Consider the following 55,882-nt stretch of genomic DNA (forward strand, 5'->3'; position numbering starts at 1 on the left):
TATGGTCAGCCTCGCGCCGGACGCCGATGCGGATGTTTCCGATGCGCGTGGCGGCGGTGTGGAGAATGTGCTGGGGCGCATTTCCCTGGACGATATGGACGTGGAAATCGCCATGCCCGTACAAACCCTGCGCGATTTATCCGCCCGCACCGGCCTTTGGCGCGGCGCAGATGCCCAGCAGTGCCGGGCGCAGCTGACCTATATGGCGCGGGTGTGCAAGGAAAACTATCCCGCCTTGCGCCTGCACCTCTACGACGGGACCAAGACGTTTTCCGCGCCCTTTACCGTTTTTGGCAAACAACGCGTCGCCCTCTACATCGGTGACGCCTATCTAGTCGTCAGCAGCCCGGATCAGGTGAAAGGTTTTGCCAAGCAATTTGACCGATTGGTACGACAGGCTGTGATCGGATCCGACCGGGTGCATGAATTGCTGACCGAACTGGCGGGCGAGGTTCGCGGTTAGTTTTGCGCCGCCATGACCGCACGTGCGATCACGATCTTCTGCACGTCTGAAGCGCCCTCATAGATGCGTAAAGATCTGATTTCACGATATAATTTTTCGGTAATACCGCCGGTGCGGACACCTTCGCCGCCATGCAATTGCACTGCCTTGTCAATGACAACCTGCGCCTGATCGGTCGAGAACAGCTTGGCCATCGCGGCTTCCCGGCTGACCCGTTCCGCTCCCATATCCTTGGCCCAGGCGGCCCGGTAGACCAGCAGTGCCGCCGCATCGACGTCAAGCGCCATGTCGGCGATATGCCCCTGCACCATCTGAAGGTCGGCAAGCGGGGCACCGAAGAGTTCGCGCTCCTTGACCCTGCTGAGAGAGGCATCAAGCGCCCGCCGCGCAAAGCCCAACGCCGCGGCCGCCACGGTGGAGCGGAAGACATCAAGCACCGACATCGCGATCCTGAAGCCGTCACCGGGCGCGCCAATTATCGCGTCGGCATCCAGCCGGACATCCTCAAAAGACAGGCGCGCCAAGGGATGCGGCGCCATCACATCCAGCCGCTCCGCCACGCTCAGGCCCGGCGTGTCCGCAGGCACCAGAAAGGCAGACAGTCCTTTCGCCCCCGCCGCTTCGCCCGTGCGGGCGAAAACCGTGTAGAGATCGGCGATGCCACCGTTTGAGATCCAGGTTTTCTCCCCGTTCAGGCGGTAACCATTGCCATCCCTTTCGGCCCTCATCTCCATGCTTGCGACATCCGAGCCCGACTTTGGCTCCGACAAGGCAAATGCAGAAAGCGCGCTGCCTGCGCGGGTTTTGTTGAGCCATGTGCGCTGCGCATCACTGCCGAAAAGAGACAGGGCGCCGGTTCCAAGACCCTGCATCGCGAAGGCAAAATCGGCCAGACCATCGTGGCGGGCAAGTGTTTCACGGATCAGGCACAGACTGCGCACATCCAGCCTGCCGGGCGCTGTGGGATCAATTGCGGAATGCTCAAGCCATCCCGCCTCCCCCAGCATCGCGACCAGCGAAATACACGCCTTGTCAGTATCCGTGTGATCGACATTGGACAGTGAGGCCTCGCACCACGCCTCCAAATCAGAGGCCAGCGCGCGGTGGTGGTCCTCAAAGAACGGCCATGACAGAAAAGACGTATCCGGCATGGCTCAATCCCCCTCAAACACGGGTTTTTCCTTGGCGACAAATGCCTCATAAGCGCGCCGAAAGTCCTGCGTTTGCATGCAGATCGCCTGGGCCTGGGCCTCGGATTCAATCGCCTGATCAAGCGTCATTGACCATTCCTGATTGAGCATCGTCTTGGTCATCATATGCGCGAAATTGGGTCCTTCGGAAATGCGCTGCGCCAGTTTCCGCGCCTCTGCGAGCAAATCATCCGCTGGCACGAGCCGGTTGAAAAACCCCCACGCTGCCCCCTCCTCTGCGCTCATCGCACGACCCGTATACAAAAGCTCCGCCGCCCGCCCCTGCCCGATGATCCGCGGCAGCATGGCACAGGCGCCCATATCGCATCCAGCCAGACCCACACGGGTAAAGAGAAATGCGGTTTTCGCCTGCGCCGTGCCCAGCCGCAGATCGGACGCCATGGCGATGATGGCCCCGGCCCCGACACAAATGCCGTCGACGGCGGCGATGATCGGTTTGCCACAATGCAACATCGCCTTGACCAGATCACCGGTCATGCGGGTGAACCGCAAAAGGTCTTTCATATCCATCTCGACGAGCGGACCGATGATGTCATGAACATCGCCGCCCGACGAAAAATTACCACCGTTCGAGGCAAATACGACCGCTGTTGTTTCATCATCATATTGCAGCGCGCGGAACCAGTCGCGCAATTCGGCATAGCTATCGAAGGTCAGCGGGTTTTTTCGGTCTGGCCGGTCCAGCACGACAGTGGCAACGGTCCCGTCCCGCGTCAGTTTAAAATGGTCAGGCATCAGTCTTCCGCCTCCAGTTTCTCCGTGATCCGACCCAGCCGGGTGTGCACCGTGCTCAGGCCCTGCGCGCCGATGGGTGAAAAAAGCTCATCAACCCAAAGCTCGTGCACCGCAGCCATTTCATCGAACATCTCACGGCCCTGCGCAGTCAGCAGGACCCGCATGGCGCGCCTGTCGCCTTCCACACTGCGCCGTTCCGCCAGACCGTCCGCTTCCAACCGATCCACGATCCCGGTGACATTGCCGTTGGAAACACGTAGCACGCCCGACAGATCGCTCATCTTCATACCCGCGTCCGCGCGGCGGAGCGCCGCCATGACATCAAACCGGGGCAACGTGATGTCCCAGCTTTGCCGCATCCGTTCGCGCAATTCCGCCTCGATCATGCGGGTGACCTTCAGCATGCGCAGCCAGACACGCAGACGGTCCTTGCTCAGATCAGACGGGATTTTTCCTGGCTCGCTCACATGACTTCTCCGCCGGATATTGAAATGGACTGGCCGGTGATGGCGCTGGCCCCCGGCCCGGCAAGCCAGGCGACCGCATCCGCGACCTCTTGCGGCTGGACAAACCGACCCTGCGGGTTGGTCGCGGTCAGCGCCTGTGCCGCTTCCGCTGTGCTGCGGCCGGTCTTTGACACGATGTTGTCGATGGACGCGCTCAGCATCGGTGTTTCGGTAAAGCCCGGACATACCGCGTTGACCGTGATCCCGGTGTGCGCCAGCTCCAATGCCAAGGATCGGGTGAGCCCGATCACGGCATGTTTCGCCGCAGAATAGGCACTCACATAGGCATATCCCTTCAATCCCGCGGTGGATGCGACCGATATCAGGCGACCGGTGCTTGCGGTTTTCATCGCACCAAGGGCGGCGGAATAAATGTTGAACACGCCAAAGAAATTGACCGACAGCATGTCCTGCACATCGTCGACGGTCATCTTAGAGAAGGGTTTGGACAGGGATGTGCCCGCATTGGCAACAACGATGTCCGGCCCCTCTGCCGCCGCGATCATCGCCGCGCAGTCGCTCGCATCTGTCACATCGCCCACGATCATCTGCATGGTGTCGTGCTGCGATGCCAGGGCGTGCAAGGGGTCCGCACGTCTGCCCGTGATCCAGATCTGCGCCCCCTCCGAGGCCAGCCTTGCGGCAATCGCCGCGCCCACACCGGTGCCGCCCCCCGTGACCAACGCGCGTTTTCCGGACAGGTCGCTCATACCTTGACCTCGGATGTCATCGCGTCCTTATCCGCAAGCCGCCATGCCTGATCGCGCCCGGGAATATAGGGATCGGGCCATTTTTCCGCGCGATCCCCCAGCGTCGTTGCGGCCCGAAGCAGCCAATAAGGGTCGGCCAGGTGCGGGCGCGCCAGACAGACAAGATCCGCACGGCCCGCCATCAGGATGGAATTGACATGATCCGGCTCGAATATATTGCCCACCGCCATCGTGACCATCCCGGCCTCGTTGCGGATACGGTCGGAAAACGGCGTCTGGAACATGCGCCCGTAGACCGGTTGCGCGGCGACCGACGTCTGCCCCGCCGATACGTCACAGATGTCCACGCCATGATCCTTGAAAGCCGCAGCAATCGCCACGGCGTCTTCGGGCGTCACGCCCTGATCCCCAACCCAGTCGTGGGCAGATATGCGCACCGACATTGGGCGGGCGTCCGGCCAGACGGCCCGCATTGCATCAAAGACTTCCAGCGGGTAGCGCAAGCGGTTTTCCAGCGTGCCGCCGTAGTCGTCATCGCGCGTGTTCTGCAGCGGCGTGATGAAGCTGGAAATCAGATAGCCGTGGGCTGCGTGCAGTTCGATCATGTCGAACCCGGCGCGGGCGGCCCGCTCCGTTGCCTCGACAAACTGCGCTTTGACCGCGTCCATATCGGCGCGGGTCATCGGGCGGGGCGTGGCATTTCGATCCGACCAGGGCACGTCCGAGGCGGCAATCAGGGGCCAATTATCATCAGCCAATGGTGCGTCCATCTCCTCCCATCCCAGCTGGGTGGACCCTTTGGCGCCGGAATGTCCCAACTGTAGGCAGATCTTTGCGTCGGTCTCTGCGTGCACAAAATCCACAATGCGTTTCCACGCGGTTTCCTGGGCGTCGGAATAGAGCCCCGGGCATCCCGGCGTGATGCGCCCGGTGTCACTGACACAGGTCATTTCCGTATACACAAGACCCGCACCACCCTTCGCACGCTCTCCGTAGTGGATCAGATGCCAGTCGGTCGGCAGCCCGTCCACCGCTTTGTATTGGGCCATTGGCGAGACAACGACCCGGTTTTTGAGCGACATGCCCCGCAGTTTGAAGGGTGCAAACATGGGATGCCGCGCGTCGGCATTACTGCTGACCCCGGCCTGGGTCTGGAACCACTTTTCCGCGGCACCCAGCCAGTCCGCATCGCGTTCGCGCAGATTTTCGTGACTTATCCTTTGGGATCGCGTCAGCAGCGAATAGTTGAACTGTACCGGATCCAGATCAAGGTAGCGCTCGACCTCTTCGAACCATTCCAGTGAATTGCGTGCGGCAGACTGAAGCTTCAACACCTCTACCCGGCGCTCATCTTCGTATTTCTGGAAGGCCGCTGCCATATCGGTTTCATTTGTCACGTAGTCGGCCAGAGCGATCGCGGATTCCAACGCGAGCTTTGTCCCGGACCCGATGGAAAAATGTGCTGTGGCTGCCGCATCGCCCATCAGCACCACATTTCGGTGATGCCATTTTTCACACAAGACACGGGGGAACTTGATCCACGCCGACCCGCGCACATGATTGGCATTCGACATCAAGGCATGACCGCCCAGATATTTTTCGAATATCTTTTCGCAGGTGGCGATGCTTTGCTCTTTCGACATCTTGTCGAAACCCCAGCGATCATAGGTCTCCTGCGCGCATTCAACGATGAAAGTCGCCGTGTCAGGGTCGAATTGATAAGCATGCGCCCAGACCCAGCCATGCTCCGTTTTCTCGAAAATGAAGGTAAAAGCGTCGTCGAATTTCTGATGTGTCCCGAGCCAGGTGAAGGGGCATTTGCGGATGTCCACATCCGGTTTGAAGTGCTCTGCAAATTCCATCCGTGTCCGGGAATTCAGACCGTCAGACGCCACAACCAGATCATAGTCACGGGCGAGATCAGCCGCGCCTTTGACCTCAGCCTCAAACCGCAGATCAACGCCTAGGGCGCGGGCACGCTCCTGCAACAGCAGCAACAGTTTCTGACGCCCGATGCCGCAAAAGCCGTGACCGGAGGATACCGTCTGATGCCCGGCATGGATGACCGAAATATCGTCCCAATAGGCAAAATGCGCGCGGATCATTTCCGCGCTTTCAAGGTCGTTGTCCGCAAGGTTGGCAAGGGTTTCATCCGACAGCACAACCCCCCAGCCAAAGGTGTCATCCGCCTTGTTCCGTTCGAAAACCACGACCTCATGCCCCGGATCGCGCAGCTTCATCGAAATTGCGAAGTAAAGCCCCGCGGGCCCACCGCCCAGACATGCAATTTTCATGGCCGACACCCGTGAATGATTCATCTACGGTGAGCGTAGCGGAACCTTGATTTGTTTCAAGTATGAAATTTTCATATTTGAAATTAATCGGAGGCCTTGAGGTACCCCTGCATGCGCGCGCGAATTTCGTCTGACCAAGGGACCGGTCGCCCGGTCGCCATATCGACCGAGACCAGAACAGGGGTTGCGGTCATGCGCAACTCCTCGCCGCACATGGCCTTGATGTGGAGATGCGCCGAGGTCCGCCCGAGCTTTTCAACATGCAGCGTCCAGACCAAAACGTCGCCCATATGGCTGGGGGCAGAAAATTCCGCGCCGATAGAGACGGTCGGCACACCGTAGCCCTTTTCCAGATGCATCTGTGAAAAGGAGTGCTTCAACCCAACCTCGTGCCATTCTTCGACCGTCTGGTTCACCATTTCGAAATAGCGCGGGTAAAAGACGATGCCTGCCGGATCGCAATGCTGGAACAGGACCTTGATCGTATGTCGGAAAATCTGGCTCATGGCCGTAACCTGACGCTTCTGCCCGGCGCGTCAAGGGCGCACCCCGTCAGCTGTCGGATGCAAGATCGGCCAGGATCGGGCAATCCGGTCGGTCGTTGCCGGCACAGGCCGCAATCAGATGCGAGAGCGTATCGCGCATCTGCCCTAGTTCCGCGATCTTCTGGTCAATCTCTGCCAGGTGCTCCTGCGCCAGGGCTTTGACGTCGGCGCTGGCCCTGGTTTGGTCATTGTAGAGACGCAAAAGGCTGCGGCAGGCTTCGATGCCAAACCCCAGGGATCGTGCGCGCCCCAGAAACGCAAGCTTGTGCAGATCCGCCTGAGAAAACTGACGGTACCCGTTGGCGCCGCGTCCCGGTGAAATCAGATCGATATCTTCATAATAGCGGATCGTCTTGACCGGCAGACCGGTACGCTCCGCGACATCGGAAATGTTCATGCCGTCCTCCTGTTCAACCCGCGCAGACGCAATGCATTGCTGAGCACAAAGAGGCTGGAGAGCGCCATCGCCCCCGCCGCCAGTTCCGGGGAGAGCAAGATGCCGTAGCTGGCATAAAGCGCCCCGGCGGCCACCGGAATCAGCGCGGTGTTGTACCCGAATGCCCAGAAAAGATTTTGCTTGATGTTGCGCATGGTGGATTTCGATACCGTCAATGCCGTTACCACCCCATCCAGATCACCCGACATCAACACGACGTCAGCCGCCCCAATCGCGATATCCGTGCCCGTCCCAATGGCGATGCCCACATCGGCAGAGGCCAGCACCGGGGCGTCGTTGATGCCATCACCGACAAAGGCGATCTTCGGATGGTGTTGGCGCAGATCGCTGAGCGCTGCGGTTTTTCCCTCCGGCAGGACGCCCGATGTAATGGTGGTGATCCCAAGCACACGCCCAACGGCCTCCGCGGTCTCAGGCCGGTCACCGGTGATCATGGCCACTTCGAGACCCTGCGCCTGGAGCCTGGCAATCGTATCGCGGGCGTTGGGCTTGATCTCATCCGCGACAGCAATCAAGGCCGCCGCTTTGCCGTTCAGCGCCGCGAAAAACACGGTGGCGCCCGTGCCCGCAAGGACGTGTGATTGCGCCTCGAAGGCGTCCAGATTGACGTGATTTTCCTGCATCAACCGCGCCGTTCCGACCACAACCGTCTGACCCGCAACGTTGCCTTTGACACCCATTCCACCAACGGCGGTGACATCTGTGGCCGGGTGCAGGGCGCAGCCTCGTTCTGCGGCGGCCTCAATGATCGCATGTGCAATGGGGTGTTCTGCGCGGGCTTCAACACTGGCGATCAAGCCGAGCACGTGATGTTCTTCGAACCCATCCGCAACCTGAAACGCGCTGAGTTTCGGCTTGCCCAGCGTCAGAGTGCCGGTCTTATCAAAAGCAATCAGATCGACGTCCGCCAGCGCCTGCAGTGCGTCGCCCTTGCGGAAAAGCACGCCCAGCTCTGCCGCACGCCCGGTGGCAACCATGATCGACGTGGGCGTGGCCAGCCCCATGGCACAGGGGCAGGCGATGATCAGAACCGCCACCCCCGCGACCAGCGCATGCGAGGCCACCGGCGCGGGCCCAAAGGCCAACCACGCAAAGACGGTCAGCGTCGCCAGCGCAAGGACGGCGGGCACAAACCAGAGCGTCACCCGGTCCACAAGCGCCTGTATCGGCAGCTTGGCCCCCTGCGCATCCTGCACCATCCGTACGATGCCCGACAGCACCGTATCCTCGCCCACATGGGTTGCGCGCAATGTCAGGCTGCCGGGTCCGTTGAGCGTACCGCCGGTGACCGGATCGCCGGGGGATTTCGCAACGGGCAGCGGCTCGCCGGTGATCATGCTCTCATCCACATGGCTGCTGCCTTCGGTGATGGTCCCATCCACCGGCACGCTTTCACCCGGACGCAGCACCACGGTGTCTCCGCTTACAATGTCTTCGACGGCGACGGTTTCGGTACGGCCCGCCCGGATCACATGCGCCGTCTTCGGTCTGAGGCGGAGCAGGGACTTGATGGCGGCCCCGGTGCGGCCCTTTGCCCGCGCTTCCAGCCATCTGCCCAGCAGGATAAACACCACGATCACGGCGGCCGCTTCGAAATAGACCGCCTGCGCGGTGCTTGGCAAAACCTGTGGCACCAGCAGCACGCAAAGCGAAAACAGATAGGCCGCCGAGGTACCCAGCGCCACAAGGCTGTTCATATCAGGCGTGCGTTTCAGAAGTGCGGGAAAACCGTTCCGGTAGAATTGTTGGCCCGGGCCTGCAAGGATCAGCGTTGTCAGGATGCCCTGGATCCACCAGCTGGTCTGCACCCCAATGGTCTGCATGATGAGATGGTGAAACCCCGGGATCATATGCCCGCCCATTTCCAGCACGACAACCGGGGCGGCAAGCAGCCCGGCGATCATCGTCTGGCGGCCAAGATCCTGTGCCGCCTGCGCGCGCTTTTCGTCCTGCCCGCCCCGCGCCTGCACGACCTGCGCGGGATACCCGGCATCCGTCGCCGCCCGGGCGAGGGTTTCCGCATCGACCTGGCCTGCCTCCAACGCAACTGTGGCCTCTTCGGTCGCCAGATTGACCGACACGTCCAGGACACCGGGCACCTGCGCCAGCGCTTTATCGACACGGCCCACGCAAGAGGCGCAGGACATTTTCTCAACCGACAGGGTGATGGTTTGGGAATCGAGCACGGCTCTGGCCTCGCAACAGGGTCACGCGGCAGATATAGGGGTTCCAGTTACTGGAGGGTCAAGCCTTAAACCTGTTTTTCAGGTTCCTTGACCTCGGTGTCCTCTTCAGAGGGCAGAAGTTCCGCATCTTCAATGCTGTCTTCTGTTGGCGTTTCATCTGCGGCAACCTCGGTGTCATCCTCAATAGTCCCGACAATCAAGGGCAGCATTTGCACGCCCCCAGGCATCGCCACTTCGGAGGCAGGCGGTCTTTTCCACGCCAGCGTGTCGAAGCTTTCACAGTTTTCGCAGATTGGCGCCCATTCCGCGTGAATATGCTGGCAATTGTCGCAAATCCATTGCGGACCACGCGACACGGTCACCGCCCGCGCCAGCCAGCCGCGCACGATGGTATCGGCAGCCCCTTCGCCGCGTTCGATTGCTGCCATCAGGGTGACAGACCGCGCCGTCGGATCGGTTTCCACCAGATCACCCAGCGCCCGGCGGGCTTCGGGGAAGTCCTCATTCGCAATGTGCAATTCGGCCAGCAGCATCCGCGTTTCAGGATCATTCATATTGGTTCTGGTCAATGCGATGAAACGTTTGATCCGCTGCGGTGGTGTCTCATCCGGCTCGATGGCTGCGAAAGCTGCCGCCAGATCCGGATGTGGCGAGGTCTCCCATGCCTTTTTCAACAGACGTGTCGCAAGCCGCGGCTTGCCCTTCTCGATGTAGCTCTGCGCCGCCATCACGGCCGCCGGGATCAGATCAGGTGAGAGCTTGTTGGCCTCAATCGCCTTTTCCTGCATCTCGATCGTGCTGCCGCCGTCAATGATGTCCTTGGCTTCCGACAAGGCCAGCACCGCATCGCGACGCTTGTGCACATCCCGGGGCAGGCTGCCGTGTTTGAGCTTCGCACTCAACGTTTGCCGCGCCCCTGACCAGTCTTCTTTTTGCGCTTGCAGACGCAACAGCACGTCCTGGGTTTCTTCATGCTTGGGCTTGATGGCAAAGGCCCGCTCCGCCAGCTTCAACGCCGTCTCGGTATCACCATCGGCCAGCTTTTGTTTCAGGATCCCGCGCACGCCGACAAAGCGGGTCGCGTCATTTGTGACCAGCTTTTTGTAGGTCTCTTCCGCCTTGCGCCGGTCCCCCGCCAGTTCTGCGGCCTGCGCGGTCAGCAGATTGGTCAGTTCGGGCTTGTTCAGATAGCGCTCCGCCTTGGCGGCCTTGGTCATCGCAAGCCGCCCCTCACCGCTGGCCAGCGCCATCAGCCCTTCGGACAGGGCATCAAACCCTTTGCGCTCCCGGTTGCGGTCAAAATAACGCGACAGCGCGGTTTCGTCGCCGTTCAGGAATCGCAATGTCGCAATCAGCAGGGACAGCAATTTCAGCAGCACCCAAACGGTGACCACCAGGGCAACAACCGCCAGCACCGATTGCAGCGGGCCAAAGGTATATTCGCTGCCCATCACGGTGACCTGAACGCCACCTTCGCTTTCCAGAAGATACCCCGCCCCCAATGCAAGCAAAGCCACGGCTGCGACAAACAGGATGATCTTAATAAGGGACCAGAGCATAATAATGTCTTTCTTAATTAACCGTCAGGCTATCCGCCAAATTCTGAGCGGCTTCACGTGCAGTCTGGCGGGCTTTGGCACCCTCCAACCAGTCTTGCATGGCTGTTTTGGACGCATCAGGCAGCGCGTCAAGCTCGGCCAGAGCCTCATCAAGGCTCCCGGCTTTCACCGCCGCCTCGGCGCGCGAGAGCACCGCATCGGGGTCGCTGCCTTCGCGCGGCGTTACCGACCTGGCGCTCAACTGACGCCGCAAAAACCCACTGATACCGGACACTTCGGTCTCGGGCACCTCGGCACGTGCCGCCGCCAGACCAGCCCGCGCTGCATCGGGGAAGTTTTCCCGCAGCATGGCCATGCTGGGTACGCCTTCAATCGCCGCCGCGCGCAACGCCTCCGGGACCTCCACCGGGGTCACCTCTTCAAGCGCGCCCAGCGCCGGCTCAAAAGCTTCGCCGCTCTCGACTGCTGTCACGACACGGGTCAGCGCCGCTTGTGCCAGGATGCGTTCGGCCTCGGCAGTCGCCCTTGCTTCCTCTTCGCTGATCTGCGCCTGCAGGGCCTCCACCGCCGACTGAAGGGCGGAAATCTCTTCGCTGTTGTCAGCAGGTTGTTGAATGACCGTCTCCACGGTTTCTGCAGGCCGCGCCTCAAGAGCGGCAAGGCGTTCGGTCAGTTCTGTGATGCTTGTCTGCAGCCCCTCCAGATCGGATACTGCGGTTTGCAATTCAGTTACCGCATCCGGCAGCGCCGTGTCCGGGGTCGCCGATTCGAGGTCTTCGACGCGCGCGATAAGCTCGACATTGGCCTCTGCCAGCGTCGAGGTCTGTTCCACAAGCGGGGCCAGATCAACAGATTGCCGTTGCATGGCGCCCGGTAAATAGGCCTCCAGCTGATCCCCGCGGCCAGCAATAAAGCCAAGCAACGCCGCAATGACACCGCCAAAGACCGCGGGCCACATGGAGCCGGTTTTCTCAACGGGTGGGGGCGTGGGCTTTGGTTGCTCTTCAACAACCTCTTCGACGGGTTCCTCTTCGCGCGCCGCGATTTCCTCGGGCGTTGGCTCCACCGCGTCGATATCTTCTTCCAGAGGTTCCGCTTCAATTTCTTCGGTCAGCGGGTCGTCGGAAGGCTCCACAGTCTCGTCGAGAGGATCGGAAACATCCCTATTTTCGGGAATTTCTTCATTTTTGGGAATTTCTTCGCTCGGCGCATCCACCGGTTCGTCAAAGATGGTACCTTCCAGCGGTGCATCGTCATCTACCGGTGTTTCGGCGATTTCAGGGGGCGTTTCCGGCGTCTTAGAAGCTGCAATTTCGTCAGCCTCATTTTCAGGCACAGCTTTTTCCGGTTTTTTTGCTTTTGCCAAAACATCCACCCTTTTCGAATCTGCCACACGGGCACCCTCGATCAACCTTACTCGCGCATACCTCGCCTCTCAACCCAAGCTGATGCGCGACACCAGCTTTTCAAGAGCATGAATCATCGCCTTGGCGGTGGGCTTAGCAGCGATTTCCAAATGCGCCGCGGGCAAAACCGCAAGCGGATCTGCGACGGCGGCGCTCAGGGCAATCAAATGGGGGGCCGCGTTTTGCGGACAGTTTTCCGCGAACTGTTCCGCCGTGCGTGGTGAAAAAACGGGCACAATGACAGGCGTTGCAGCCGTCAGGACCGTCAATGCAGCATCGGTCAGACCCGTTTTCCTCTGATCATAGAGCGCGACACGATGGGCATTGATCCCGGCGCGGCGTAAATCTTCGCAAATGTTGGCGCGCACGTGCACGCCGGACAGATGCCAGATCGTCACGTCAGGTGGTTGCGCCAGCAAGGCTTTGGTCAGGTCCCGGGCGGTCTCCCCCATGAACAGGCTCTGCCAACCGGCATCAGCCGCGGCGCGCGTTGTCGCCTCTCCCAGACAATAGGCCCGCCTGCCCTGCCCGTCCGGCGCAAAGCGCACCCCATTGGACGAGGTAAAGATCACCGCGTCCCCGTCACCAAGCGCCAAGGTGGTGTCGCACCGGGTGATTTCGATCAAGGGGCTGTGGATCACTTGCAACCGGCACTGCAGCACGTCCGGCATCTGACCGACGAAGCGTTCGTTTGAGCCGCTGGGCCGCGTCATGATAACCGGTATGCGGGTGGCACCCATGAATGACCCTCAGCATTGTTTGCGACCAATTACGGTGTTACCTGCGGTCAAAGACGCATGCAACGGGGTCACGCCTTGGCACACTCTCTGACAGTTCTCGGCCTGGAAAGCAGCTGCGACGATACCGCAGCGGCCGTTCTGCGCCGCGATGATACCGGCGAGACCACCATTCTGTCGTCGGTTGTTCACGGTCAATCCAGCCTGCACGCGGACTTCGGTGGCGTTGTACCGGAGATCGCCGCGCGCGCGCATGCGGAGATGCTGGATATTTGTGTCGAAGAGGCTCTAACACAGGCGAATACGTCGTTGCATGACGTGGACGCGATTGCGGTCACGTCTGGTCCGGGTCTGATCGGTGGCGTCGTTTCCGGCGTGATGTGCGCCAAGGGGCTTTCCGCTGCGATCGGGGCACCGCTCTACGGGGTCAATCATCTGGCAGGCCACGCGTTGACGCCGCGCATGACGGATGATGTCAGCTACCCCTATCTGATGCTGCTTGTTTCCGGCGGACACTGCCAGTTTCTGATTGCCCACGGCCCGGATGCGTTTCAGCGCTTGGGGGGCACAATCGACGACGCGCCGGGCGAAGCCTTTGACAAGGTCGCGCGGTTGGTGGGCTTGCCACAACCGGGCGGGCCTTCGGTGGAACATGCGGCACTTTCGGGGGATCCGCTGAATTTCCCACTGCCACGCCCACTGTTGGATCGTCCCGGATGTGACCTGTCGTTCTCGGGTTTGAAAACCGCTGTTCTACGCACGCGTGACCGTATCATTGAGGAACACGATGGATTGCCCGAGCAAGCCCGTGCCGATCTCTGCGCTGGCTTTCAAGCCGCAGTGGTTGACGTTCTTTCAGAAAAAACGCGCCGCGCATTGGGCACTTACCTTCAAAACAACCCGTCCAAACCAACGCTTTGCGTGGCCGGTGGTGTTGCCGCAAACAAGGCCATTCGATCAGAGTTAGAAACTGTTTCAAAGGCGTTTGGGGCGCAATTCGTAGCCCCGCCCATCGCGCTATGCACGGATAACGCGGCGATGATCGCCTTTGCCGCCATCGAGCAAATGGGCGTCCACCCGGCAGATGATCTGACGCTTTCCGCGCGCCCACGATGGCCACTGGACCAAACCAGCCCCGCGATGTTGGGAAGCGGCAAGAAAGGCGCAAAAGCATGAGCATTTCCGTCCTGGGCGCCGGTGCTTTTGGCACAGCACTTGCCATTTGCCTGTCCAAGGCCGCGCCTGTCACGCTCTGGTCGCGCGATGACGATCATGCGCGTGAAATGCGTAAAGGTCGGGAAAATGCCCGACGGTTGCCGGACCATCCCTTTCCAGACGATCTGACAATCACCGCATCACTGCCCGAGGCCTGCGATGCCGATGTGGTGCTCCTGGCGGTGCCGATGCAACAATTACGCCCCTTTGTCGCGGCACATGCCGAGTATCTGCAGCGCAAAACGCTGGTCGCCTGCTGCAAGGGAATGGACCTTGAAAGCGGCGCGGGACCGTTGGAAGTGCTGGCCGGGCACCTGCCCGAGACCACCAGCGCGCTGTTGACCGGACCAAGTTTTGCCAATGACATCGCCGCCGGTCTGCCCACGGGGCTGACGCTTGCCTGTGCCGATGAAAACACCGGTCGGGCATTGCAGCACCAGCTTTCTACACCCTCCCTGCGCCTCTACCGAACAACGGATACGATCGGCGCATCGCTGGGTGGCGCGCTTAAGAATGTGATCGCTATTGCCTGCGGGGCAGCCATGGGCGCCGGTTTGGGAGAAAGCGCACGTGCCGCGCTCCTGACCCGCGGTTTTGCTGAAATGCAGCGCCTGGCACTGCACAAAGGCGCGCAGGCGCGGACGCTTTCGGGCCTGTCGGGGTTTGGCGATCTGGTCCTGACCTGCACGTCGAAGCAATCACGGAACTATCGCCTGGGCGTGTCAATTGGTGCAGGCACGGGCTTTGATCCCTCAACCACCGTCGAAGGCGCCGCCACGGCGCGGGCCGCAGCGCGCGCGGCGCAGGACGAAGGGTTGGATATGCCAATCACTTCGGCGGTTGCGGGTCTTGTCGAAAAGCGTTTGGATGTCACCGACGCCATAGAAGGCCTTTTGTCCCGCAGCCTGAAGGAAGAATAGATGCTTGTCGCTTTGATCGCTCATGACAAATCGGGGGCACTGCCGATCCGGCAGGAAAACCGCCCCGCCCATGTGGCCTACCTGAAATCCAGCGGGGTTGTGCAACAGGCCGGTCCGTTGCTGGATGATCAGGGTGAGATGGCCGGATCGCTGATCGTTCTGGACGTCGCGGACATGGATGCAGCCAACGATTGGGCCGCCGAGGATCCCTATGGCAAGGCGGGTCTCTTTGCATCGGTGCAGTTGATTGCCTGGAACAGGGTGATCGGGTGATGGTATATTGGCTTTTCAAATCGGAACCGTCGACCTGGAGTTGGGACGATCAGGTCGCCAAAGGGGAGATTGGCGAGGAATGGGACGGTGTGCGCAACTATCAGGCGCGCAATTTCATGCGCCAGATGTCCGTGGGCGATCTTGGGTTTTTTTATCATTCGCAAAAAGAGCGCGCAGTGGTCGGAATTGTCGAGGTGATTGCCGAAGCGCATCCGGACAGCACCACGGAGGATGAGCGCTGGGAATGTGTGGACATCAAGGCGGTGAAATCAGTGAAAACGCCGATCACGCTGGACGACATCAAGGCGGATGAAAGGCTCTCCGAAATGGTCCTGGTCCGGAATTCGCGGCTGTCGGTGCAACCGGTCAGTGCGGAGGAATGGCAGATCATTTGCGAAATGGCGGGTGTTTCGGACTAGCCTCGCTCCCCTGCCGGTGGCAATCTGCCGCCAGAAACGAGGGAGGTTTCAATGGAATTTGTGAACGTGGCGGCCGCCGGAGTGGCCGTATTTGTGTTTGGCGCAGTGTGGTACACCGTCCTGGCAGAAAAATGGATGGCAGCATCAGGCGTGCCGCTGGATGAGACCGGTGCACCTGCAAACAGGTCCGACCCGGTTCCCTATATCACCAGTTTTTTGTCCGCGATCCTTGTGGCCGGGATGATGCGCCATGTCTTTGAATTGAGCGGCATCGATACGATGGGCAAGGGCTTGATGTCGGGCTTCGGTATCGGGATTTTCCTGGTCAGCCCGTGGATTGCGACGTTCTATGGCTTTGGCGCGCGCCCCAAAAGCCTGCTGTTGATTGATGCCGGATACGCCACCTTTGGGTGCACCCTCATCGGGCTGGTGCTGACCGCGTTCTGACGCGAGATCGTAGTACAAAAAAGAGGAAGGGTCCTGGCATAGCGCCAGAACCCTCCTTCACCCCACGTGCACTTCACCCACAGCACGAGATTGAAACTGGTCCTGGCCATGCTGGCCGGATGAGATAGGTGTACGCGCAATCGCTCAAAAACTCAATTTATCAATAGTTTAAAAGCCATCCAAAAAAGAAACGCCTCTTTAAGAAAAGAGGCGCTTCCCAATCATTCTCTTTGTTTTCAGCCGTATACGGCCTCTTTGCCAAAGTGCTTTGTCAGCATGTAGTAGACAACAGCGCGGTATTTGTTGCGCTCCGACTTGCCATAGGTCTCGATGACCGTGTCAATCGCCGCGGAAAGCTCCGGTCCATCGGACAGGCCCAGCTTCTTGATCAGAAAGTTGTTTTTGACCGTTTCGATCTCACCAGCCTGGCTGCCTGCAACTGTTGACGCGTCCGCATCATAGATCGCCGGACCACATCCGATCGTAACCTTGGTCAGCAAATCCATATCCGGCGTCATGCCGCATTTGTTTTTCAGATCATCCGCGTATTGCGCAATCAAATCGTCCCGCTTGCCCATAAATTTCTCCCACTTTGGCAAAATCGGCCGGGGTGTCCGACCGTTGCGCGCAAGACTAATCACATATTTCCATTCACAAAAGGAGTTTTTGCCTGTCACATTCCCCGTTGCAAAGCACTGCTCAGCGGCACAGGCCACTGCCGCGATGCTGCAGGTGGAAATGATCGGCGTGCAATCGGTTAAAGGACGGCCCAAGTGTCAGCCGAAACCAGGTACAGGCCGCGTTACGCACATCTGCAAGGAAGACACCCGCCGGACCATCGTCTCCCCAGCTTTCCAGCAAAGAAATCCGCGTGCCGTCCGCAAGGACGAACCCGGCAATGTCCACGGCTTCGGCCCTTGCATGCGTGCTCATCCGCGCGCTTGGTCCTCTGGGTGTACGGATGGGTCGGCAGGAATAGCTGGAGATGTGGTTCACACGGGCGACGCGCTGCCCAAAGTGCTGTTCCGCGGCGGGATGAACCCCGTGTTCCATCCACATCGCCATGCGCAGGGCTGTCTGGCACCGCGTATTCAAGGGCGCCAGATCAGCACCCGATACGCCAGAGATCAGGACTTGATCGGCGATGCCGCATTGGGCGCTTTCCACAAGATCGGGCAGGGGTTGCGCCACCGCACCAGTCATCAGCGTCTGCAGGCATAGCTCAGGCGTCGCCAAAGCGCGGCTTAATTTCCACTGAGTCAATTGCGTGATCGGATCGCTGACAGAGAGCGGCGCGATGGGGTTCCAGGCGGCGGGCAGGGGCGTATCCGGCAGCGTCACCAAACGATAGGCCCCAAACAGGGCGGCACATAAGATGACAAACGCCGCCCGACCAAAGGTGGGGCGGCGTTTGTTGTTAGCTTCTATCTCCGGCTGATCCGGCACGCGTTCAGTAGCGGTAGTGTTCCGGCTTGAACGGGCCTTCGGGGGCAACACCGATATAGGCGGCCTGATCACTGTCCAATTGGGTCAGTTTCACACCAATCCGGTCCAAATGCAGGCGCGCCACCTTTTCATCCAGATGCTTGGGCAGGATGTAGACGTCGTTCCTATACTCATCGCCCTTGGTCCACAGCTCGATCTGCGCCAGCACCTGATTGGTGAAGGAGGCCGACATCACAAAAGATGGGTGGCCGGTGGCGTTACCAAGGTTCAGCAAACGACCTTCCGACAGCAGGATCAGACGGTTGCCATTTGGCAATTCGATCATATCGACCTGTTCCTTGATGCTGGTCCACTTGTGGTTTTTCAGCGCGGCGACCTGAATTTCATTGTCGAAGTGGCCGATGTTACCAACAATCGCCATATCCTTCATCTCGCGCATGTGCTCGATGCGGATCACGTCCTTGTTTCCGGTCGTGGTGATGAAGATGTCGGCGGACCCGACCACGTCTTCGAGCAGCACAACCTCGAACCCGTCCATGGCGGCTTGCAGCGCGCAGATCGGGTCGACCTCGGTCACTTTCACGCGAGCACCGGCACCACGCAAGCTGGCGGCGGACCCTTTGCCCACATCGCCGTAACCCATCACGACGGCGACCTTGCCCGCCATCATGGTGTCCGTCGCACGGCGGATACCGTCCACCAGCGATTCCTTGCAGCCGTATTTGTTGTCGAACTTCGACTTGGTCACGGAATCGTTCACGTTGATCGCGGGGAAGGGCAGTTGACCCTGTTTCACCAGATCATAGAGACGGTGCACACCGGTGGTTGTCTCCTCGGAGACACCCTTGATCTGATCGCGCATCTTGGTGAACCAGCCGGGGCTTGCCGCCATCCGCTTTTTGATCTGTTCCTTGATAACAGCCTCTTCCTCGGAGGTTGGCACGGGAATGATCTCTTCGCCAGCTTCGGCACGGGCGCCAAGCAGCACGTAAAGTGTCGCGTCGCCACCATCATCGAGGATCATGTTCGGTCCTTCTTCGAACATGAACGACTGGTCCAGATAGTCCCAATGCTCCTCGAGGGATTGGCCTTTGATCGCAAAAACGGGTGTCCCGCCAGCCGCAATGGCAGCCGCCGCATGGTCCTGCGTGGAGAAAATATTGCATGACGCCCAGCGCACATCGGCGCCAAGAGCGACCAGCGTTTCGATCAAAACGGCGGTTTGGATGGTCATGTGCAACGAACCGACAATCCGCGCACCTGCAAGGGGTTTGCTGTCACCGTATTCTTCGCGCAGGGCCATAAGCCCCGGCATTTCGGTTTCGGCAATATCAAGTTCCTTGCGCCCAAATTCTGCAAGAGAAATATCTTTAACGACGTAATCTTTGGCCATGGTTATGCGATCCTATCCATTCGGTTTGGAGCGCAGATAGCATTGCCTAGGGCCTGAGACAATGCGTCAGGGTGCATCGGCGTGAAAGCATCGTAAACGCTTATGAATGCGTAACGCTAGCTCGCCGTGCCTTCGACTGGCGATATCTCCGGGCCTTCGAAGAAATCCGTGCCCGCCGCCACGATACAGCTGATCCCGTTGGGGCTGGTCAGGAGCACCGTGAAAGTGCCGGTGTCCGGTGACGACCAGATTTCCATGACGGATTGAGCCGACCGAGTTTGCTGCAAGCCACCGGCGGTGAAATGTTCCGCATATTTTGACTTGAGACTTTCGATCACCGCATCCCGCGGACCACAATTCGCCGCTTCTGCGGGCGGCGGTATGCCTGCTATGCCGATGGTCAGGCAGGTGAGTATGAGTTTCTTGAACATGACAAGCTCCTTTCCAATGCGCTTCTGACGAGGGAGGAGGCAAGCCATTGGAAAAGGACTGGCCTTCCCCCATGGAACATATCGTGATCACGGCACCTGTTTACAAAACACGGCGCGTCAATAAGTTGTGGCAGCGAGTGATCAGATGCACAGTATGATGCTTCTGAAATGTGGCAAAATCGTGGCATGAACATCGGACAGTTACATCATGGCAACACCTAAACGCGCCTGGCAACGCATGCTTTCCGGTCGGCGGCTGGACCTTTTGGACCCAACGCCGGTGGATATTGAAATCGAGGATATTGCGCATGGGCTCGCCTTTGTCGCCCGCTGGAATGGCCAGACCCATGGTGATTATGCCTATTCCGTCGCCGAGCATTCCCTCTTAGTAGAGACGCTTTTTGGCCGGATCGCCCCCAAGACACCGGCTAAATGGCGGCTGGCGGCGCTGTTGCACGATGCGCCGGAATATGTGATCGGCGACATGATTTCGCCGGTCAAAGCCGCCGTGGGCCCCGGATACGGCGTGTTGGATGATCGGCTGACTGCGGCGGTACACATCCGGTTTGGATTGCCCGCCGTTGTGCCCGTGCAGATCAAGAAACAGATCAAGAAGGCCGACAAGATCAGCGCCTGGATGGAGGCCACGCAAATCGCCGGTTTCTCCGAAACCGAAGCCAGCAAGTTCTTTGGCAAACCCGACACGACAATCATCGATGATCTGGCGATTGTGCTGCGTCCGCCGGTGGAAACCAGAAACGCCTTTACCCAACGCCACGACAAGCTTTTGGAGGAAATGGGATGATCCGGGTACGCAAGGCGATGGCATTGGACGCCGGATCCATGGCCAGATTGCTGAATGCGATCATTGAAAAGGGCGGCACAACCGCCCTGACCCGCCCGGTCACAGGCGATGATCTGCAGCAATGGATGGCCAGCGCGCCAGAGCAATCCGCCTGGCATGTCGCGTTGGATGATGCGGAGGAAGTTGTCGGGTTCCAGTGGATTTCGCCGCATCCTGACCTGCCGCCCGAAGCCGTGGATGTCGCGACCTTCGTTCAGATGGGAAAGACCGGCCTTGGCATCGGATCGGCGCTTTTCACGGCCACCTCACAGGCGGCAAAGTCGCTGGGATACATCTGGATCAACGCCACCATTCGAGCGGACAACGAAGGTGGCCTGACCTACTACCAGAGCCGCGGTTTCCGGGACTGGCATTTCGATGAAAACGTTACACTCGAAAGTGGCCAGATCGTGAATAAGGTCAGCAAACGATACGATATTTGAAGGCCGCTGACCTGAAACCAGGGTTTCGCCGCCGCTACCGGGGTGAGCGTTTTGCCAGAATGCGCTGCAGGGTTCTGCGGTGCATGTTCAGGCGCCGCGCCGTTTCACTGACGTTCCGGTCACACAGCTCAAAGACCCGCTGGATATGTTCCCAACGTACACGATCCGCGCTCATCGGGTTTTCCGGCGGCGGCGGCAGATCATCCCCCCGTGCCAGCAGCGCGTTCACGATATCCGCAGCATCAGCAGGCTTCGACAGATAGTCGGTGGCGCCAATCTTGACCGCAGCAACCGCCGTTGCAATTGCACCATAGCCCGTCAGCACGACGACACGCACATCTGGCCGCTTCTCCCGCAACACTTCGACCACGTCGAGGCCATTGCCGTCTTCAAGACGCAGATCGACAACCGCAAATGCCGGTGGGCGGGCGGTTGCAATCGCTTTGCCCGCGGCGACCGAGCCCGCTGTTTCAACTGAAAACCCGCGTTTCTCCATGGCCTTGGCCAGACGCCGCAGAAACGGTTCGTCATCATCAACCAGCAACAGGCTGGTGTCTTCACCAAGGTTCAATTCAGCTGCATCCTGCATCGGAAGCCTTTCTTTGCGCACATTATTTAATCCATCTATATGTGGCAGTGGGTGCGCGTCGTCAAATCCGATGCTGCGACGTGTTGGCGCGTCAGGCGTTCTCAACAAAACATGAAACGGTATCCACGATCTCCTGCGCGGAGGTCTCGCGCCGGAAAAACTCCACAAACCCGTGTTCCGGCAGAACCAGGTAGCTGAAGGTGGAGTGATCCACGAGATAGTAATCGTCATCGCCATCATGCGCCTTGTAATAGGTGCGATAGGCGTCACTCGCCGCTTTGACCTGATCGGGTGAGCCGGTCAGACCAATCATCCGTTCGTGCAGGTTGGCGGCGAAATCACCAACAACCTCGGGCGTGTCGCGTTTGGGGTCGATGGAAATGAACACCGGGGTCACGGACATGTTTTTCTCCGCCAGCATATCGACCGCTTCTGCATTGCGCGCGGTGTCAATCGGGCAGACATCCGGGCAGAATGTATAGCCGAAATAGACGATGGTGGGCTCTGTGATGACATCCTGGTCGGTCACGGTCTGACCCTCACTGTTGACCAACTCGAACGGGCCACCGATGGATTCCGCGCCACCGGCGATCTGACTGGCGCGGCACTGGGCAAACTGATCATCGCCCTCAGAGGGCTGGCTGGCGTACCAAAAACCTCCCAGGACACCAAGAACGGCAATGACAGCGATAAGGGCAAAATAGCGCATGGGTTTCGCTTCTCCAAAAGTGCGTTAGGTTAATCCTATCAAATCGCAGTCGTACCGTCCTGCGACATCTATGCAACTCAACAAGCGGTGAACCAGATGACGGATGCCAACGTCAGACCCCTGAGCGGCGCAACGCGTGCGAATTGGATCCGCCTGCGGACAATGATTTTGCTGCGCTGGTTTGCCATCGGCGGGCAATTGACCGCGATCACCGTGGCCCAGCACTGGTACGGGCTGCAGCTTGAAACCGGGCTGTGCTACATGGTGATCGGGGCCTCGGTGATTGCCAATCTCGTCGCCATTTTTGTCTTCCCCGAGAACAAACGACTCAATGAAGTTGAAAACATGCTGATGGTCATGTTCGACCTGTTGCAGCTGAGCTTTCTGTTGTTCCTGACCGGCGGATTGCACAACCCCTTTGCGCTCCTGATGCTGGGTCCGGTGACAATTTCTGCCGCTGTGCTGACCCTGCGTTCGACCGTTTTGCTCGGCAGCACCGCCATCGTCATGGTCTCGGTGCTGTCGCAGGTCTATTTACCACTGCGCACCGATGCCGGGCTCATTCTGGAATTCCCGCAGCTCTTTGTCTTTGGCAACTGGGTCGCCCTGATCATCGCAATTGTCTTTATTAGTGCCTATTCTGTGCGGGTGACGTCGGAAATTCACTCCATGTCCGACGCGCTGGCCGCGACACAGATGGCTCTGGCGCGAGAGCAGAAATTGACCGATCTGGGCGGTGTGGTCGCGGCCGCCGCGCATGAATTGGGCACGCCGCTCGCCACCATCAAGCTGGCCAGTGGTGAGTTGATCGAAGAGCTGTCTGATCGCCCCGAGCTCCGCGAGGATGCCGCCCTGATCCGCGAGCAGGCTGACCGATGCCGAGACATTCTGCGAGATATGGGACGGGCGGGGAAAAACGACCTTCACCTGCACCGCGCCCCGTTGATGGCCGTGGTCGAAGAAGCCGCCGAGCCGCATATGTCGCGCGGCAAGACCGTGCATTTCCACCACCTGCAGGAACCTGTGTTGCAGCCGGTCATTTTCAGAAAACCCGAAGTGATCCATGGGTTGCGCAACCTGATCCAAAACGCAGTGGATTTTGCGCAGTTTGAGGTTTGGGTTGAGGCCGGGTGGGACGAGCAAACCATTGCACTGCGCATCATGGACGACGGGCGGGGTTTTCCGCCACATCTGCTGGGCCGCATTGGCGATCCCTTCATGCGCCGCAGACCGCCAACGGGCAGCACCGGGGTACGCCCCGAATACGAAGGCATGGGCCTGGGTCTTTTCATCGCTAAAACGCTTCTGGAACGGTCCGGTGCAGAGCTGCAGTTCGCCAACGGGCGCGATCCGATGGGTCAGTCAGAAGAAGAAGCCGCTGATTTTGGCGCAATTGTCAAAGTGACCTGGCCCCGGCTCCGTATTGAAGCCACGAGCGATGAGGAGACCTCAGGATTGGGCAAAAACCAACCTATCGTTGCGTAAATAAGGCAAAAATTAACCCGGCATTAACTAAGCTGAGCGAATAGTAAACTGGTCTTCATCTAGAACAGGATTGCGCGGTTTATGCCTTTTTGGGACATCGCTGCTATTGTTGCCGCTGCTGGTCTGAGCGCTGGTGCGGCCATGCTCTGGATCAGCAGAGCGCCCCAATTCTTTGCGGGACATTCCCAGCAGCGATCTACAGAAATGAGACCGGATGGGATTTCATTTCTGTTTGATCAGGGTGACCTGCATCATGCATCAGAAACCGCGCAGCAACTCTATCAAGTCGCGCCGGGTCAGGATGATTGGCAGACGTGGCGCGAAAGAATGCTCAACCGCTTTCCCGGGCTGCCCGAACGGCCGCATGCGAACCAGCCGGGATCTGTCACCATACAGGCCCGTCACGCCGAAGATATTGCGACCCTGAAACTCACCCAAAGGGGTCAGTACACGCAGGTTCACATGAGTGACGATCGGATGATCGACGCGGCCCAATCGCAAAAGCTGCGCGCCCTGCACCGCGAACTTGCCGATTTACGGCGCGCCAGCGACACCACCCCGCATGCGGTCTGGCAGGTCGATGCGCAGGGCAGGGTGACCTGGTACAATGCCGCCTATGAAGACCTTTATGATCGGCTGCACAACACCGCGCCACAGGCGACCAAGCCGGTATTCGAAGTCACCGATACACAAAACGAAAAAACCGGCAGGCAACGTGTTTCGACACAATCCTCTATCGATGGAAAGACGGATTGGTACGATCTGAATGCGATCACCGTCGGCGATATCACCATTTTCCATGCGGTTGATGTGAACGCAGTCGTTAAATCTGAGGTGGCCCAGCGCAACTTTGTTCAAACCCTCGCCAAAACATTTGCGCAGCTGTCCATCGGGTTAGCCATTTTTGATCGAAATGGGCAGTTGGCGCTCTTCAATCCCGCGCTGATAGATCTCACTGACCTGCCGGCTGATTTCCTGAGCGGCAGACCGACGCTTTTGTCATTCTTTGACAGGATGCGTGAAAACCGCCGCATGCCGGAGCCAAAGAACTATCATTCCTGGCGACAGGAGATTTCCGAGGTTATCGCCGCCGCAACGGATGGTCGGTATCAGGAAACCTGGACGCTTGAAACCGGCCAGACATACCGCGTCCGCGGACGGCCACATCCCGATGGCGCGATCGCCTTTCTGATCGAAGACATCAGCGCAGAAGTGTCTCTAACAAGGAATTTCCGGGCCGAACTGGAGCTTGGACAATCCTTGATGGATACCTTCGACGAGGCATTGGTGGTCTTTTCCTCAACCGGCGTTCTGACCTTCTGCAATGCCGCCTACCGTGATCTTTGGGGTCTTGATCCCGACAACTCCTTTGCCGATGTCACCATTCTGGATTCAGTCCAGGAATGGAAACGCCAATGCAAACCCGGGGCGCGCTGGGCCGCTTTGACCGATTTCGTGCGCAACATCGGGGATCGGAAGTCATGGGATATGCCCGCGATGCTCGACGATGGCGCAGCCCTGGCATGCACCGTCTCGCGGATTGCATCCGGGGCCACCGTCATCCGATTTGTCAAAACCGAGCATGTAGCAGCAAAATCATCCGCGCCAAAACAGGTATCTCGCCCTTCCTGATCTGCGTTATGTCTTGCAGCCGGACCTGCGCGCGGTAAGCATGCGGATATGGCTGCGCATTCCCTTTCCCTGACATTGAACACTGCGGACGTGACGGCACGTGCCGCCGCAGAACTGGCACCGCTGCTGGCCGCCGGGGATGTTATCCTGCTGAGCGGGCCGGTTGGCGCGGGCAAGACCCATTTCGCCCGGCACCTGATCCAGACCATCCTCACGCAACCTGAAGACGTGCCATCGCCGACCTTCACGCTCGTGCAAACCTATGAGACCCGGGCCGGGCCGTTGTGGCACAGCGATCTTTACCGGATTGGCACGGTGGACGAAATCGAGGAGCTTGGTTTGACAGAAGCCTTCGATACCGCCATCTGTCTGGTCGAATGGCCGGATAGACTGGGTTCGCTGCGCCCCGAGGCGGCGCTGGACATCCAACTGGACTATGCGACCGATGACAACACGCGCCTATTGACGGCACATTGGGCAGATGCACGGTGGAACAACAAACTGAAATGCTGGGCGAAGTGATGGATCGGCAGGAAAATCTTCGCGGATTTGTCGAGCAGGCAGGGTGGGGCAATGCTGAAAGTTCGCCGCTAGCCGGCGATGCATCGAACCGGCGCTATGACCGATTGCGCCAGCCGGACGGCATGTCGGCGGTCCTGATGGATGCGCCACCGTCAAAAGGCGAAGACATTCGGACCTTCGTCAACATCGCCACCTATCTCACCAACATCGGGCTCAGTGCGCCGCGCATTTTTGCACAAGACCCCAAACAGGGCTTCCTGGTGCTGGAAGATCTCGGCGATGCTCTTTTTGCCCGTGTGATTGCGGCGGATCCAGCGCTGGAAAATACGCTCTATGAGGCGGCAATTGACACATTGGTCCATTTACATCGCGCGCCACCACCAGCCTTGCAGCGCCTTAGCGCGGATGTCTCCGCCCCCTCGGCGGCATTGGTCTATGACTGGTATCGTTTCGGTGCAACCGGCGAAGATGATGCCGGTGCGCGCGACGCCTTTACATCGCTCTTCCAAGAGACTTTGACACCCCTGGACGTGCAGCCGCAAGTGCTCATCCAAAGAGACTATCATGCGGAAAACCTGCTGTGGCTGCCGGAACGGGAAGGGCCCGCGCGCGTGGGATTGCTTGATTTTCAAGACGCGATGCTCGGCCATACCGCCTATGATCTGGTTTCTGTTCTGCAGGACGCACGCAGAGATGTGCCCACCCCAATCGAACAGGCCATGATCAAGCGGTTTCTGGATCAAAGCCCGCAGGATCCAGATCAGTTTACAGCGGCTTATGCGACATTGGGACTGCAGCGGAATCTCCGCATTCTGGGTGTTTTTGCCCGGCTCTGCATCCGTGATGGCAAGGTACATTATGTCGATCTGATCCCGCGCGTCTGGGGGCACATCCAGACCAATCTGCAACATCCCGCCCTGCGGGCCATCGCTGATCATATTGATCAATCGCTACCACCACCCACACCAGAGGTTCTGGAGATCTTGAGGTCAAAATGCGCGACACTCCCGGATCGCTGATGCTGTTTGCGGCGGGCTTCGGCACACGCATGCGACCGCTGACGGACGACCGGCCAAAACCGATGGTCGAGGTCGCGGGCAGACCGCTGATCGATCATGCCCTGGATCAGACCGCGCAGATTGCCCCCGACCGGATCGTCGTTAACCTGCACTACAAACCGGAACCATTGCTCAAACACCTCGCTGGCACCGGCGTGCAGACCCTTCTGGAAACACCGGACATCCTCGACACCGGCGGGGGGCTGCGAAATGCCCTGCCGCGCCTGGGGACAGCACCCGTCTTTACCCTGAACACCGATGCCATCTGGATCGGGCCCAGCCCGATCGCGATGTTGCAGGAGGCCTGGCGTCCCGAGGTCATGGACGCCTTGCTGGTATGCGTCCCGCTGCAAAACACACATTCACATGGTGGGCAGGGTGATTTCGAAATTGATCCGCAGGGCCACCTGACGCGGGGGCGGGCGCATGTCTATGGCGGCGCGCAGATCATCAAAACCGACCGGCTGCACGAGATCGCAGAGGAAAAATTCTCTCTCAACCGCCTATGGGATCTGATGCTGGCGGAAGGGCGGATTTACGGGCTGGAATATCCTGGACACTGGTGTGATGTCGGCCAACCCGACAGCATCGATGTGGCCGAAAACCTGCTGGCGGATCAGGATGTTTGAAGACGGGGGTCCTCCACGACTCTTTGGCGTCGCCCCCGGCGTAGACTTCCCGCGCGCGCTGGTCACCGGGCTGCGGGCCCGGATGCAGGACGCACCGCCCGAGGCCATGGCGCGGGTGCAGCTGATCGTGAACACACGGCGCATGCAGCGCAGATTGCGCAGCCTTTTTGATGCCGGTCCCGCAACGCTCCTGCCACAGATCCGATTGATCACCGACCTGGATCTGCTGGACCCGACCATTGTCCTGCCCAAATCCGTATCTCCGCTGCGCCGCCGTCTGGAACTGATTGCTTTGGTCTCGCAGCTCCTGGCGCAGGAGAAAGACCTCGCGCCGCGGTCGTCTCTCTATGATCTGACGGATAGCCTCGCGGCGCTGATGGATGAAATGCAGGGCGAGGGGGTCACGGCCGAAAAAATTGCATCGCTGGACGTCACGGATCAATCCGGACACTGGCAGCGCGCGCAGCAATTCATCCAGATCGCGCAAGGCTATATTGACGATACCAGCACCCTGCCCGACAGCGAAGCCCGGCAAAGGGCCTTTGTCACGGCGCTGGCGGCAAACTGGGTGACAAACCCGCCGCAAGACCCCGTCATTGTTGCGGGGTCCACCGGGTCACGTGGCACCACAATGCTCTTGATGCAGGCGGTCGCCCGATTGCCACAAGGCGCGTTGATCCTGCCGGGGTTCGATTTTGAAATGCCCGCGCCCGTCTGGTCGCATTTGGACGATGCGATGATGTCCGAGGATCATCCGCAGTACCGGTTCCACAAACTGATGTCTGAGCTTGGTGTCGCGCGTGGTGACATTGCGCAGTGGGATGATACACCCGCCCCCTCAGCTGCCCGCAACGCTCTTGTCTCACTCTCGCTCCGGCCCGCACCAGTGACCGACGCCTGGTTGACCGAAGGAGCGAAGCTCACCGAAATCGATAACGCCACCGCAGGTGTAACGCTGGTCGAGGCTCCCAGCCCGCGCGACGAAGCGCTTGCGATTGCCCTGCGTCTCAGACAGGCGGCAGAAGATGGCGAGACCGCGGCTCTGATCACGCCGGATCGGGTTTTGACACGGCAGGTCACCGCAGCACTGGATCAATGGTCGATCCTGCCCGACGATTCCGCCGGCACGCCTTTGCACCTGTCGCCGCCGGGCCGCTTTCTGCGCCATATCGCGGGGCTTTTCACCCGCCGGTTGGACGCGGAAGCCTTGCTGACCCTGCTCAAACACCCGCTCACGCACAGCGGATTTGATCGCGGCCCGCATGTGCTCAATACCCAACGGCTCGAATTGCGCATCCGGAAAAAGGGTCTGCCCTATCCTGACCCTGCGGGTATCACGCGGCTGTTGGATCGTGCTGTGGCGAAGCCCGAGGATCAGGTCCAGATTGATCTGTGGTCCGAGTGGGTTGGCAGCACTTTCTGCGCCCAATTGGACGATCACCCGCGACACCTCTCTGAATGGGTTACGAGACACATCGCCCTTGCAGAGGCGATTGCCGCAGGCACAAAGGGAGCAGACCCCGGGGAGCTTTGGCAGAAGAAAGCGGGTCAGAAAGCGCGGGACGTCATGCAAAACCTGGCCGACCACGCCGGGTTCGGCACGAGTATGAGCGCCTCCGATTACAATGATCTTGTTGGCGCGCTCTTGTCCGGCGAGGAGATCCGGGACCGGGACGCGCCACATCCCAACATCATGATCTGGGGCACGCTGGAAGCGCGGGTGCAGGGGGCCGATCTGGTCATTCTGGCCGGTCTCAATGACGGCACCTGGCCCGAAGCACCACCGCCTGATCCCTGGCTGAACCGGGCGCTGCGCCATCAAGCGGGGCTGTTGTTGCCCGAACGACGTATCGGGCTGTCGGCACATGACTACCAGCAGGCCATCGGTGCTCAGGAGGTTTGGCTCACCCGCTCGATCCGCTCCGACGATGCCGAAACGGTCGCCTCGCGCTGGGTGAACCGGCTGCGCAATCTGCTCGATGGATTGCGGGATCAGGACGGTCCGCAAGCGCTGGCGGATATGTTGGCGCGGGGTGATGCGTGGTTGGCGCGCGTGCTTGCCTTCGAGCAAGTGGACAGGACTGACCCGGCCCCACGGCCATCGCCACGCCCTCCCGTGGCCGCACGCCCGCGGGCCCTCTCCGTGACCGAAATCAAACGCCTGATCCGCGATCCTTACGCGATTTACGCCAAACATGTGCTGAAACTGACCCGCCTTGGCCCGCTTGTGCAAAGCCCTGATGCGCTGATGCGCGGGACGGTGGCCCATGACATCATGGAGCGGTACATCAAGGATACGTTGTCTGATCCATCGCTGCTGACGGCGGCTCACCTGAAGCATGTGGCGCGGCAGGTGATGGCCGAAGAGGTCCCATGGCCCGCAGCCCGGGCGATGTGGCTGGCACGCATCGACAAGATCGCAGACTGGTTTGCCGCGCGCGAGGGCGCGCGCCGCGCCTACTCCGCACCGGTCGCATTTGAAGGGCAGGCAAAGGGGGAGCTGACCTGGCCGGACCTCGGGTTCACGCTCACGGCGCGCGCCGACCGCATCGACCGGACAGACGCCGGTGACGTCGTGATCTACGACTACAAAACGGGGAAACCGCCCACAGCCAGACAGCAGGCGACATTCGACAAACAGCTCCTAATCGAGGCCGCGATGGTCGAAGAAGGCGCATTTGAAACCCTTGGCATTTGCCACACCGCAATGGCCATTTTCATCGGGTTAGGCTCACATCCTGATGAGGTTGCCGCCCCGTTGGACGAGGAGCCGCCCCGGGAAATCCTGACCAATCTCCGCGCGCTGATCGAGGCATATCTCTCCCCCGGTCAGGGATTCACCGCGCGGCGCATGATGCAGGAAGACAAGATCGCCGGCGACTATGATCTGCTAGCCCGGTTTGGCGAGTGGGATGCCACGGATGATCCTGTGCCCGAGGATCTGACATGACGCGCCGCGATGAGGCCACCGAAGCACAGGTGCGCGCAGCGCGCCCCGACGCTTCCACCTGGTTGGCGGCAAATGCCGGATCCGGCAAGACGCGGGTGCTCACAGATCGGGTCGCGCGGTTGCTGCTGGGCGGGGCTCAACCCCAGCAGCGAGTTCAACCACAGCACATCCTCTGCCTGACCTATACCAAAGCTGCCGCGTCAGAAATGCAGAACCGCCTGTTCAAACGGCTTGGCGCCTGGGCAATGCTGGAGGACGCCGCGTTGCATGCCTCATTGCGCACCTTGGGCGTCGAGGGGCAGATTGGCCCCGAAAGGCTGCGCGACGCCCGTACGCTTTTCGCCCGTGCGATCGAAACGCCCGGCGGGTTGAAGATCCAAACCATCCACTCCTTCTGCGCCTCGCTGCTGCGTCGGTTTCCGCTGGAGGCCCAGGTCAGCCCGCAATTCACCGAGATCGAGGACCGCGCCGCCGATCTGCTGCGGGCGGAGATTGTCGATCTGATGGCGGATGGGCCGGAGGCCGCCCTCGTGGACGGGATCGCGCGTCATTACACCGGGGAGGATTTCAGCAAACTGACCCGCGCCATCATCGGGCACCGCGAGGCACTGGCCCGCCCCCTGACATGGCCGAAGATCTTGGGGCTGTTTGATCGACCTGCCGACCTGTCCGAAGAGGCAATTTCCAGTTCGGTCTTTCTGGGCGGCGAGGCGGAGCTGATCGCCGACATCCTGCCTGCCATGCGCGAAAAGGGTGGGAATGACGCCAAGGCCGCTGAAAAACTGGCGCAGATTGGCGCGTTAACCTATGATGCCTTGGCGAAGCTGGAGAGCGTCTTCCTCACAGGCGCCAGCGCTAAGTCGCCGTTTTCGGCAAAACTGGGGAGCTTTCCCACCAAGCCAACGCAGGCCGTTCTGGGCGACCGAATGCCCGCGCTTGACGCGTTTATGGAACGGGTCGAGGCCGCCCGCGAGCCCAGGCTTGCCCTCGCAGCGGCACGAAAAACCAAAGCGCTGCAAGACTTCGCCGCGCGCTTCATCGCCCGTTACGAAGAACAAAAACTGCTGCGCGGATGGCTCGATTTCGACGATCTGATCTTCAAGGCGCGCGACCTGCTGAACGATCCCGCCGTGGCCGCATGGGTCCTATTCCGCATTGATGGCGGCATTGATCACATCCTCGTCGATGAAGCGCAGGATACCAGCCCAGCGCAATGGGATGTCATCCGCAAACTGGCCGCAGAGTTTTCCAGCGGTGAGGGCGCGCGCAAGGACGTGGCGCGCACCTTGTTCGTCGTGGGCGACAAGAAACAGTCGATCTATTCCTTTCAAGGCGCGGACCCCAGAGAATTCGACCGGATGGAGGCCGAGTTCAAATCCAAACTGCAGGCCGCCGAGCACGAATTTCAGAGCCTGACATTGGCCTATTCCTTCAGATCCTCCAACGCCATTCTGAATATCGTCGACGCGGCATTTGATCATCAGACGGAGGCGGGGTTCAGCGACGACGCCAAACATATCCCCTTCAAGGGGGAAATGCCCGGTCGGGTCGATATCTGGCCGGTGATCGAAAGACAGCCAGTGGGCGATGACCGGCTCTGGTATGACCCGCTGGACCGGCGGGGCGAGCATCACCACGCCGTGCTGCTGGCGCGGCAAATCGCCAGCCAGATCAAACAGATGATCGACAGCAAACAGACCATTCCAATGGATGTGCCGGGCCGCGACGAGCAGGCGAAACGACCCGTGACGCCGGGAGATTTTCTGATCCTGGTGCAGCGCCGTTCAGAGCTTTTTGCCGAGATCATTCGCGCATGCAAGATGCACGATCTGCCGATTGCCGGGGCCGACAGGCTCAAGGTCGGTGGTGAATTGGCCGTGCGGGATCTGGCGGCGCTTTTATCCTTTCTCGCCGTTGCCGAAGACAGCCTGTCGCTTGCCACGGCGCTAAGATCGCCATTGTTCGGATGGTCGGAGCAAGAGCTGTTCAGCCTGGCGCACGGACGCAGCGAAGAGCACCTGTGGCAGACGCTGCGCAACCGCGTCGATGATTATCCCGAAACGCTGGCTGTTTTAAACGATCTGCGTGCCAATGTTGATTTCCTGCGGCCCTACGATCTGATCGAACGGATTTTGACGCGGCATCAGGGACGGCGGCGCTTGCTGTCCCGTTTGGGCACCGAAGCCGAAGACGGGATCAACGCGCTGCTGTCCCAGGCACTGTCCTACGAACGCAACGCGGTGCCCAGCCTGACCGGTTTTCTGGTCTGGATGGAAACCGATGATCTGGAAATCAAACGCCAGATCGACAGCGCCTCGGACCAAATCCGTGTCATGACAGTGCATGGCGCAAAGGGCCTGGAAGCCCCCATTGTGATCCTGCCCGATACGGGCAAGCGCGACGTCCAGATCAAGGACGATATCATTAAACTCGATGGTCACGCGACTTGGAAAACCAACGCCGCCGAGATGCCGCGCGCCATGGCCGAGAGTGTCGATACGTTGAAAACGTCTCAGATCGAGGAACGTCTGAGGCTGCTATATGTGGCTCTAACACGGGCAGAAAAGTGGTTGATCATCGCGGCAGGCGGCGAGCTTTCGAGAAAGAACGACAGCTGGTACCAGATCGTTGACGCCGCATTGGACCGAACAGGCGCGGCGGAGGTGTCCTTTCAAGGGTTGGAGATCAAGCGGCACGCGCATGCGGATTGGGATGGGTTGCCCGATGCACAAACACCCGAGATCACAGCGCCCCGCGCAACACTCGATCCGCTGTTCGGACGTGCGGCCCCCGAACATCCGGCGCTGGTTGAAATTCTCTCCCCCTCCGATCTTGGCGGTGCCAAGGCCCTGGCAGGTGAACAGGGTCAGGACGAGGAAACCGCCAAGGCCTACGGGAACATGGTCCACCTTTATCTTGAGCACCTGGCCCGCGTGGACAAATCAGATTGGTCAGTTGTCGCCGAAAATCTTTCAACCGGGAATGTGATGGAAAGCCAAGCCCTTGCCGAGGCTCAAACGGTGCTGGAGACACCAGCGCTGCGCGATCTCTTTGAGCAAAGCACCTTGGCCGAAGTTCCGGTTTCTGCGGCATTTGGCACCGCACGCATCCATGGCGTGATCGACCGTCTCATCATTACGGGTGACCGGGTGCTGGCCGTGGATTTCAAAACAAACAGGATCGTGCCGGAGACTGCGGAAACCTGTCCTTCCGGACTTTTGCGACAGATGGGCGCCTACGCCCATGCGCTTGCTCAGATTTTCCCAGACAAGCGGATTGAGACGGCTATTTTATGGACAAGAACCTGCACGCTGATGCATTTGCCGCACGAAATCGTGACGGGAGCGTTACAAAGCACGCAACATCTTGACGACCGCGAGGTGGCTACATAGGTTCACCCTCCAAGCATAGCCTGTCAGGAGAGCACGATGGCCACCCTTGCTGTAACGGATGAAACTTTCGATGCCGAAGTGAAGAATTCAGATATCCCCGTTGTGGTGGATTTCTGGGCGGAGTGGTGTGGCCCCTGTAAGCAGATCGGCCCGTCGCTTGAGGAACTGTCCACCGAGATGGATGGCAAGGTGAAGATCGTCAAAGTCAACGTCGACGAGAACCCGAACTCGCCCTCGCAAATGGGGGTGCGCGGTATTCCTGCCCTGTTCATCTTCAAGGACGGTCAGGTCGTGTCCAACATGGCAGGAGCAAAACCAAAAGCCGCCTTGCAAAGCTGGATCGAGGAATCGATCTAAGCGCAATCGGCGCAAGAATTTCGCAAGGGCGTTCCATCGGGGCGCCCTTTGTCGTTTGGCACCTATCCCGCGCAGCCCCGGGGCCTGACATATCGCGCGCCCTTGTACCCCCCAAAAGCCCACGCCATATAGAGCAGCACGAAGAAGGAGGCCAAAATGGCACGAGAAGAGTTCCCCGGCTGGCACGGCACAACGATCATTGGCGTGAAAAAGGCGGGTGAGGTTGTGATCGCAGGCGATGGCCAGGTCTCCCTGGGGCAGACCGTGATCAAGGGCACCGCGCGCAAGGTGCGCCGCCTGAGCCCTGGCGGTTTTGATGTGGTGGCCGGGTTTGCCGGATCGACGGCGGATGCCTTCACCCTGCTGGAACGTCTGGAAACCAAGCTCGAAGCGACACCGGGCCAGCTGGCCCGCGCGAGTGTGGAGCTGGCCAAGGACTGGCGCACCGACAAATATCTGCAAAAGCTGGAGGCGATGTTGATCGTTTCCGACGGCGCCGACATCTTCGTGATCACCGGCGCGGGCGACGTGCTGGAACCGGAACATGACGTCGCCGCCATCGGGTCGGGCGGCAACTATGCGCTGGCCGCCGCGCGCGGGTTGATGGACAGCGACCGATCCGCCGAAGATGTGGCCCGTGATGCGATGGCGATTGCAGCCGACATCTGTGTCTACACCAACGGTAATCTGACGGTAGAAAAGATCACCGCATGATTGATCAGGACGATCTTAGGGCCTCTGTCAGCGCCGGGATCGTGACGGAGGCGCAGGCCGCGGCGCTGATGAGCCTTGCGCATAGCCGCAGCGGTGCACGCGAAAATCTCGCACCTGGCGATGAACCCTTCGAGCTCTTCCGCGGCTTCAACGAAATTTTCATCGTGGTTGGCATGGTCATTCTGGCCGTGGGGTGGGTGGGTGTCGTGACCTTTGGCATGACCACCGACCCGTTGAGCATCCGCAACACGCTGATCTATTCCGGGGGCGCGGCTGCCGTTGCCCTTTGGATGATGTCGGAATACTTCATCCGCCGCCGCCGCATGGTCGCGCCTGCCATTGCGCTATCAATCATGTTTGCCATCAATGCAGCCTATGGGTTTGCCGGGGCCTTTGCCGAGATTTTCATGATCGCGCAGGGCGATAACAGCAGCCTGCCCATACCCTTCGCACTCGCGACCGTGGCTCTTTTCATCTATTGGTTCCGCTTCCGCGTGCCTTTCGCGCTAGCGCTGATCGCCGTTGCAGCCTTCGGCGTGGCCATCCTCATTGCGGGCAATAGCAGCGGATCACCCTCCTCGACCGAGGAGCTGTTTCTGCTGTCGGCAGGCGGTCCCTTTGCCTGGATCACACTGGCGCTGGGCATCGTGGTCTTTGCTGTGGCCATGACGTTTGACATGTCCGACCCGCATCGCGTGACCCGCCGGGCCGCCAATGGGTTCTGGCTGCATGTCGTGGCCGCGCCCGCACTGGTGAACACCATCGCGCTGACCCTGCTGGACCGCGATGAAAGCTGGTCCAATGGCATGCTGGTCGCCGTGCTCACGCTTTTCGCCCTGGTCGCCATCATCATTGACCGCCGCTCCTTCCTGATCGCCGCCATCGGCTACACTGTGATCCTGACCGCCACGATTTTCGAAGGAAATGGTGCCGTATTCACCGTGTTTTTCCTGGGGATCGTTTTACTGTTTCTCGGTGCGCGCTGGGAGCCGATCCGCGCCCGCCTTCTGGCACTGCTGCCCGGGTTTGTCCCGCTGCATAAATTGCCACCCTCTCATGTGACAAAGGCTTAAGAATGACAGACCTCACGCCTCGCGAGATTGTCTCCGAACTGGACCGTTTCATCATTGGTCAAAAGGACGCGAAACGCGCTGTTGCCGTCGCCCTGCGCAACCGCTGGCGCCGCAAACAGCTGAGCGATGATCTGCGGGATGAAGTGTACCCCAAGAACATCCTGATGATCGGCCCCACCGGCGTTGGCAAGACCGAGATCAGCCGCCGTCTGGCCAAACTCGCGCGCGCGCCCTTTCTGAAGGTTGAGGCGACGAAATTCACCGAAGTCGGTTATGTCGGCCGCGACGTGGAGCAGATCATTCGCGATTTGGTCGACAGCGCGATCCTGATGACCCGCGAGCATATGCGTGAAGACGTGAAAGCCAATGCGCGCCACGCGGCAGAAGAACGGGTGATTGACGCCATCGCTGGCGAGGATGCCCGCGAAGGCACCCGCGAGATGTTCCGCAAGAAGCTAAAGGCGGGTGAGTTGGATCAGGAAATGATTGACCTTGAGCTCGCCGATACCTCCAATCCCTTTCCGATGATGGACATTCCCGGTCAGCAGGGCGGCATGGGCATGCTCAACCTTGGCGATATTTTCGGCAAGGCCATGGGCGGGCGCACCACCCGCAAACGGCTGTCAGTGGCGGAAAGCTATGACGTGCTGGTCAGCGAAGAAGCCGACAAACTGCTGGACGACGAGATCGTCAACAAGGCCGCCATCGAGGCGGTGGAGCAGAACGGCATTGTGTTTCTGGATGAGATCGACAAGGTCTGCGCCCGCTCCGACGCGCGGGGCGGCGATGTCAGCCGAGAAGGGGTGCAGCGCGACCTGCTGCCCCTGATCGAAGGCACCACCGTCAGCACCAAACACGGGCCCGTGAAGACCGACCACGTGCTCTTCATCGCATCGGGTGCGTTCCACATTGCCAAACCCTCGGATCTCTTGCCCGAATTGCAAGGGCGACTGCCGATCCGGGTGGAACTGCGCGCCCTTACAGAAGAAGATTTCGTGCGCATCCTGACCGAAACCGATAACGCGCTGACCCTGCAATACACCGCGCTGATGGGCACGGAGCAGGTCACGGTCAGTTTCGAGCCCGAAGGGATCGCAGCCCTGGCCAAGATCGCGGCAGATGTGAACCAATCCGTCGAAAACATCGGCGCCCGGCGGCTTTATACGGTGATGGAACGGGTGTTCGAGGAACTCTCCTTCAACGCGCCCGATCAGGCCGGGGATGAAGTTGTGGTCGACGCCGCATTTGTCGAGAAAAACCTTGGCGAGCTGACCCGCTCCACAGACATCAGCCGCTACGTGCTTTAAGGCTTCCCATCGACGCGCGGGCCTGCGACACCGGGCGCATGGGCTACCTGCGCTTTCTCGTTGAAAACAAACTGTTCCTGCTGGCCGGGTTCCTGCTGTGTTTCACGTCGTCTTTTGGGCAGACCTATTTCATTTCGCTCTTTGCGGGCGAGATTAAACAGGCGTTTGCACTGACGGATGGCGATTGGGGCGCCATCTATACCATCGGGACAACCCTCTCAGCTCTGACGATGATCTGGGTGGGGGCGCTGACCGACAGGTTTCGCGTGCGACAGCTGTCGCTCGTGGTGATGATCCTGCTGGCGATGGCCTGTGCTGCGATGGCCCTCGTGTCCAGCGCGGTGCTGCTGGTGATGGTCATCTATGCCCTGCGGCTGATGGGTCAGGGGATGATGTCGCAATTGGGCGCGGTTGCCATGTCGCGGTGGTTTGTGGCGGCGCGGGGGCGGGCCATCTCGCTCGCGTCAATGGGGTTTTCGGCGGGCCAGGCCCTGCTGCCCATCATCTTTGTCACGCTGCTGGTGGTTTTCGACTGGCGCGCCCTGTGGTGGATCGCGGCGCTATGCGTTGTGGCCGCCATTCCGATCATGCAGATGCTGTTGCGCCAGGAACGCACGCCCCAGTCGATGACAGAGACTTCGCAGAGCCTTGGCATGGGAGGCAAACACTGGACACGCGCAGCTCTTCTCCAGCATCCGCTTTTCTACATGATGGTGCCGCTGGTGCTGGGGCCATCGGCCTGGGGGACCGCCCTGTTTTTCCAGCAGGTGCACCTGACAGAGGTCAAAGGCTGGAGCCTGATGTCCTTTGTCGCGCTGATGCCGATTTACACGGCGGCCACCGTGATTTGCACCTTCATCACCGGCTGGGCGGTAGATCGCATCGGCGTGAAGTGGATCGTCCCGTTCCAGATGCTGCCCTTTGGCCTGTCTTTCCTGGTGCTGGCTTTTGCCGATACGATTCTGATGGCCGGTGTTGGCCTCGTGATCTTCGGGATCGGACAGGGCATGCAGGGCACCGCCACCACCGCATTCTGGGCCGTATTTTACGGGACGCGGCACTTGGGCGCGATCAAGGCGGCAGCTGCGGCACTGATGGTCTTTGGATCCGCCATCGGGCCGGGGATCACCGGGGCGCTCATCGATCTCGGGATCAGTTTTCCAGAGCAGATGATCCCCATTGCCGCGTTTTATCTTATCGGCGCGGTGCTTGCCGGGCTGGGGATCCTGCGGTACCAGCGCGATCTGCCTAGCGCCGCCGCCTGAGATAGACGTAGTAAGCGCCACCGCCACCGTGGCTGATATGCGCCTCGCTCACCTGCATGACAACCGATGCCAGCGGCGGCGCGCTCAGCCATTGCGGCACCTGATGGCGCAACACGCCGAAGCGCACCGGAATAGGCCCGCCCTCGTCCCGGTTTTTGCCTTTGCCGGTGATGACCAGCACCAATCGTTTGCCCGATGCATGGCCGGAGAGGATAAATTTCGTCAGCGCCGCATGGGCGCGGTCCAATGTCATCCCGTGCAAATCGATCCGCCCTTCGGGCTTGATCTTCCCACGGGTCATTTTGCCAAAGGTTTTCTGATCCATCTGCACCGGCGCGCGCCGCAGTTGATCGGGCAGGGAGGGCGCCAGATGGATGGTGTTTTTCCGCGGCTCCGGTTTGGGCGGAAACTGCGTGTTCAACTTGCCGAAATCCGGTTTTGGCCTGGGGTGATCTTTGGCGCGCGCCTGCGGAGCATAAGCTTCGGGATCAAACGTGCTGCGCTGGTCCAGTGCTTCCGTCTTGTCGGTGACTTTGCGCCAAAGGGCGACCTCGTCCGCCGACAATTTCCGGCGTGTCACAGCGCCCCCTCCGGTGCCATCGCATAAGCACGCTGGATCGGGAGCAGCACAATCATGCGGCCGGGGTCCTTGAGTTTTCCCGCAGCACGGCCCGCTTTGTCACCGGTGCCAAAGAAAACATCCGCCCGTTGGGCGCCCTTGATCGCTGAACCGGTATCCTGCGCAATCATCAGCCGTCGCAGGGGTTTTTTGCCGTCTTTTTCGATCCAGACCGGTGCGCCTAGTGGCGTATAGGCCGGATCAACCGCAATGGTGCGCATCGTCGTGACCGATCTGTTCATCGCGCCCAGCGGTCCCTGATCGGCGGGGACCTCGCTGACCTCCCGGAAAAATACATAGGATGGGTTGTGGAACAAAAGCTCCCGGCCTGCCGCCGGGTTACGCCGCACCCAATTCTTGATGACATCGGCGCTGACTTGATGCGATTGATAGGTGCCGCGACGCACAAGTTCGGCCCCAATGGACCGGTAAGTGTGCCCGTTTGCCCCCGCATACCCCACGCGCAGCTTGTCTCCATTCGGCAGGTTTACCCGGCCAGACCCCTGAATTTGCAGAAAGAATAGCTCCACCGGATCATCGACCCAGGCAATTTCCAGACCACGCCCCTGCAAAACACCACCATCGAGAATTTGGCGGCGGGAGTACCACAGGTCCGTGCTCTTCGCCTCCGGCGGCATGGCATAAATCGGGTAGCGGTACCGTCCAGATTTTTGCCGCGATCCACTCAGTTCCGGTTCAAAATACCCGGTGAAAAGCGCAGGCGCCCCGTCCTCGATCAGAACCGGACGGAACAACAGCTCGAAAAAGGCCTTCGGATCCGGGTTGGACGTCGCATAGGCGCAAACCGCGCGCCAATCGGGATCATCCATATCCTGACAGGTATTGCGGAACGTCTCGAAAGCCGCCGCGTGGTCATCTTTCGACCAACCATCGAGGTCTTCGAAAGAAAGGACTTCGATACTGGTGTCAGCAGATGCGGGGCCTGTCATGCTGAGCACCCCCGCAAAGAACGCCGCCAGCGCAGGCTTCATGCGTCTGTGGAAACAAGCAGCCAATTTGGATCATCCGACCCCATCTTGCGCGCAAAGGCCCAGGTGTCTTTCTGGCGCTTTATGTCAGAGGCGTTGCCATCTACAATTTCGCCGTCGCTGTTGCGCACCACCGAGGTCAACTCCGCAACGAAGCGGATGGTCAGCTCCGCCTCGCTGGTATCCTCATCATAGGTCGCATCCATCAGCTTGAGCTCGCGTACCCCGATGAAATTCGCCTCAATGGTCAGGCCTTGGTCTTCACGTGCGGCGACGCCATCCACGAAGGATTCGTAGATGTCTTCGGCCAGGAACGGTTGGATGTCCGACAATTCGCCATTCTCATACCCCATCACGATCATCTCATAGGCGCTGCGGGCACCCCCAAGAAAATCGGTGACGTTGAACGAAGGCTCAATACGTTTCATCGCGGCCAGCGCCTGCGCGGCGCTGCTGTTTTCTTCAACATGATCCACGATATCGAGGTCGGGCCCGCCCTCGATCACCTCGAATTCCGGGCTGCCAAGGCGATCCGTTTGTGTCTTTTGCACTGGCGGTTGCTCAAACCCGTCCCGCGTGCCCAGCACGTTTTTCAGACGCAAGATCAGAAAAACAGCGATGCCGGCCAGCACCAAAAGCTGTATCAGGGGCGAATTCATAGGAACCTCATGTGGGGTAATTCATGGAAACAGGTGTATAGTGTACTTATGTAGGTGTCGGGGTCGGCCAAGTCCACTCCACGCCGGACGAAAGGAAGCATCAAAATGTGGCTATTTATCGCTTTTCTCGCGGTACCACTGATTGAAATCACGCTGTTCATCCAAATTGGCGGCGCAATCGGTCTTGGCTGGACGCTTGTCACGGTCATTTTGACCGCGATCATCGGCACATGGCTGGTACGGAATCAGGGGCTTATGGCGATGAATCAGCTGAAGTCGTCCTTTTCTGATCTGCGCGACCCGACAGAACCACTGGTGCATGGGGCGATGATCCTGTTTTCCGGCGCATTGCTGCTGACGCCCGGCTTTTTCACCGATGCGGTCGGATTTCTATTGCTTGTGCCGGGGTTCAGGACCGCCGTCTTCAAGGCAATCCGCGCACGGGTGAACATTCAGACCTTCGAAACCGGCCCCGGACAAACCCGGGCAGGACCAACCGGCGCGCGACGCTCGCATCCGAATGATGATATTATCGATGGTGAATATTCCGAAGTCCCCCCGGAATATAATAAAATCAAACAGCCTTCGAAGTGGTCGGACCATTGAGAACCGCCCCCCAAGCTGGTAAGGCTCGCCCGATTTATTTTTCACCTCAGGAGTGACCCATGGCTGAAGCCGAAGCACAACAACAAGAGCCGCAGATGCGTGTCCTCGGACAATTCATTCGCGACATGTCTTTTGAAAACATCATGGCGCAAAAAGGCGCGCCCGCGGATGTGACCCCGGATGTTCAGGTTCAGGTCAATCTGGATGCGAAAAAACGCAGTGTCGAACACCAGTATGAAACGTCGATCAAGCTGAACGTGACCTCCAAGGCCAAAGACAGCGACTCCACCCTGTTCGTGCTGGAAATCGACTATGCCGGGATCTTCCACATCGACAATGTGCCCGAAGACCAGCTGCATCCTTTCCTGCTGATCGAATGCCCGCGGATGATTTTCCCGTTCCTGCGCCGCGTGGTCAGCGATGTGACACGGGATGGTGGCTTCCCGCCGCTGAACCTGGAAAACATCGATTTCCTGTCGCTCTACCGCAATGAATTGGCGCGCCGCCAGGCGGAAGAAGCGCCCAAGAAAGCCGACGCGTGATCGTCAGGCCTTAAGCCACAATGCGTCGTCGCCCAGTTTCGCCACAAATTCGGCGTGGGCGGCGGCTTCTTTTTCGGTCAAGCGAGGTTTGAGAGGTGTAGGCCGTGGTCTTGGCATCCAGTCTTCCTCACCAGTGCCGGAGCTGTTCTGCGCCGTGGTTGACAGGCCAAAATCGGGCTGTCGACCACCGATCAGCTCCAGATAGACTTCCGCCAGAATTTCACTGTCCAACAGCGCGCCGTGCAGCGTCCGCGAAGAGTTGTCGATGTTGAACCGACGGCACAGCGCGTCCAGTGATGCGGGTGAGCCGGGAAACCGTTTGCGGGCGATCTCCAGCGTATCGATGGCCTGCTCCCAGGGGATCTGCGGCAAGCCCATCCATTTCAGCTCGGCATTCAGGAATTTGATATCGAATGAAGCATTGTGGATCACCAGTTTCGCATCACCAATGAAATCCAGAAATGCCTGGCCGACCTGCGCAAATTTCGGTTTATCGCGCAGGAAATCATCGCCCAGCCCATGCACCTGAAACGCCTCTTCGGGCATTGAGCGTTCGGGGTTGATGTATTGATGATAGGTTTTGCCGGTCGCCATATGGCCGATCAGTTCCACCGCGCCGATCTCGACAATCCGGTCACCGGATTGTGGATCAAAGCCGGTGGTTTCCGTGTCCAGGACAACTTCACGCATCGCGCAATCTCTCTCTGATTTGCCTGACCACATCCTGAACCTGCGCGCGGGCATGTTCAACCGTATCTGTGACGATCACGAAATCGGAGCGCGCGCATTTTTCGTCATTTGGCATCTGTTTCGCCCGGATGTTTTCGAATTCCGCGCGCGTCATTGTCCCTCGTTCCAGAACACGTTTTTCCTGCTCTTCAGGCGAAACAGAGACACATACGACGGCATCCATCTGCGTCTCGCCCCCGGTTTCAAAAAGCAGGGGAATGTCGAGAACGGCGATATCAGAGATTGGATTTGACAGGAAAGCTTCGCGATCCTGCGCCACCAGCGGGTGAACGATGGTTTCAATTTTCTTCAGGGCATCTCTGTCTTTGGAAATGATGCTGCGCAGTACGGATCGCGAAATAGCACCCTCCACGATTGCGCCCGGATAAAGAGCCGCGATCGGCGTGACGGCGGCACCATCCTGACCGTATAGCCGATGCACCGCCGCATCCGCATCCCAAAGCGCGCAACCCTCGTCGACAAACATCTGCGCGGTGGTCGATTTGCCCATACCAATGGACCCGGTCAGGCCAAGTCTGAACACTAGCGCAAAACCGCCGCGCGGGAGTCATCATCCACATCCGGTCGCGGCCCGAACCACCGTTCGAACCCGGGGACTGCCTGATGCAACAGCATGCCCAACCCGTCCACGGTCACGCATCCGCGTTCTTCGGCGACCTGCAACAATTTTGTTTTCAGCGGGGTATAAACCAGATCAGTCACCACCGTCGATTTTTTCAACCCGTCCAGTGGCACCCGCATCTCTGGTTTGCCCACCATGCCCAGGGAAGATGTGTTCACAACCAGACTGGTCTCTTCCAGCATATTTCCAGCCTGTACCCAATCGATCACCCTGATGCGATTACCGAAATCCGACTGCAGTTTTTCCGCGCGCACCCGCGTCCGGTTCGACAGTAGGATTTCCGGCACGCCAGCATCTAGCAGCGATGCGATTACCGCGCGCGCCGCGCCGCCCGCGCCTAGAACAGCGGCGGCCCCTTTTGTCGGTATCCAGTTGGGCGCGCCAGCTTTCAGATTTTCCAGAAACCCGTAACCATCTGTATTATCAGCATGAATCTTACCATCTTTACGAAAGATCAGCGTATTGGCTGCGCCGATCAGCGTCGCGCGATCCGTGATGAGATCCGCAATGTCCAGAACCGCTTCCTTATGTGGGATCGTGATGTTGACACCCACAAATCCGGCCTTGGGCAAGGTAGTCAAGACGTCTCGCAAATCGCGCGCGGCCACATCCATTGGAATGTAGAACCCTTTGACGCCATGTTTGTTGAGCCAATGGCGGTGTACCCGTGGTGACTTCGAATGCGCAATTGGGGACCCGATGACGCCCGCCAAGGGGATTTTATCCGGGGATTTTGACGTATTCGTCATCGTTCCAACTCTCCACGCAGCGTCAGGTAGGCCAGCAGCTCCAGCAGGGGCAGGCCCAGCACATTAAAGTAATCCCCTTCGATCCGGGTGAAAAGCCGCACGCCTTCTTCTTCAAGCTTATAGGCCCCGACGGCATGGCGGATGCTGTCCCAATTCCGCGCAACATAGCCGATGATGTAGTCATCCGTCGCATCGCGCATCCGCAGACGCACCTGACCCACATGCCGCCAAACCGGCTTGCCGCCGTCATAGATTACTGCGGCTGATAACAGACTGTGCCGGTCATTGCGCAGCTGGTGCAATTGATCGATGGCCTCTTCGGGGGATTGCGGTTTTGAAAACAGCGTCCCCTGGTGATCCAACACCTGATCACAGCCCAAAACCAGCGCATCCGGATTTTTGTCACTCACCTTGCGCGCTTTCATTTCGGCCAAGGCATCGGCGATATCACGCGGCGGCGCATTCTCTGCTAACATGGCGTCGCGCACCATATCTTCGTCGACCCGTCCGGGCTGAATCGTGAATTTGACGCCGGCCTGGCGCAGCATCTGGGCTCTGATTTCGGAGCCGGATGCCAATATGAGCGGCTGGGACATGTGTATAACCCTGTGAGCACCCTTAAGGATTTCTTAATAGTTTCTTCTGGGCAAAACAGCGAGATCACGCAAGAGCAAGAAGGGCTGGGGTCAGTCCAGATGTTCACGAAGATTAATACGCTGGTAGGAAGGATAACCGAGATCGTGTGAATAACAATTTCGTTGTGATCTTACCCACAGTTTTATACAGGCAACGTGAAAAGAAAACCTATCTAACCGTTTGTTTTATATACATTATTATCCAAAATCAGAAGATATAAAATATCCGGATGAACTTTTTCCTCATCGGTAAAACCCCGCGGATAAAATGATAATCCACAGAAATCCAAGACCCTACATAATCATCATCCTTTAATCTTTCTTTATATATTTATAAGAGAGGCAAACGGATCGGAGAGATGAATGACGGACCTACTTGCCCTTGGATATCCATGGATCAAGGCATTTCACATCATGTCCGTGATTGCCTGGATGGCGGGTTTGTTCTACCTGCCCCGGTTGTTTGTCTATCACGTAGAACAGGTCGGGCAAAGCGGGGAGACCCATGCGCTTTTTCAAACCATGGAGCTGAAATTGCTGCGGGTGATCATGAACCCGGCGATGATAGCGACCTGGGTGTTTGGTCTGTGTCTTGTTTTCACACCGGGCATTGTCGATTGGACAGCGATATGGCCCTGGACCAAGGCAGCGGGTGTTTTGGGGATGACCTGGTTTCATCACTGGCTGGGCTTGAGGCGGAAGGATTTCATTTCCGGCTCCAATGACCTGAGCGGGCGCCAGTATCGGATGATGAACGAAGTCCCGACCTTGCTGATGGTTCTGATCGTGCTTTCGGTAGTCATCAAGTTCTGAGAATTGACTCGTGCTACACGGCGGCTTATGTACCCATCACCACCCCGTCCGGGGATGGCGCAGACCTAAATTTTAAAATGACATCAGCTAGCGGCTTTGCTGCGGCTGAGCACAGGTATTTCCATGACATCTGACATGATCGACACACCGACAGCGCCAGAAACGCTTGAGACACTGAATCTCGCGGACCTGAAGCGCAAGAGCCCCAAAGACCTTCTGTCCATGGCTGAGGATCTGGAGATCGAAAACGCCTCGACCATGCGCAAGGGCGAGATGATGTTCCAGATCCTGCGCGAACGCGCGGATGAAGGTTGGGAAATTTCCGGGGATGGCGTGCTAGAAGTGCTGCAGGACGGTTTTGGCTTTCTGCGCTCGCCCGAGGCGAACTATCTGCCGGGCCCGGATGACATCTACGTCTCCCCCGAGATGATCCGCAAATACTCGCTGCGCACCGGCGATACCATCGAGGGCGTGATCAAGGCGCCAGATGACAGCGAACGTTATTTTGCGCTTTTGGATGTGACACAGATCAATTTTGAGGAGCCGGAAAAAGCCCGCCATAAGGTGGCTTTTGAAAACCTGACACCGCTTTACCCGGATGAGCGCCTGACGATGGAAGTCGATGATCCGACCGTCAAAGACCGGTCATCGCGTATTATCGATCTGGTTGCCCCGATCGGAAAGGGCCAGCGCTCGTTGATCGTGGCCCCACCGCGGACGGGTAAAACGGTTCTGCTGCAGAACATCGCGAATTCCATCGAGAAGAACCATCCTGAATGCTACCTGATCGTTCTGCTGATTGACGAGCGGCCCGAAGAGGTGACGGATATGCAAAGATCGGTCAAAGGGGAGGTTGTGTCCTCGACCTTTGACGAGCCAGCGACGCGTCACGTGGCCGTGTCCGACATGGTGATTGAGAAAGCCAAGCGGCTTGTTGAGCACAAACGGGACGTGGTCATCCTGCTGGATTCCATCACGCGTCTTGGTCGGGCGTTCAACACCGTGGTGCCATCCTCTGGCAAGGTTTTGACCGGCGGTGTGGATGCCAACGCCCTGCAACGCCCGAAACGCTTCTTTGGTGCCGCGCGGAACATCGAAGAGGGCGGGTCACTGACCATTATCGCGACGGCGCTCATCGACACGGGCAGTCGGATGGATGAGGTGATCTTTGAAGAATTCAAAGGCACCGGTAACTCGGAAATCGTTCTGGACCGCAAGATCGCTGACAAGCGCGTCTTCCCGGCGATGGACATTCTGAAATCCGGGACGCGGAAAGAGGACCTGTTGGTGGATAAGGTCGACCTGCAGAAAACATTCGTCTTGCGCCGTATTCTGAACCCGATGGGCACAACAGATGCGATTGAATTCCTGATTTCCAAGCTGAAACAGACCAAGACTAATTCGGACTTCTTCGACTCTATGAATACATAACTTATTGTTTAAAAACAGTGGGTTAAATTGATGAATACGATTTATGCTCTGGCATCGGCGCAGGGTAAGGCTGGGGTATCGGTCATCCGAATATCTGGGCCGGATGCCCATGCGTCGGCCCGTGTCTTGTGTGGAAAGCTGCCTGAGCTCAGGTATTCCGCGACGCGCTCCTTGAGAAATACCGCTGGCGATCTTCTCGATCATGCGCTGGTTCTTTGCTTCAAAGCACCAAACAGCTTTACGGGTGAGGACGTGGTTGAGCTACATGTCCATGGAAGCGTTTCAGTGGTTCGGGCTGTCCTAGAGGAATTGTCGAAACAGGAGGGCACCCGGTTGGCTGAGCCTGGGGAATTCACCCGGCGTGCGTTAGAAAATGAGAAACTGGACCTTGCCCAGGTGGAGGGGCTGGCGGATCTCATCGATGCGGAAACCGAAGCGCAGAGAAAGCAGGCGGTGCGTGTTTTATCCGGTGCCCTGGGCGTGCGGGTGGATGGGTGGAGATCGAAGCTGATCAGAGCGGCCGCCTTGCTGGAGGCCACAATCGATTTTGCGGACGAAGACGTGCCTGTTGATGTTAGCCCGGAAGTCTGTGCCTTGCTTGACGACGTGACGGCAGATCTCGAAAACGAAATCTCCGGAAGTTTTGTGGCGGAACGTATCCGTACCGGGTTTGAAGTTGCGCTTGTGGGCGCGCCAAATGCGGGCAAGTCGACCTTGCTCAATCGTTTGGCGGGTCGTGAGGCCGCGATAACGTCGGAGATTGCCGGAACAACGCGAGACGTCATCGAGGTTCGGATGGACCTGCAGGGGTTACCTGTGACTTTTCTCGATACCGCTGGGCTGCGTGATGCCGAGGATGAAATTGAAAACATCGGTGTTTCTCGCGCTTTGGAACGTGCGAGAGCAGCAGATTTACGGGTCTTTTTGGCAGAGCCAGGGGAAAGCCTGATGCTGCCACCTCAGGAGAAGGATATCGTGCTGCACCCGAAGGCAGATATTTCAAACGTCGCGGGCAGTGTTGGTATCTCCGGGAAGACCGGCGCGGGCGTGCAGAAGTTGATCACACGGATCCAAGCAACGCTTCAAGACAGAACTGCACTTGCCGGGTTGGCCACGCATGAGAGGCATCGCGTTGCGATGGAGCGGGCTTTTGAGAGTTTGCAGGCCGCGCAAGCAATCTTGGGTGATGGCCCGGAGCTTTATGATATAGCGGCGGAAGAATTGCGGACGTCGATTCGAGCCCTTGAAGCTTTGGTCGGGCGTATCGATGTAGAAAACCTGTTGGATGAAATATTCTCAAGCTTTTGTCTTGGGAAATAGCGGAGTGTTTCACGTGAAACATTTTGACGTTCTTGTTATCGGAGGTGGTCACGCGGGTGCTGAGGCGGCACATGCGGCGGCGCGGATGGGCGCACACACGGCCCTGGTCACCATGACCGAAGAGGGTATTGGTGCGATGTCCTGCAATCCGGCGATTGGCGGTTTGGGTAAGGGCCACCTCGTGCGTGAAATCGATGCGATGGATGGCGTGATGGGCCGTGTTGCCGATAAGGCGGGTATCCAATTTCGCTTGCTCAATCGTCGAAAAGGTCCTGCGGTACAGGGTCCGCGCGCGCAATCAGATCGTCAGATCTATCAATCGGAAATGCTCTCGGAGATCAAATCTCGCGCCAATCTTTCAATCGTCCTGGGTGAAGTTGTTGATTTCAAGATGCAAGGGGACCGTGTCACGGGCGTTTTCCTGCATGACGGCAGCGAGATGGATGCGACTTCTATCGTGTTGACCACAGGGACCTTTCTGCGCGGGGTAGTTCATATCGGTGACGTATCCCGATCTGGCGGTAGGATCGGTGAAAAGGCTTCCGTTAAGCTGGCTGAACGCATTGATTCCTTTGAATTACCGTTGGGTCGGCTGAAGACCGGCACGCCGCCACGTCTGGATGGAAAGACGATCAATTGGGAGGTTCTTCAGGAGCAGCCTGGGGATGAAGATCCAACCTTGTTTTCATTCATGTCAAAGGGTGTAACCGCACGGCAGGTCAGCTGTGGCATAACGCATACAAATTCGAAAACGCACGACATCATCCGCGAAAACCTGTCGCGGTCCGCCATGTATGGCGGGCACATTGATGGGGTGGGTCCGCGGTATTGCCCGTCGATTGAAGACAAGATTGTCCGGTTTGCAGACAAAGACTCCCACCAGATCTTTTTGGAGCCGGAAAGCCTATCCACAACCACCGTTTATCCGAATGGAATATCGACATCCTTGCCCGAATCTGTTCAGGAGGATTACGTTCATTCGATCTATGGCCTTGAAAATGCAGCGATTCTGCAGCCGGGGTATGCGATTGAATATGATTACGTTGATCCGCGTGCGTTGAGTGCCCAGTTGGCGTTGCCAAATGTGCCCGGATTGTATTTGGCCGGACAAATTAACGGAACCACCGGATATGAAGAGGCGGCAGCGCAGGGATTGGTTGCCGGGTTGAATGCGGCGCTGGCGGCGCAGGGGCGTGACCCTGTGCATTTCTCGAGGTCTGAGAGCTATATCGGCGTTATGATCGACGACCTGACAACGCGCGGTGTGAGTGAGCCTTATCGCATGTTCACCTCGCGCGCCGAATTCCGGTTGTCTTTGCGCGCCGATAATGCGGATCAACGGTTGACGCCACTAGGCATAGATCTTGGGTGCGTTGGTGCGACGCGGGCAAGGGCTTACCTTGAGAAAGCGGAAAAGCTCGAAGTTGCGCGTGAATCGCTGAGTAAAAAGACATTTACACCGTCCCAGGCTTCTGAAGCTGGTATCAAAATCAATCAGGATGGCAGCAGAAGAACGGCCATGCAGCTTCTGGCATTCCCCGATGTATCGTTCGTGGAGATCACGGCTCTCGACGCAGGGTTCGAGGGGATCGAAGCGGAAACCCGAAAGCAAATGGAGAGAGAGGCGCTTTACGCGAATTATATTCAGCGACAACAGCGCGATATCGACCTGCTTCGTAAGGATGAGGCGCAGGTTATCCCGAGTGATTTTGCCTATGAGGGTTTGGAGGGTTTATCCAATGAGCTTAAATCCAAGTTGATCGCGGTAAAACCTTCCACGCTCGCGCAAATGTCTCGCGTGGATGGGATGACGCCGGCTGCGCTGACGCTAATTCTCGCGAAGTTAAGGCAGCGCAAGCGAAAGAAGTCAGCCTGATGACGTCGGATTTGAATGTTTCACGTGAAACATTGAACCGATTGGAGTTATTCCATGGCCTTCTGAAAAAGTGGAATACGAAGATAAATCTGGTGTCCAAATCTAGTATTTCAGACGCATGGGAACGCCATATCAATGATTCACTGCAAGTGTACCATCATGCGGGGGATGAAATAGTTTGGTCGGATATCGGAAGCGGTGGTGGTCTGCCGGGTCTTGTGGTCGCGATCTTGGCCAAGGAATTTCATCCGGATCGACATGTCACCATGGTGGAGAGTGACATTCGCAAATCCACCTTTCTACGCACCGTGATCCGTGAATTGGATTTGAAAGCTTCTGTTCTTGTATCGCGGATTGAGCAAACCACACCCATGAGCGCTGAGATCTTATCCGCACGGGCACTCGCGGATTTGGATCAGCTGCTCCGATATGCGGAAATACATCTGACTCCGAGCGGGCGTGCGTTTTTTTTCAAAGGCGAAACCTGGGAAAAAGAGGTGGAGACAGCACGCAAGTCGTGGTCTTTTGATCTGGTTGCGCATAAAAGTAAGACGAACCCAAACGCTGCCATTCTTGAGGTGAAGGATATCCATCTTGTCTGACCTATCACGCCCGGCTGGTCCGAAGATCATTTCGGTAGCGAACCAAAAAGGTGGCGTTGGAAAAACCACGACAACAATCAACTTGGCGGCAGCCCTGGTCGAAGCGGGGAAGCGCGTGTTGGTGGTTGATCTTGATCCGCAGGGGAATGCATCGACAGGCCTGGGTATCGAAACCGAAGATCGCGAATTAACGACCTACGAGCTTTTGCTCGAAGATATTGATCTTAAATCTGTTATTCTGCCGACTGTCACGCCAGGATTGCTCATTGTCCCCGCCACGGTGGATCTGAGCTCAGCAGATATCGAGCTGATTTCCAATGAAAAACGCAGTTTTCTGCTACATGATGCGTTGCGACAGACGGCGATGGATGCATTTGAGCTGGACTATATCCTGATTGACTGTCCGCCATCCCTGAACCTTTTGACGGTCAATGCGATGATCGCGTCGCATTCTGTGTTGGTGCCGTTGCAGAGCGAATTCTTTGCGCTGGAAGGGTTGTCGCAATTGATGCTGACCATTCGTGAGGTGCGGCAAAGCGGAAATAAGGATTTGCGCATCGAGGGCATCGTTTTGACGATGTATGATCAACGGAATAACCTGTCCCTGCAGGTCGAGCAGGACGCGCGGGACAATCTGGGTGAGCTTGTTTTTAAAACACGGGTACCGCGAAATGTAAGGGTCAGCGAGGCACCATCTTTCGCGATGCCGGTTCTCACCTATGATACGGCATCAAAAGGCGCGCAGGCCTACCGGGCGCTGGCACGGGAAGTTCTGAGCAGAAATACAGAAAAAGTCGCATAAGGGGGCTGACATGGCAGGTGGAGTGGATCGTAAACGAGGCCTCGGACGCGGCTTGTCTGCGTTGATGTCGGATGTTGCGGAAACGGAAAAGGTGGTCAGCACTGGACCAGCGGCAGCGGAACGCCTCATTCCGATTGAGCAGATTTCACCCAATCCGGACCAGCCCCGCAAAAGATTTGCAGAGGGTGATTTGGAGGATCTGGCAGCTTCCATCCGCGAAAAAGGGGTCATTCAGCCGTTGATCGTGCGGGCGTTGCCAAGTGGACAATATGAGATCGTCGCGGGTGAACGTCGCTGGCGTGCGGCGCAGATGGCCAAACTGCACGAACTCCCGGTTGTGGTGCGGTCCTTTACCGATGTCGAAGTGCTGGAAGTTGCGATCATCGAGAATATTCAACGGGCGGACCTGAACCCGATAGAAGAGGCCGTGGGGTATCGCCAGCTGATGGACCGGTTTGGCCATACGCAGGAAAAAATGGCGGAGGCGCTTGGGAAGAGCCGTAGCCACATCGCGAACCTGCTGCGTCTGCTGAACCTGCCGGATGACGTGTTGGAGATGGTGCGCAAGGGTGATCTGAGCGCGGGACACGCGCGCGCGTTGATCACCGCTGAGAACCCATCGAAGATTGCCCAACAGATCATCAAGGGTGGTCTGTCCGTGCGCGCCGTTGAAGCGCTGGTGAAAAAAGAGCAATCCAATGGCGATGACAATATTTTCAGCGGGAACGCGAAGCCAAAGACCGAGACGAAGGATGCAGATACCAAGGCGCTTGAGGGAGATCTATCTGCCTCTTTAGGTATGAAAGTCGTATTGAGCCACAAGCCAGGTCAGGAATCTGGTCAGATGACGCTACACTACAAATCCTTGGAAGAACTGGATGAACTGTGTCGGATGCTGAGCGGAAGCTAGTCTTCCAATAGCGTTGCAATCACCGCATTCAATATCATAAACCCTTGTTCTGAAACGATAATTTTATCACCTTGGGTGCAAAGCATACCCATTTGCGTCAATTCACCGATCTTTGTGGGTGACAGCGGTCGCCCTGCCAGCTTTTCATACCGCGCGCGACTGACGCCTTCCTTGAGCCGCAACCCCATGAGAAGAAATTCGCTCGCCTGATCACCTGTATCAAGCCGCGTTCTTTCCTTTTCAGAATTTGCCTCCTGCACGGAGTTCAGCCACCGCGCGGGGTTTGAATGGCATTCCGTGGCATAGCGATGGCCGCGCATCGTCAGCCGACCATGGGCGCCCGGACCAATCCCAATGTAGTCGCCATACCGCCAGTAAATCAGATTGTGGCGCGATTGCGCGCCGTCCCGGGCGTGGTTCGACACCTCATACGCGGGCAGTCCATGTTCGTTGCATAGCTCTTGCGTCAGGGTGAAGAGATCCGCGCTCAGGTCCTCGTCCGGCAGCCCGCGCAGCTTGCCGGCGTTGTAGCGATCGCCAAATGCGGTGCCTTGTTCAATTGTCAGCTGATAAAGCGACAGATGATCCACGGCCAAAGACAGCGCTTGCTCCAGCTCGGCCCGCCAGGCGGCGAGACTTTGGCCTTGACGTGCATAGATCAAATCAAAGCTGACCCGATCAAAAGCGGCGCGCGCGATCTCAAAGGCTTTCAATGCTTCATCTGTGGAATGAAGCCGCCCGAGCTTTTGCAAATCTGGATCATTAAGCGCCTGAATTCCCATGGAAATTCTATTAACGCCCCCATCTCGAAAGGCCCGGAACCTGCCTGCTTCGACGGATCCCGGATTGGCTTCCAGCGTGATTTCCAGATCGTTTGCGCAAGCCCAGTTTTTGCGGATCTTCTCGATCACCTGTCCAACGGTCTCTGGCGCCATAAGGCTGGGCGTGCCACCGCCAAAGAAAACAGACCGCAGCACACGCCCGGGTGTTTCAGCCGCGGCCCGATCAAGCTCTGTCAGGTAGGCGTCGCACCAGGCTGGCTGGTCGATCTGTCGGGACACATGGCTGTTGAAATCGCAGTAGGGGCATTTGGCCTCGCAAAACGGCCAATGGATATAAAGCCCGAAACCGCCCTGTTCCCAATCCTCAGCCAAAGCATCCCGCAATCAGTTTTGCGAAGGCATCTGCGCGGTGGCTGATCCGGTTCTTTTCCGCCGGGTCCATCTCGGCAAAGGTGATGTCATGCCCATCGGGTTGAAACATCGGATCATAGCCATGCCCGGTCTGTCCCCGCATCGGCCAGACCAGCGTTCCGTTGACTTTCCCTTCAAAGACTTCGTCATGCCCGTCAGGCCAGGCCAGCACCAGGGTTGCGCGAAACCGGGCGCGTCGCGGATGGCTCGCGCCCTTTTCCTCCAGCAAATCATGGGTCTTCGTCATCGCCATGATGAAATCGCGACCGTTCGACGTTTCCGCCCAATCTGCGGTGTAGACGCCGGGTTGATTGCCCAGGGCTTCGACTTCGATGCCTGAATCGTCGGCCAGCGCGGGCAGGCCGGTTGCCTCAACCGCGGCCCGTGCCTTGATCCGCGCATTGCCGACAAAGGTTGTTTCAGTTTCCACCGGTTCAGCCAGGTTCATCTCAGCCGCGCCAACAACTGACACGCCATAGGGTTCGAACAGCTGTTGCATCTCTTCGAGCTTACCCGCGTTATGGGTCGCGATCAGGATACGTTTGCCGTCGAACGCCCGGGTCATGCAGCGGCCGATTTCTGCATGACGGCCAATTCGGAAACGCCTTTTTCGGCCAGATCCATCAGCGCATTCATCTGATCGCGGGAGAAGACGGAGCCTTCGGCGCTCATCTGTACTTCGATCAACTGGTGCGAGCCCGTCATGATGAAATTCCCATCGACGCCCGCCTCGGAATCCTCGGGGTAGTCGAGATCCAGCACCGGCTGTCCGGCATAGATGCCGCAGCTGATCGCCGCCACCGGATCGGTCATCGGATCACTGATCACGTCACCGGCTTTCATCAACTTGTTAACCGCCAGCCGCAGGGCAATCCACCCCCCGGTGATCGACGCGCAACGGGTGCCGCCATCGGCCTGCAGCACGTCACAATCCACGGTGATCTGACGTTCGCCCAAGGCAACCCGGTCCACACCGGCGCGCAAGGACCGGCCAATCAGGCGCTGGATTTCAACCGTGCGCCCACCTTGCTTGCCCGCTGCCGCCTCACGCCGCATCCGCGTGTTGGTCGCGCGGGGCAGCATGCCGTACTCTGCGGTGACCCAGCCGAGGCCCGACCCCTTGATAAAGGGGGGCACGCGGTCCTCGATGGTCGCAGTGCACAGCACATGTGTATCCCCCATCTTGATCAGGGCGCATCCTTCGGCGTGTTTCGTGAAATCCGTTTCAATCGAAACGGCCCGCATTTCATCTAGTGCTCGACCTGAAGGGCGCATGGGATATCCTTTGTTTGCTACCCTCCGATACCGTTCCCGCATGCCGAGATGCAACCCCGATTGAATTCTCTTCCTTTTATGCTTTTATTCAGCACCAGCTAGGATGCCATCATGAACGACGTGCCGAATATTCTGGGGGAGATGAACGAGCGCTCGCGCGAAGTGTTTCGCCGCGTGGTCGAAGGTTATTTGGCGGATGGCGCGCCGGTCGGCTCCCGGACGCTGACACGCGATTTCAGCGAAAACGTCAGTGCGGCGACGATCCGCAACGTGATGCAGGATCTGGAATATCTCGGGTTGCTGGACAGCCCCCATGTCAGCGCGGGACGTATCCCGACCCAACAGGGCCTGCGCATGTTCGTGGACGGGCTGCTGGAGATCGGTAGTCCGGATGAGACCGACCGTGAAATGATTGACGCGACCATGGGGTCAAACGAGCAGGACGTCAGCGGTCTGTTGGATCGCGTGGGCTCTGCGCTGTCGGGTGTCACGCATGGGGCCTCTCTGGTGCTCACGCCGAAACGCGAGGCGCCGATCAAACATATCGAATTTGTTTCGCTGTCACCCGACCGGGCGCTGGTGGTGCTGGTGTTTGCGGATGGGCATGTGGAAAACCGGTTGTTCACGCCACCGCCCGGTCAGACACCCAGCTCCATGCGGGAGGCGGCGAATTTCTTGAATGCGCTGATCGAAGGCAAAACGCTGGGCGAGGTGCAGGGCACCATTCAACGCGAAATTGCCAGCCGGCGGCAGGAGATCGATTCGCTTGCGCAGGAGTTGGTGCAGAGTGGTCTGGCGGTCTGGGAAGGCGAGGGTGATCAGATCGAGCGTCTGATCGTGCGGGGCCGGTCGAATCTCCTCAGCGAAGACGGCGAAACCGAGGATCTGGAGCGGATCAGACGCCTGTTTGACGACCTTGAACGCAAACGTGATATCGCGGAATTCCTTGAGCTTGCTGAAGAAGGCGACGGTGTGCGCATTTTTATTGGTTCTGAGAACAAACTTTTTTCACTTTCGGGTTCCTCTCTGGTGGTTTCCCCATATATGAACGCTGATCGAAAGATCATTGGCGCCGTGGGCGTCATTGGTCCGACGAGACTGAATTATGGACGCATTGTGCCGATTGTGAATTACACGGCACAGCTGGTCGGAAAGCTGATCTCTGAC

General features: G+C 58.6%; 57 protein-coding genes (2 of these 57 only partly in view). 30 read left to right on the plus strand and 27 right to left on the minus strand.

What is annotated here, in order from left to right; translation table 11 throughout:
* On the plus strand, positions 1 to 463 hold the 3' portion of the coding sequence (locus Q1A63_RS01805) for a helix-turn-helix domain-containing protein (RefSeq protein ID WP_298968748.1). Its footprint begins 365 nt before the window's first position; 463 of the gene's 828 nt are visible here — the last part of the coding sequence; its start codon lies off the left edge, out of view; its stop codon occupies positions 461 to 463.
* On the opposite strand, the gene Q1A63_RS01810 is transcribed toward Q1A63_RS01805, so the two are convergent.
* The 11 genes from Q1A63_RS01810 to Q1A63_RS01860 form a co-directional block, all read right to left on the minus strand.
* Positions 460 to 1,614: an acyl-CoA dehydrogenase family protein gene (locus Q1A63_RS01810; protein ID WP_298968750.1), complete on the minus strand. Its 1,155-nt coding sequence runs from the start codon at positions 1,612 to 1,614 to the stop codon at positions 460 to 462. The two genes, Q1A63_RS01805 and Q1A63_RS01810, sit on opposite strands and share 4 nt — an antisense overlap.
* A 3-nt stretch (positions 1,615 to 1,617) precedes the next feature.
* The gene (locus Q1A63_RS01815; protein WP_298968752.1) at positions 1,618 to 2,409 is read right to left on the minus strand and encodes an enoyl-CoA hydratase family protein; all 792 of its coding nucleotides are present in this window, start codon (positions 2,407 to 2,409) and stop codon (positions 1,618 to 1,620) included.
* Positions 2,409 to 2,876 carry a MarR family transcriptional regulator gene (locus tag Q1A63_RS01820; protein ID WP_366524250.1) on the minus strand — a complete coding sequence of 156 codons (468 nt, stop codon included), beginning with the start codon at positions 2,874 to 2,876 and terminating at the stop codon, positions 2,409 to 2,411. Before Q1A63_RS01820 ends, Q1A63_RS01815 begins: the two co-directional genes overlap by 1 nt.
* Positions 2,873 to 3,625: an SDR family NAD(P)-dependent oxidoreductase gene (locus Q1A63_RS01825; protein WP_298968754.1), complete on the minus strand. Its 753-nt coding sequence runs from the start codon at positions 3,623 to 3,625 to the stop codon at positions 2,873 to 2,875. Before Q1A63_RS01825 ends, Q1A63_RS01820 begins: the two co-directional genes overlap by 4 nt.
* Positions 3,622 to 5,919, minus strand: coding sequence for a bifunctional salicylyl-CoA 5-hydroxylase/oxidoreductase (locus Q1A63_RS01830; protein ID WP_298969570.1), 2,298 nt, complete (start codon positions 5,917 to 5,919; stop codon positions 3,622 to 3,624). The genes Q1A63_RS01825 and Q1A63_RS01830 overlap by 4 nt, the downstream gene beginning before the upstream one ends.
* An 83-nt stretch (positions 5,920 to 6,002) precedes the next feature.
* Positions 6,003 to 6,425, minus strand: a complete 423-nt coding sequence (locus tag Q1A63_RS01835) for a thioesterase family protein (RefSeq protein WP_298968755.1) — start codon at positions 6,423 to 6,425, stop codon at positions 6,003 to 6,005.
* A 46-nt stretch (positions 6,426 to 6,471) separates the two neighbouring features.
* A complete protein-coding gene (cueR, locus tag Q1A63_RS01840; protein ID WP_298968757.1) occupies positions 6,472 to 6,861 on the minus strand; it encodes a Cu(I)-responsive transcriptional regulator in 390 nt (129 codons plus the stop codon).
* Positions 6,858 to 9,107: a heavy metal translocating P-type ATPase gene (locus Q1A63_RS01845; protein WP_298968759.1), complete on the minus strand. Its 2,250-nt coding sequence runs from the start codon at positions 9,105 to 9,107 to the stop codon at positions 6,858 to 6,860. The genes cueR and Q1A63_RS01845 overlap by 4 nt, the downstream gene beginning before the upstream one ends.
* Before the next feature lie 65 nt (positions 9,108 to 9,172).
* A complete protein-coding gene (locus Q1A63_RS01850) occupies positions 9,173 to 10,666 on the minus strand; it encodes a heme biosynthesis HemY N-terminal domain-containing protein (protein WP_298968761.1) in 1,494 nt (497 codons plus the stop codon).
* A 13-nt stretch (positions 10,667 to 10,679) separates the two neighbouring features.
* On the minus strand, positions 10,680 to 12,002 hold the full coding sequence (locus tag Q1A63_RS01855; RefSeq protein ID WP_298968763.1) for a mitofilin family membrane protein: 1,323 nt from the start codon (positions 12,000 to 12,002) through the stop codon (positions 10,680 to 10,682).
* A 99-nt stretch (positions 12,003 to 12,101) separates the two neighbouring features.
* Entirely contained in the window at positions 12,102 to 12,812 is a 711-nt protein-coding gene (locus tag Q1A63_RS01860) for a uroporphyrinogen-III synthase (RefSeq protein WP_299630471.1), read from the minus strand.
* A 75-nt stretch (positions 12,813 to 12,887) separates the two neighbouring features.
* On the opposite strand from Q1A63_RS01860, the gene tsaD reads away from it, so the two are divergent.
* Genes tsaD through Q1A63_RS01885 form a run of 5 tightly spaced genes read left to right on the plus strand, consistent with a single transcriptional unit; the run spans position 12,888 to position 16,083 of the window.
* Positions 12,888 to 13,985, plus strand: a complete 1,098-nt coding sequence (tsaD, locus tag Q1A63_RS01865; RefSeq protein WP_298968767.1) for a tRNA (adenosine(37)-N6)-threonylcarbamoyltransferase complex transferase subunit TsaD — start codon at positions 12,888 to 12,890, stop codon at positions 13,983 to 13,985.
* Positions 13,982 to 14,944 carry an NAD(P)H-dependent glycerol-3-phosphate dehydrogenase gene (locus tag Q1A63_RS01870; protein ID WP_298968768.1) on the plus strand — a complete coding sequence of 321 codons (963 nt, stop codon included), beginning with the start codon at positions 13,982 to 13,984 and terminating at the stop codon, positions 14,942 to 14,944. The genes tsaD and Q1A63_RS01870 overlap by 4 nt, the downstream gene beginning before the upstream one ends.
* Complete coding sequence (locus tag Q1A63_RS01875) at positions 14,945 to 15,217, plus strand: YciI family protein (protein ID WP_298968769.1); 273 nt, start codon at positions 14,945 to 14,947, stop codon at positions 15,215 to 15,217.
* Entirely contained in the window at positions 15,217 to 15,636 is a 420-nt protein-coding gene (locus tag Q1A63_RS01880) for an EVE domain-containing protein (protein ID WP_298968771.1), read from the plus strand. The genes Q1A63_RS01875 and Q1A63_RS01880 overlap by 1 nt, the downstream gene beginning before the upstream one ends.
* Before the next feature lie 51 nt (positions 15,637 to 15,687).
* The gene (locus Q1A63_RS01885; protein WP_298968773.1) at positions 15,688 to 16,083 is read left to right on the plus strand and encodes a DUF1761 domain-containing protein; all 396 of its coding nucleotides are present in this window, start codon (positions 15,688 to 15,690) and stop codon (positions 16,081 to 16,083) included.
* 236 nt (positions 16,084 to 16,319) lie between these two features.
* Here Q1A63_RS01885 and Q1A63_RS01890 read toward each other — a convergent pair whose 3' ends face one another.
* From Q1A63_RS01890 to Q1A63_RS01905, 4 genes are all read right to left on the minus strand, one after another.
* Entirely contained in the window at positions 16,320 to 16,661 is a 342-nt protein-coding gene (locus tag Q1A63_RS01890; RefSeq protein ID WP_298968775.1) for a DUF2853 family protein, read from the minus strand.
* 121 nt (positions 16,662 to 16,782) lie between these two features.
* On the minus strand, positions 16,783 to 17,529 hold the full coding sequence (locus tag Q1A63_RS01895) for an extensin family protein (protein WP_299630475.1): 747 nt from the start codon (positions 17,527 to 17,529) through the stop codon (positions 16,783 to 16,785).
* Between the two features lie 4 nt (positions 17,530 to 17,533).
* Positions 17,534 to 18,922 carry an adenosylhomocysteinase gene (gene ahcY, locus Q1A63_RS01900; RefSeq protein ID WP_298968778.1) on the minus strand — a complete coding sequence of 463 codons (1,389 nt, stop codon included), beginning with the start codon at positions 18,920 to 18,922 and terminating at the stop codon, positions 17,534 to 17,536.
* 116 nt (positions 18,923 to 19,038) lie between these two features.
* On the minus strand, positions 19,039 to 19,353 hold the full coding sequence (locus tag Q1A63_RS01905; RefSeq protein ID WP_298968780.1) for a hypothetical protein: 315 nt from the start codon (positions 19,351 to 19,353) through the stop codon (positions 19,039 to 19,041).
* 208 nt (positions 19,354 to 19,561) lie between these two features.
* On the opposite strand from Q1A63_RS01905, the gene Q1A63_RS01910 reads away from it, so the two are divergent.
* The gene (locus Q1A63_RS01910; RefSeq protein ID WP_299630477.1) at positions 19,562 to 20,158 is read left to right on the plus strand and encodes an HD family hydrolase; all 597 of its coding nucleotides are present in this window, start codon (positions 19,562 to 19,564) and stop codon (positions 20,156 to 20,158) included.
* Positions 20,155 to 20,640 (plus strand): GNAT family N-acetyltransferase, encoded by a 486-nt coding sequence (locus Q1A63_RS01915; RefSeq protein WP_299630479.1) that lies wholly within the window; start codon positions 20,155 to 20,157, stop codon positions 20,638 to 20,640. The genes Q1A63_RS01910 and Q1A63_RS01915 overlap by 4 nt, the downstream gene beginning before the upstream one ends.
* Positions 20,641 to 20,674: 34 nt before the next feature.
* Here the strand turns inward: Q1A63_RS01915 and Q1A63_RS01920 are convergent, their stop codons facing one another.
* Positions 20,675 to 21,229, minus strand: coding sequence for an ActR/PrrA/RegA family redox response regulator transcription factor (locus Q1A63_RS01920; RefSeq protein WP_298968785.1), 555 nt, complete (start codon positions 21,227 to 21,229; stop codon positions 20,675 to 20,677).
* A gap of 91 nt (positions 21,230 to 21,320) precedes the next feature.
* Positions 21,321 to 21,938, minus strand: a complete 618-nt coding sequence (locus Q1A63_RS01925; protein ID WP_298968787.1) for an SCO family protein — start codon at positions 21,936 to 21,938, stop codon at positions 21,321 to 21,323.
* A 96-nt stretch (positions 21,939 to 22,034) separates the two neighbouring features.
* On the opposite strand from Q1A63_RS01925, the gene regB reads away from it, so the two are divergent.
* From regB to Q1A63_RS01985, 12 genes are all read left to right on the plus strand, one after another.
* Positions 22,035 to 23,423: a sensor histidine kinase RegB gene (gene regB, locus Q1A63_RS01930; RefSeq protein ID WP_298968789.1), complete on the plus strand. Its 1,389-nt coding sequence runs from the start codon at positions 22,035 to 22,037 to the stop codon at positions 23,421 to 23,423.
* 81 nt (positions 23,424 to 23,504) lie between these two features.
* Entirely contained in the window at positions 23,505 to 25,055 is a 1,551-nt protein-coding gene (locus Q1A63_RS01935) for a PAS-domain containing protein (RefSeq protein WP_298968790.1), read from the plus strand.
* A gap of 48 nt (positions 25,056 to 25,103) precedes the next feature.
* A complete protein-coding gene (gene tsaE, locus Q1A63_RS01940) occupies positions 25,104 to 25,577 on the plus strand; it encodes a tRNA (adenosine(37)-N6)-threonylcarbamoyltransferase complex ATPase subunit type 1 TsaE (protein WP_298968793.1) in 474 nt (157 codons plus the stop codon).
* A complete protein-coding gene (locus Q1A63_RS01945; protein ID WP_298969571.1) occupies positions 25,577 to 26,596 on the plus strand; it encodes a phosphotransferase in 1,020 nt (339 codons plus the stop codon). The genes tsaE and Q1A63_RS01945 overlap by 1 nt, the downstream gene beginning before the upstream one ends.
* On the plus strand, positions 26,572 to 27,264 hold the full coding sequence (locus Q1A63_RS01950; RefSeq protein ID WP_299630484.1) for a nucleotidyltransferase family protein: 693 nt from the start codon (positions 26,572 to 26,574) through the stop codon (positions 27,262 to 27,264). The genes Q1A63_RS01945 and Q1A63_RS01950 overlap by 25 nt, the downstream gene beginning before the upstream one ends.
* Complete coding sequence (gene addB / locus Q1A63_RS01955; RefSeq protein WP_299630486.1) at positions 27,257 to 30,214, plus strand: double-strand break repair protein AddB; 2,958 nt, start codon at positions 27,257 to 27,259, stop codon at positions 30,212 to 30,214. The genes Q1A63_RS01950 and addB overlap by 8 nt, the downstream gene beginning before the upstream one ends.
* Positions 30,211 to 33,606 (plus strand): double-strand break repair helicase AddA, encoded by a 3,396-nt coding sequence (addA, locus tag Q1A63_RS01960; protein ID WP_299630488.1) that lies wholly within the window; start codon positions 30,211 to 30,213, stop codon positions 33,604 to 33,606. Before addB ends, addA begins: the two co-directional genes overlap by 4 nt.
* Before the next feature lie 36 nt (positions 33,607 to 33,642).
* Positions 33,643 to 33,963: a thioredoxin gene (gene trxA, locus Q1A63_RS01965; protein WP_298968801.1), complete on the plus strand. Its 321-nt coding sequence runs from the start codon at positions 33,643 to 33,645 to the stop codon at positions 33,961 to 33,963.
* A 156-nt stretch (positions 33,964 to 34,119) separates the two neighbouring features.
* Positions 34,120 to 34,677 (plus strand): ATP-dependent protease subunit HslV, encoded by a 558-nt coding sequence (gene hslV / locus Q1A63_RS01970; protein ID WP_298968803.1) that lies wholly within the window; start codon positions 34,120 to 34,122, stop codon positions 34,675 to 34,677.
* The gene (locus Q1A63_RS01975) at positions 34,674 to 35,750 is read left to right on the plus strand and encodes a hypothetical protein (protein WP_298968804.1); all 1,077 of its coding nucleotides are present in this window, start codon (positions 34,674 to 34,676) and stop codon (positions 35,748 to 35,750) included. The genes hslV and Q1A63_RS01975 overlap by 4 nt, the downstream gene beginning before the upstream one ends.
* A 2-nt stretch (positions 35,751 to 35,752) precedes the next feature.
* On the plus strand, positions 35,753 to 37,057 hold the full coding sequence (gene hslU, locus Q1A63_RS01980; protein ID WP_298968806.1) for an ATP-dependent protease ATPase subunit HslU: 1,305 nt from the start codon (positions 35,753 to 35,755) through the stop codon (positions 37,055 to 37,057).
* Positions 37,058 to 37,095: 38 nt separating this feature from the next.
* Complete coding sequence (locus tag Q1A63_RS01985) at positions 37,096 to 38,322, plus strand: MFS transporter (protein WP_298968807.1); 1,227 nt, start codon at positions 37,096 to 37,098, stop codon at positions 38,320 to 38,322.
* On the opposite strand, the gene Q1A63_RS01990 is transcribed toward Q1A63_RS01985, so the two are convergent.
* Genes Q1A63_RS01990 through Q1A63_RS02000 form a run of 3 tightly spaced genes read right to left on the minus strand, consistent with a single transcriptional unit; the run spans position 38,306 to position 40,589 of the window.
* Positions 38,306 to 38,902, minus strand: coding sequence for a Smr/MutS family protein (locus Q1A63_RS01990; protein WP_298968808.1), 597 nt, complete (start codon positions 38,900 to 38,902; stop codon positions 38,306 to 38,308). The two genes, Q1A63_RS01985 and Q1A63_RS01990, sit on opposite strands and share 17 nt — an antisense overlap.
* The gene (locus Q1A63_RS01995) at positions 38,899 to 39,933 is read right to left on the minus strand and encodes an MltA domain-containing protein (protein ID WP_298968809.1); all 1,035 of its coding nucleotides are present in this window, start codon (positions 39,931 to 39,933) and stop codon (positions 38,899 to 38,901) included. Before Q1A63_RS01995 ends, Q1A63_RS01990 begins: the two co-directional genes overlap by 4 nt.
* Complete coding sequence (locus tag Q1A63_RS02000; RefSeq protein WP_298968810.1) at positions 39,930 to 40,589, minus strand: Tim44/TimA family putative adaptor protein; 660 nt, start codon at positions 40,587 to 40,589, stop codon at positions 39,930 to 39,932. The genes Q1A63_RS01995 and Q1A63_RS02000 overlap by 4 nt, the downstream gene beginning before the upstream one ends.
* Positions 40,590 to 40,694: 105 nt before the next feature.
* Here Q1A63_RS02000 and Q1A63_RS02005 point away from each other — a divergent pair, with 105 nt between their 5' ends.
* Positions 40,695 to 41,195, plus strand: a complete 501-nt coding sequence (locus Q1A63_RS02005) for an FxsA family protein (RefSeq protein WP_298968811.1) — start codon at positions 40,695 to 40,697, stop codon at positions 41,193 to 41,195.
* Positions 41,196 to 41,254: 59 nt separating this feature from the next.
* Positions 41,255 to 41,737 (plus strand): protein-export chaperone SecB, encoded by a 483-nt coding sequence (gene secB, locus Q1A63_RS02010; RefSeq protein WP_299630493.1) that lies wholly within the window; start codon positions 41,255 to 41,257, stop codon positions 41,735 to 41,737.
* Positions 41,738 to 41,740: 3 nt separating this feature from the next.
* Here the strand turns inward: secB and dnaQ are convergent, their stop codons facing one another.
* From dnaQ to Q1A63_RS02030, 4 genes are read right to left on the minus strand one after another with little or no spacing between them, the layout of a single operon-like run.
* Positions 41,741 to 42,427: a DNA polymerase III subunit epsilon gene (dnaQ, locus tag Q1A63_RS02015; protein ID WP_298968813.1), complete on the minus strand. Its 687-nt coding sequence runs from the start codon at positions 42,425 to 42,427 to the stop codon at positions 41,741 to 41,743.
* The gene (gene coaE, locus Q1A63_RS02020) at positions 42,420 to 43,010 is read right to left on the minus strand and encodes a dephospho-CoA kinase (RefSeq protein WP_298968814.1); all 591 of its coding nucleotides are present in this window, start codon (positions 43,008 to 43,010) and stop codon (positions 42,420 to 42,422) included. Before coaE ends, dnaQ begins: the two co-directional genes overlap by 8 nt.
* Positions 43,010 to 43,858: a shikimate dehydrogenase gene (locus tag Q1A63_RS02025; RefSeq protein WP_298968816.1), complete on the minus strand. Its 849-nt coding sequence runs from the start codon at positions 43,856 to 43,858 to the stop codon at positions 43,010 to 43,012. The genes coaE and Q1A63_RS02025 overlap by 1 nt, the downstream gene beginning before the upstream one ends.
* On the minus strand, positions 43,855 to 44,454 hold the full coding sequence (locus tag Q1A63_RS02030) for a nucleoside triphosphate pyrophosphatase (RefSeq protein ID WP_298968818.1): 600 nt from the start codon (positions 44,452 to 44,454) through the stop codon (positions 43,855 to 43,857). Before Q1A63_RS02030 ends, Q1A63_RS02025 begins: the two co-directional genes overlap by 4 nt.
* 402 nt (positions 44,455 to 44,856) lie before the next feature.
* Between Q1A63_RS02030 and hemJ the strand changes: the two genes are divergently transcribed.
* The 7 genes from hemJ (at position 44,857) to Q1A63_RS02065 (ending at position 52,247) form a co-directional block, all read left to right on the plus strand.
* Complete coding sequence (gene hemJ / locus Q1A63_RS02035) at positions 44,857 to 45,306, plus strand: protoporphyrinogen oxidase HemJ (protein WP_298968820.1); 450 nt, start codon at positions 44,857 to 44,859, stop codon at positions 45,304 to 45,306.
* 123 nt (positions 45,307 to 45,429) lie between these two features.
* On the plus strand, positions 45,430 to 46,737 hold the full coding sequence (rho, locus tag Q1A63_RS02040) for a transcription termination factor Rho (protein ID WP_298968822.1): 1,308 nt from the start codon (positions 45,430 to 45,432) through the stop codon (positions 46,735 to 46,737).
* Between the two features lie 30 nt (positions 46,738 to 46,767).
* Complete coding sequence (gene mnmE, locus Q1A63_RS02045; protein WP_298968824.1) at positions 46,768 to 48,057, plus strand: tRNA uridine-5-carboxymethylaminomethyl(34) synthesis GTPase MnmE; 1,290 nt, start codon at positions 46,768 to 46,770, stop codon at positions 48,055 to 48,057.
* A 4-nt stretch (positions 48,058 to 48,061) separates the two neighbouring features.
* Positions 48,062 to 49,933, plus strand: a complete 1,872-nt coding sequence (gene mnmG / locus Q1A63_RS02050) for a tRNA uridine-5-carboxymethylaminomethyl(34) synthesis enzyme MnmG (RefSeq protein ID WP_298969572.1) — start codon at positions 48,062 to 48,064, stop codon at positions 49,931 to 49,933.
* Positions 49,933 to 50,535: a 16S rRNA (guanine(527)-N(7))-methyltransferase RsmG gene (rsmG, locus tag Q1A63_RS02055; RefSeq protein WP_298968826.1), complete on the plus strand. Its 603-nt coding sequence runs from the start codon at positions 49,933 to 49,935 to the stop codon at positions 50,533 to 50,535. Before mnmG ends, rsmG begins: the two co-directional genes overlap by 1 nt.
* The gene (locus Q1A63_RS02060) at positions 50,528 to 51,337 is read left to right on the plus strand and encodes an AAA family ATPase (RefSeq protein WP_298968827.1); all 810 of its coding nucleotides are present in this window, start codon (positions 50,528 to 50,530) and stop codon (positions 51,335 to 51,337) included. The genes rsmG and Q1A63_RS02060 overlap by 8 nt, the downstream gene beginning before the upstream one ends.
* Positions 51,338 to 51,347: 10 nt before the next feature.
* Positions 51,348 to 52,247: a ParB/RepB/Spo0J family partition protein gene (locus Q1A63_RS02065; protein WP_298968828.1), complete on the plus strand. Its 900-nt coding sequence runs from the start codon at positions 51,348 to 51,350 to the stop codon at positions 52,245 to 52,247.
* On the opposite strand, the gene hemW is transcribed toward Q1A63_RS02065, so the two are convergent.
* From hemW to rph, 3 genes are read right to left on the minus strand one after another with little or no spacing between them, the layout of a single operon-like run.
* The gene (hemW, locus tag Q1A63_RS02070; protein WP_298969573.1) at positions 52,244 to 53,401 is read right to left on the minus strand and encodes a radical SAM family heme chaperone HemW; all 1,158 of its coding nucleotides are present in this window, start codon (positions 53,399 to 53,401) and stop codon (positions 52,244 to 52,246) included. The genes Q1A63_RS02065 and hemW overlap by 4 nt on opposite strands.
* Entirely contained in the window at positions 53,394 to 54,005 is a 612-nt protein-coding gene (gene rdgB / locus Q1A63_RS02075) for an RdgB/HAM1 family non-canonical purine NTP pyrophosphatase (RefSeq protein ID WP_298968830.1), read from the minus strand. The genes hemW and rdgB overlap by 8 nt, the downstream gene beginning before the upstream one ends.
* A complete protein-coding gene (gene rph, locus Q1A63_RS02080; RefSeq protein ID WP_298968832.1) occupies positions 54,002 to 54,715 on the minus strand; it encodes a ribonuclease PH in 714 nt (237 codons plus the stop codon). Before rph ends, rdgB begins: the two co-directional genes overlap by 4 nt.
* Positions 54,716 to 54,826: 111 nt before the next feature.
* Between rph and hrcA the strand changes: the two genes are divergently transcribed.
* Positions 54,827 to 55,882, plus strand: partial view of a heat-inducible transcriptional repressor HrcA gene (hrcA, locus tag Q1A63_RS02085; RefSeq protein WP_299630500.1) — the 5' portion only. It continues 9 nt past the right edge of the window; the window shows 1,056 of its 1,065 coding nt (coding positions 1-1,056); the start codon lies at positions 54,827 to 54,829; the stop codon falls past the right edge of the window.

Source organism: uncultured Roseobacter sp., assembly GCF_947499265.1.
Taxonomy (GTDB): domain Bacteria; phylum Pseudomonadota; class Alphaproteobacteria; order Rhodobacterales; family Rhodobacteraceae; genus Roseobacter.

What these genes read in the sequence shown, in the direction of transcription:
- Q1A63_RS01920 (WP_298968785.1), bottom strand. Translation starts at nt 21,229, where the DNA reads ATGCAGGATGCAGCTGAATTGAACCTTGGTGAAGACACCAGCCTGTTG.
- Q1A63_RS01810 (WP_298968750.1), bottom strand. Translation starts at nt 1,614, where the DNA reads ATGCCGGATACGTCTTTTCTGTCATGGCCGTTCTTTGAGGACCACCAC.
- Q1A63_RS01875 (WP_298968769.1), top strand. Translation starts at nt 14,945, where the DNA reads ATGCTTGTCGCTTTGATCGCTCATGACAAATCGGGGGCACTGCCGATC.
- rsmG (WP_298968826.1), top strand. Translation starts at nt 49,933, where the DNA reads ATGACGTCGGATTTGAATGTTTCACGTGAAACATTGAACCGATTGGAG.
- Q1A63_RS01950 (WP_299630484.1), top strand. Translation starts at nt 26,572, where the DNA reads ATGCGCGACACTCCCGGATCGCTGATGCTGTTTGCGGCGGGCTTCGGC.
- Q1A63_RS01815 (WP_298968752.1), bottom strand. Translation starts at nt 2,409, where the DNA reads ATGCCTGACCATTTTAAACTGACGCGGGACGGGACCGTTGCCACTGTC.
- trxA (WP_298968801.1), top strand. Translation starts at nt 33,643, where the DNA reads ATGGCCACCCTTGCTGTAACGGATGAAACTTTCGATGCCGAAGTGAAG.
- Q1A63_RS01910 (WP_299630477.1), top strand. Translation starts at nt 19,562, where the DNA reads ATGGCAACACCTAAACGCGCCTGGCAACGCATGCTTTCCGGTCGGCGG.
- Q1A63_RS01825 (WP_298968754.1), bottom strand. Translation starts at nt 3,625, where the DNA reads ATGAGCGACCTGTCCGGAAAACGCGCGTTGGTCACGGGGGGCGGCACC.
- Q1A63_RS02025 (WP_298968816.1), bottom strand. Translation starts at nt 43,858, where the DNA reads ATGACGAATACGTCAAAATCCCCGGATAAAATCCCCTTGGCGGGCGTC.
- Q1A63_RS01985 (WP_298968807.1), top strand. Translation starts at nt 37,096, where the DNA reads ATGGGCTACCTGCGCTTTCTCGTTGAAAACAAACTGTTCCTGCTGGCC.
- tsaE (WP_298968793.1), top strand. Translation starts at nt 25,104, where the DNA reads ATGGCTGCGCATTCCCTTTCCCTGACATTGAACACTGCGGACGTGACG.
- Q1A63_RS01915 (WP_299630479.1), top strand. Translation starts at nt 20,155, where the DNA reads ATGATCCGGGTACGCAAGGCGATGGCATTGGACGCCGGATCCATGGCC.
- Q1A63_RS02065 (WP_298968828.1), top strand. Translation starts at nt 51,348, where the DNA reads ATGGCAGGTGGAGTGGATCGTAAACGAGGCCTCGGACGCGGCTTGTCT.
- Q1A63_RS02000 (WP_298968810.1), bottom strand. Translation starts at nt 40,589, where the DNA reads ATGAATTCGCCCCTGATACAGCTTTTGGTGCTGGCCGGCATCGCTGTT.
- hemJ (WP_298968820.1), top strand. Translation starts at nt 44,857, where the DNA reads ATGACGGACCTACTTGCCCTTGGATATCCATGGATCAAGGCATTTCAC.
- Q1A63_RS02005 (WP_298968811.1), top strand. Translation starts at nt 40,695, where the DNA reads ATGTGGCTATTTATCGCTTTTCTCGCGGTACCACTGATTGAAATCACG.
- addB (WP_299630486.1), top strand. Translation starts at nt 27,257, where the DNA reads ATGTTTGAAGACGGGGGTCCTCCACGACTCTTTGGCGTCGCCCCCGGC.
- Q1A63_RS01870 (WP_298968768.1), top strand. Translation starts at nt 13,982, where the DNA reads ATGAGCATTTCCGTCCTGGGCGCCGGTGCTTTTGGCACAGCACTTGCC.
- cueR (WP_298968757.1), bottom strand. Translation starts at nt 6,861, where the DNA reads ATGAACATTTCCGATGTCGCGGAGCGTACCGGTCTGCCGGTCAAGACG.
- hslV (WP_298968803.1), top strand. Translation starts at nt 34,120, where the DNA reads ATGGCACGAGAAGAGTTCCCCGGCTGGCACGGCACAACGATCATTGGC.
- secB (WP_299630493.1), top strand. Translation starts at nt 41,255, where the DNA reads ATGGCTGAAGCCGAAGCACAACAACAAGAGCCGCAGATGCGTGTCCTC.
- hslU (WP_298968806.1), top strand. Translation starts at nt 35,753, where the DNA reads ATGACAGACCTCACGCCTCGCGAGATTGTCTCCGAACTGGACCGTTTC.
- rph (WP_298968832.1), bottom strand. Translation starts at nt 54,715, where the DNA reads ATGCGCCCTTCAGGTCGAGCACTAGATGAAATGCGGGCCGTTTCGATT.
- Q1A63_RS02030 (WP_298968818.1), bottom strand. Translation starts at nt 44,454, where the DNA reads ATGTCCCAGCCGCTCATATTGGCATCCGGCTCCGAAATCAGAGCCCAG.
- Q1A63_RS01890 (WP_298968775.1), bottom strand. Translation starts at nt 16,661, where the DNA reads ATGGGCAAGCGGGACGATTTGATTGCGCAATACGCGGATGATCTGAAA.
- Q1A63_RS01880 (WP_298968771.1), top strand. Translation starts at nt 15,217, where the DNA reads ATGGTATATTGGCTTTTCAAATCGGAACCGTCGACCTGGAGTTGGGAC.
- ahcY (WP_298968778.1), bottom strand. Translation starts at nt 18,922, where the DNA reads ATGGCCAAAGATTACGTCGTTAAAGATATTTCTCTTGCAGAATTTGGG.
- addA (WP_299630488.1), top strand. Translation starts at nt 30,211, where the DNA reads ATGACGCGCCGCGATGAGGCCACCGAAGCACAGGTGCGCGCAGCGCGC.
- Q1A63_RS01905 (WP_298968780.1), bottom strand. Translation starts at nt 19,353, where the DNA reads ATGTTCAAGAAACTCATACTCACCTGCCTGACCATCGGCATAGCAGGC.
- Q1A63_RS01850 (WP_298968761.1), bottom strand. Translation starts at nt 10,666, where the DNA reads ATGCTCTGGTCCCTTATTAAGATCATCCTGTTTGTCGCAGCCGTGGCT.
- Q1A63_RS01945 (WP_298969571.1), top strand. Translation starts at nt 25,577, where the DNA reads ATGGATCGGCAGGAAAATCTTCGCGGATTTGTCGAGCAGGCAGGGTGG.
- Q1A63_RS01885 (WP_298968773.1), top strand. Translation starts at nt 15,688, where the DNA reads ATGGAATTTGTGAACGTGGCGGCCGCCGGAGTGGCCGTATTTGTGTTT.
- Q1A63_RS01835 (WP_298968755.1), bottom strand. Translation starts at nt 6,425, where the DNA reads ATGAGCCAGATTTTCCGACATACGATCAAGGTCCTGTTCCAGCATTGC.
- mnmE (WP_298968824.1), top strand. Translation starts at nt 46,768, where the DNA reads ATGAATACGATTTATGCTCTGGCATCGGCGCAGGGTAAGGCTGGGGTA.
- rho (WP_298968822.1), top strand. Translation starts at nt 45,430, where the DNA reads ATGACATCTGACATGATCGACACACCGACAGCGCCAGAAACGCTTGAG.
- Q1A63_RS01935 (WP_298968790.1), top strand. Translation starts at nt 23,505, where the DNA reads ATGCCTTTTTGGGACATCGCTGCTATTGTTGCCGCTGCTGGTCTGAGC.
- dnaQ (WP_298968813.1), bottom strand. Translation starts at nt 42,427, where the DNA reads ATGCGTGAAGTTGTCCTGGACACGGAAACCACCGGCTTTGATCCACAA.
- Q1A63_RS01975 (WP_298968804.1), top strand. Translation starts at nt 34,674, where the DNA reads ATGATTGATCAGGACGATCTTAGGGCCTCTGTCAGCGCCGGGATCGTG.
- regB (WP_298968789.1), top strand. Translation starts at nt 22,035, where the DNA reads ATGACGGATGCCAACGTCAGACCCCTGAGCGGCGCAACGCGTGCGAAT.
- Q1A63_RS01995 (WP_298968809.1), bottom strand. Translation starts at nt 39,933, where the DNA reads ATGAAGCCTGCGCTGGCGGCGTTCTTTGCGGGGGTGCTCAGCATGACA.
- Q1A63_RS01830 (WP_298969570.1), bottom strand. Translation starts at nt 5,919, where the DNA reads ATGAAAATTGCATGTCTGGGCGGTGGGCCCGCGGGGCTTTACTTCGCA.
- rdgB (WP_298968830.1), bottom strand. Translation starts at nt 54,005, where the DNA reads ATGACCCGGGCGTTCGACGGCAAACGTATCCTGATCGCGACCCATAAC.
- Q1A63_RS01925 (WP_298968787.1), bottom strand. Translation starts at nt 21,938, where the DNA reads ATGCGCTATTTTGCCCTTATCGCTGTCATTGCCGTTCTTGGTGTCCTG.
- Q1A63_RS01860 (WP_299630471.1), bottom strand. Translation starts at nt 12,812, where the DNA reads ATGGGTGCCACCCGCATACCGGTTATCATGACGCGGCCCAGCGGCTCA.